Source organism: Agromyces binzhouensis, assembly GCF_042672355.1.
In the GTDB taxonomy this organism is placed as follows: Bacteria; Actinomycetota; Actinomycetes; order Actinomycetales; family Microbacteriaceae; genus Agromyces; species Agromyces binzhouensis.
The window spans coordinates 167,556-224,654 of the sequence record NZ_JBHXVJ010000002.1; the positions used below are offsets into that span (position 1 = coordinate 167,556).

51 protein-coding genes and 1 tRNA gene (2 of these 52 running past the window's edge) are annotated in these 57,099 nt (G+C 72.3%); 37 read left to right on the forward strand and 15 right to left on the reverse strand.

Annotated features, from left to right (window positions below; genetic code table 11):
* Together ACFVHK_RS04490 and ACFVHK_RS04495 are read left to right on the forward strand one after the other, a co-directional pair.
* Positions 1–444 carry the 3' portion of a uracil-DNA glycosylase gene (locus ACFVHK_RS04490; protein WP_376927791.1) on the forward strand. The gene continues 249 nt to the left of window position 1, outside the view, so 444 of the gene's 693 nt are visible here — the last part of the coding sequence; the start codon falls outside the window, past its left edge; its stop codon occupies positions 442–444.
* Between the two features lie 50 nt (positions 445–494).
* Complete coding sequence (locus ACFVHK_RS04495) at positions 495–1,073, forward strand: GNAT family N-acetyltransferase (RefSeq protein ID WP_376927792.1); 579 nt, start codon at positions 495–497, stop codon at positions 1,071–1,073.
* Between the two features lie 18 nt (positions 1,074–1,091).
* Here the strand turns inward: ACFVHK_RS04495 and ACFVHK_RS04500 are convergent, their stop codons facing one another.
* A complete protein-coding gene (locus ACFVHK_RS04500) occupies positions 1,092–1,736 on the reverse strand; it encodes a hypothetical protein (RefSeq protein WP_376927793.1) in 645 nt (214 codons plus the stop codon).
* Between the two features lie 54 nt (positions 1,737–1,790).
* On the opposite strand from ACFVHK_RS04500, the gene ACFVHK_RS04505 reads away from it, so the two are divergent.
* The 6 genes from ACFVHK_RS04505 to ACFVHK_RS04530 all read left to right on the forward strand — a co-directional run bounded on the left by ACFVHK_RS04505 (position 1,791) and on the right by ACFVHK_RS04530 (position 8,427).
* On the forward strand, positions 1,791–3,227 hold the full coding sequence (locus ACFVHK_RS04505) for an amidase (protein ID WP_376927794.1): 1,437 nt from the start codon (positions 1,791–1,793) through the stop codon (positions 3,225–3,227).
* Positions 3,228–3,312: 85 nt separating this feature from the next.
* A complete protein-coding gene (locus ACFVHK_RS04510) occupies positions 3,313–4,284 on the forward strand; it encodes a siderophore-interacting protein (protein ID WP_376927795.1) in 972 nt (323 codons plus the stop codon).
* A 32-nt stretch (positions 4,285–4,316) separates the two neighbouring features.
* Complete coding sequence (locus ACFVHK_RS04515; protein WP_376927796.1) at positions 4,317–5,360, forward strand: FecCD family ABC transporter permease; 1,044 nt, start codon at positions 4,317–4,319, stop codon at positions 5,358–5,360.
* On the forward strand, positions 5,360–6,490 hold the full coding sequence (locus ACFVHK_RS04520; protein WP_376927797.1) for a FecCD family ABC transporter permease: 1,131 nt from the start codon (positions 5,360–5,362) through the stop codon (positions 6,488–6,490). The genes ACFVHK_RS04515 and ACFVHK_RS04520 overlap by 1 nt, the downstream gene beginning before the upstream one ends.
* A complete protein-coding gene (locus ACFVHK_RS04525) occupies positions 6,487–7,323 on the forward strand; it encodes an ABC transporter ATP-binding protein (protein ID WP_376927798.1) in 837 nt (278 codons plus the stop codon). Before ACFVHK_RS04520 ends, ACFVHK_RS04525 begins: the two co-directional genes overlap by 4 nt.
* Before the next feature lie 72 nt (positions 7,324–7,395).
* Positions 7,396–8,427: an ABC transporter substrate-binding protein gene (locus tag ACFVHK_RS04530; protein ID WP_376927799.1), complete on the forward strand. Its 1,032-nt coding sequence runs from the start codon at positions 7,396–7,398 to the stop codon at positions 8,425–8,427.
* A 66-nt stretch (positions 8,428–8,493) separates the two neighbouring features.
* On the opposite strand, the gene ACFVHK_RS04535 is transcribed toward ACFVHK_RS04530, so the two are convergent.
* From ACFVHK_RS04535 to ACFVHK_RS04570, 8 genes are all read right to left on the reverse strand, one after another.
* On the reverse strand, positions 8,494–8,916 hold the full coding sequence (locus tag ACFVHK_RS04535) for a Fe-S oxidoreductase (RefSeq protein ID WP_376927800.1): 423 nt from the start codon (positions 8,914–8,916) through the stop codon (positions 8,494–8,496).
* 5 nt (positions 8,917–8,921) lie between these two features.
* On the reverse strand, positions 8,922–10,373 hold the full coding sequence (locus ACFVHK_RS04540; protein WP_376927801.1) for a dihydrolipoyl dehydrogenase family protein: 1,452 nt from the start codon (positions 10,371–10,373) through the stop codon (positions 8,922–8,924).
* A gap of 117 nt (positions 10,374–10,490) precedes the next feature.
* Entirely contained in the window at positions 10,491–11,333 is an 843-nt protein-coding gene (locus tag ACFVHK_RS04545) for an arginase family protein (protein ID WP_376927802.1), read from the reverse strand.
* Between the two features lie 106 nt (positions 11,334–11,439).
* Entirely contained in the window at positions 11,440–12,039 is a 600-nt protein-coding gene (locus ACFVHK_RS04550; protein ID WP_376927803.1) for a J domain-containing protein, read from the reverse strand.
* Positions 12,040–12,155: 116 nt separating this feature from the next.
* Entirely contained in the window at positions 12,156–12,893 is a 738-nt protein-coding gene (locus ACFVHK_RS04555; protein WP_129235201.1) for a PspA/IM30 family protein, read from the reverse strand.
* A gap of 55 nt (positions 12,894–12,948) precedes the next feature.
* Complete coding sequence (locus tag ACFVHK_RS04560) at positions 12,949–14,925, reverse strand: TPM domain-containing protein (RefSeq protein WP_376927804.1); 1,977 nt, start codon at positions 14,923–14,925, stop codon at positions 12,949–12,951.
* 235 nt (positions 14,926–15,160) lie between these two features.
* Positions 15,161–15,233: transfer RNA gene (locus tag ACFVHK_RS04565), tRNA-Arg, on the reverse strand.
* 65 nt (positions 15,234–15,298) lie between these two features.
* On the reverse strand, positions 15,299–15,919 hold the full coding sequence (locus ACFVHK_RS04570; protein ID WP_376927805.1) for an iron ABC transporter ATP-binding protein: 621 nt from the start codon (positions 15,917–15,919) through the stop codon (positions 15,299–15,301).
* Between the two features lie 39 nt (positions 15,920–15,958).
* Here ACFVHK_RS04570 and argS point away from each other — a divergent pair, with 39 nt between their 5' ends.
* The 8 genes from argS to prfA all read left to right on the forward strand — a co-directional run bounded on the left by argS (position 15,959) and on the right by prfA (position 26,902).
* Positions 15,959–17,632: an arginine--tRNA ligase gene (argS, locus tag ACFVHK_RS04575; RefSeq protein WP_376927806.1), complete on the forward strand. Its 1,674-nt coding sequence runs from the start codon at positions 15,959–15,961 to the stop codon at positions 17,630–17,632.
* Positions 17,633–17,642: 10 nt separating this feature from the next.
* Complete coding sequence (locus tag ACFVHK_RS04580; RefSeq protein ID WP_376927807.1) at positions 17,643–18,449, forward strand: LmeA family phospholipid-binding protein; 807 nt, start codon at positions 17,643–17,645, stop codon at positions 18,447–18,449.
* Between the two features lie 220 nt (positions 18,450–18,669).
* Positions 18,670–20,058 (forward strand): diaminopimelate decarboxylase, encoded by a 1,389-nt coding sequence (gene lysA, locus ACFVHK_RS04585; RefSeq protein WP_376927996.1) that lies wholly within the window; start codon positions 18,670–18,672, stop codon positions 20,056–20,058.
* A complete protein-coding gene (locus ACFVHK_RS04590; RefSeq protein ID WP_129234373.1) occupies positions 20,055–21,365 on the forward strand; it encodes a homoserine dehydrogenase in 1,311 nt (436 codons plus the stop codon). Before lysA ends, ACFVHK_RS04590 begins: the two co-directional genes overlap by 4 nt.
* Entirely contained in the window at positions 21,362–22,459 is a 1,098-nt protein-coding gene (gene thrC, locus ACFVHK_RS04595; protein ID WP_129234372.1) for a threonine synthase, read from the forward strand. Before ACFVHK_RS04590 ends, thrC begins: the two co-directional genes overlap by 4 nt.
* Positions 22,456–23,421 (forward strand): homoserine kinase, encoded by a 966-nt coding sequence (thrB, locus tag ACFVHK_RS04600; RefSeq protein ID WP_376927808.1) that lies wholly within the window; start codon positions 22,456–22,458, stop codon positions 23,419–23,421. The genes thrC and thrB overlap by 4 nt, the downstream gene beginning before the upstream one ends.
* A 259-nt stretch (positions 23,422–23,680) precedes the next feature.
* Positions 23,681–25,822: a transcription termination factor Rho gene (gene rho, locus ACFVHK_RS04605; protein ID WP_376927809.1), complete on the forward strand. Its 2,142-nt coding sequence runs from the start codon at positions 23,681–23,683 to the stop codon at positions 25,820–25,822.
* 3 nt (positions 25,823–25,825) lie between these two features.
* Positions 25,826–26,902, forward strand: coding sequence for a peptide chain release factor 1 (gene prfA / locus ACFVHK_RS04610; RefSeq protein ID WP_376927810.1), 1,077 nt, complete (start codon positions 25,826–25,828; stop codon positions 26,900–26,902).
* A 78-nt stretch (positions 26,903–26,980) separates the two neighbouring features.
* Here the strand turns inward: prfA and epsC are convergent, their stop codons facing one another.
* Positions 26,981–27,574: a serine O-acetyltransferase EpsC gene (gene epsC / locus ACFVHK_RS04615; RefSeq protein WP_376927811.1), complete on the reverse strand. Its 594-nt coding sequence runs from the start codon at positions 27,572–27,574 to the stop codon at positions 26,981–26,983.
* Between the two features lie 30 nt (positions 27,575–27,604).
* Positions 27,605–28,540 (reverse strand): cysteine synthase A, encoded by a 936-nt coding sequence (cysK, locus tag ACFVHK_RS04620; RefSeq protein ID WP_376927812.1) that lies wholly within the window; start codon positions 28,538–28,540, stop codon positions 27,605–27,607.
* Between the two features lie 135 nt (positions 28,541–28,675).
* On the opposite strand from cysK, the gene prmC reads away from it, so the two are divergent.
* From prmC to ACFVHK_RS04690, 14 genes are all read left to right on the forward strand, one after another.
* Entirely contained in the window at positions 28,676–29,515 is an 840-nt protein-coding gene (gene prmC, locus ACFVHK_RS04625; RefSeq protein ID WP_376927997.1) for a peptide chain release factor N(5)-glutamine methyltransferase, read from the forward strand.
* A 59-nt stretch (positions 29,516–29,574) separates the two neighbouring features.
* Positions 29,575–30,435 carry an L-threonylcarbamoyladenylate synthase gene (locus ACFVHK_RS04630; protein ID WP_376927813.1) on the forward strand — a complete coding sequence of 287 codons (861 nt, stop codon included), beginning with the start codon at positions 29,575–29,577 and terminating at the stop codon, positions 30,433–30,435.
* Entirely contained in the window at positions 30,432–31,724 is a 1,293-nt protein-coding gene (locus ACFVHK_RS04635) for an MraY family glycosyltransferase (protein WP_376927814.1), read from the forward strand. The genes ACFVHK_RS04630 and ACFVHK_RS04635 overlap by 4 nt, the downstream gene beginning before the upstream one ends.
* Positions 31,721–32,200, forward strand: a complete 480-nt coding sequence (locus tag ACFVHK_RS04640) for a hypothetical protein (protein WP_376927815.1) — start codon at positions 31,721–31,723, stop codon at positions 32,198–32,200. The genes ACFVHK_RS04635 and ACFVHK_RS04640 overlap by 4 nt, the downstream gene beginning before the upstream one ends.
* Positions 32,201–32,555: 355 nt before the next feature.
* Complete coding sequence (atpB, locus tag ACFVHK_RS04645) at positions 32,556–33,353, forward strand: F0F1 ATP synthase subunit A (RefSeq protein ID WP_376927816.1); 798 nt, start codon at positions 32,556–32,558, stop codon at positions 33,351–33,353.
* Positions 33,354–33,398: 45 nt separating this feature from the next.
* Positions 33,399–33,632: an ATP synthase F0 subunit C gene (gene atpE / locus ACFVHK_RS04650; protein ID WP_022888426.1), complete on the forward strand. Its 234-nt coding sequence runs from the start codon at positions 33,399–33,401 to the stop codon at positions 33,630–33,632.
* 28 nt (positions 33,633–33,660) lie between these two features.
* Positions 33,661–34,224, forward strand: coding sequence for a F0F1 ATP synthase subunit B (locus tag ACFVHK_RS04655; RefSeq protein WP_376927817.1), 564 nt, complete (start codon positions 33,661–33,663; stop codon positions 34,222–34,224).
* A 3-nt stretch (positions 34,225–34,227) separates the two neighbouring features.
* On the forward strand, positions 34,228–35,019 hold the full coding sequence (locus ACFVHK_RS04660) for a F0F1 ATP synthase subunit delta (protein WP_376927818.1): 792 nt from the start codon (positions 34,228–34,230) through the stop codon (positions 35,017–35,019).
* Positions 35,020–35,116: 97 nt separating this feature from the next.
* Positions 35,117–36,754, forward strand: a complete 1,638-nt coding sequence (gene atpA / locus ACFVHK_RS04665) for a F0F1 ATP synthase subunit alpha (protein ID WP_129233360.1) — start codon at positions 35,117–35,119, stop codon at positions 36,752–36,754.
* A gap of 88 nt (positions 36,755–36,842) precedes the next feature.
* Positions 36,843–37,751, forward strand: a complete 909-nt coding sequence (locus ACFVHK_RS04670) for a F0F1 ATP synthase subunit gamma (RefSeq protein WP_376927819.1) — start codon at positions 36,843–36,845, stop codon at positions 37,749–37,751.
* Between the two features lie 27 nt (positions 37,752–37,778).
* Positions 37,779–39,236, forward strand: coding sequence for a F0F1 ATP synthase subunit beta (gene atpD / locus ACFVHK_RS04675; protein ID WP_129233362.1), 1,458 nt, complete (start codon positions 37,779–37,781; stop codon positions 39,234–39,236).
* Positions 39,237–39,238: 2 nt separating this feature from the next.
* Positions 39,239–39,499 (forward strand): F0F1 ATP synthase subunit epsilon, encoded by a 261-nt coding sequence (locus ACFVHK_RS04680; RefSeq protein WP_129233363.1) that lies wholly within the window; start codon positions 39,239–39,241, stop codon positions 39,497–39,499.
* A 10-nt stretch (positions 39,500–39,509) separates the two neighbouring features.
* Complete coding sequence (locus ACFVHK_RS04685; RefSeq protein WP_129233364.1) at positions 39,510–40,082, forward strand: AAA family ATPase; 573 nt, start codon at positions 39,510–39,512, stop codon at positions 40,080–40,082.
* Positions 40,082–40,840 (forward strand): YaaA family protein, encoded by a 759-nt coding sequence (locus ACFVHK_RS04690; protein ID WP_376927820.1) that lies wholly within the window; start codon positions 40,082–40,084, stop codon positions 40,838–40,840. The genes ACFVHK_RS04685 and ACFVHK_RS04690 overlap by 1 nt, the downstream gene beginning before the upstream one ends.
* Positions 40,841–40,854: 14 nt before the next feature.
* On the opposite strand, the gene ACFVHK_RS04695 is transcribed toward ACFVHK_RS04690, so the two are convergent.
* Together ACFVHK_RS04695 and ACFVHK_RS04700 are read right to left on the reverse strand one after the other, a co-directional pair.
* On the reverse strand, positions 40,855–41,496 hold the full coding sequence (locus ACFVHK_RS04695; protein WP_376927821.1) for a DNA-3-methyladenine glycosylase I: 642 nt from the start codon (positions 41,494–41,496) through the stop codon (positions 40,855–40,857).
* The gene (locus ACFVHK_RS04700) at positions 41,493–41,984 is read right to left on the reverse strand and encodes a methylated-DNA--[protein]-cysteine S-methyltransferase (protein ID WP_376927822.1); all 492 of its coding nucleotides are present in this window, start codon (positions 41,982–41,984) and stop codon (positions 41,493–41,495) included. The genes ACFVHK_RS04695 and ACFVHK_RS04700 overlap by 4 nt, the downstream gene beginning before the upstream one ends.
* A gap of 200 nt (positions 41,985–42,184) precedes the next feature.
* On the opposite strand from ACFVHK_RS04700, the gene ACFVHK_RS04705 reads away from it, so the two are divergent.
* Positions 42,185–43,399 (forward strand): DUF4192 family protein, encoded by a 1,215-nt coding sequence (locus ACFVHK_RS04705; RefSeq protein WP_376927823.1) that lies wholly within the window; start codon positions 42,185–42,187, stop codon positions 43,397–43,399.
* Between the two features lie 111 nt (positions 43,400–43,510).
* Here ACFVHK_RS04705 and ACFVHK_RS04710 read toward each other — a convergent pair whose 3' ends face one another.
* The gene (locus ACFVHK_RS04710) at positions 43,511–44,926 is read right to left on the reverse strand and encodes an aspartate aminotransferase family protein (protein WP_376927824.1); all 1,416 of its coding nucleotides are present in this window, start codon (positions 44,924–44,926) and stop codon (positions 43,511–43,513) included.
* Positions 44,927–44,954: 28 nt separating this feature from the next.
* On the reverse strand, positions 44,955–45,437 hold the full coding sequence (locus ACFVHK_RS04715; RefSeq protein ID WP_129233371.1) for an Lrp/AsnC family transcriptional regulator: 483 nt from the start codon (positions 45,435–45,437) through the stop codon (positions 44,955–44,957).
* 200 nt (positions 45,438–45,637) lie between these two features.
* Here ACFVHK_RS04715 and ACFVHK_RS04720 point away from each other — a divergent pair, with 200 nt between their 5' ends.
* From ACFVHK_RS04720 to ACFVHK_RS04745, 6 genes are all read left to right on the forward strand, one after another.
* Complete coding sequence (locus ACFVHK_RS04720) at positions 45,638–47,068, forward strand: aminobutyraldehyde dehydrogenase (protein ID WP_376927825.1); 1,431 nt, start codon at positions 45,638–45,640, stop codon at positions 47,066–47,068.
* 29 nt (positions 47,069–47,097) lie between these two features.
* Positions 47,098–48,216: an FHA domain-containing protein gene (locus tag ACFVHK_RS04725; protein ID WP_376927826.1), complete on the forward strand. Its 1,119-nt coding sequence runs from the start codon at positions 47,098–47,100 to the stop codon at positions 48,214–48,216.
* A gap of 25 nt (positions 48,217–48,241) precedes the next feature.
* Positions 48,242–49,048: a PP2C family protein-serine/threonine phosphatase gene (locus ACFVHK_RS04730; protein ID WP_376927827.1), complete on the forward strand. Its 807-nt coding sequence runs from the start codon at positions 48,242–48,244 to the stop codon at positions 49,046–49,048.
* Positions 49,049–49,140: 92 nt separating this feature from the next.
* Positions 49,141–50,556, forward strand: coding sequence for a serine/threonine-protein kinase (locus tag ACFVHK_RS04735; protein ID WP_376927828.1), 1,416 nt, complete (start codon positions 49,141–49,143; stop codon positions 50,554–50,556).
* Positions 50,553–56,414, forward strand: coding sequence for an Ig-like domain-containing protein (locus ACFVHK_RS04740; protein WP_376927829.1), 5,862 nt, complete (start codon positions 50,553–50,555; stop codon positions 56,412–56,414). Before ACFVHK_RS04735 ends, ACFVHK_RS04740 begins: the two co-directional genes overlap by 4 nt.
* 19 nt (positions 56,415–56,433) lie before the next feature.
* On the forward strand, positions 56,434–57,099 hold the 5' portion of the coding sequence (locus ACFVHK_RS04745) for an AAA family ATPase (RefSeq protein ID WP_376927830.1). It continues 306 nt past the right edge of the window; the window shows 666 of its 972 coding nt (coding positions 1–666); it begins with the start codon at positions 56,434–56,436; its stop codon lies beyond the right edge, outside the window.

The window sequence follows — 57,099 nt, forward strand, 5'->3', positions numbered from 1 at the left end:
TCCTTCGCCGTCGAGCGGCACGTCCGACCGCTCCCGCGGAGCCTCGCGAACATCTACCGTGAGCTCGCCGACGACCTCGGCGTCCCACCGGCCACCCACGGCGACCTCGGGGCGTGGAGCACGCACGGCGTGATGCTGCTGAACCGGGTCCTCACGGTCCGGCCGGGCGAGCCGGCGTCGCACCGCGGCATGGGGTGGGAACGCGTGACGGACCACGCGATCCGCACGCTCGTCGCTCGCGGCGGCCCCCTGGTGGCGATCCTCTGGGGTCGCGACGCGCAGTCGCTCGCGCCGCTGCTCGGCGACGTGCCGCGCATCGAGTCGGCCCACCCCAGCCCGCTCTCGGCGAGCCGCGGGTTCTTCGGCTCGCGTCCGTTCAGCCGGGCGAACGAACTGCTCGTCGCGCAGGGTGGAGAGCCGGTGGACTGGGCGATCCCCGCCTGAGGCCAGCCACGTGTCATCCGTTCGCAACCTCGCGCGCGTAGCATGACGGGATGCTCGAGGAGGAATACCAGGCGCGACGGTCCCTGCCGAGGCACCTGCGGAAGACCGAGGAGCCCGAGGCGCCGTTCTCGTTCGAGATCCGCCCGGCCCGGCCCGGCGACCTGCCGGCGGTGCGCGAGATCTACAACTACTACGTCGCGAACTCGACCGTCACCTTCGACGAGGACACGATGTCGCTCCGGGAGTGGAAGCAGAAGTACTCCTACCTGAACCGGCTCCGCATGCCCTTCCTCGTGGCCGAGTCGCCCTCCGGGCAGCTGCTGGGCTACGCGCTGGTCTCGCCCTGGAAGCAGAAGCGCGCCTACCGGTACACGGTCGAGAACTCGATCTACCTCGGCCCCGCGGCATCCGGCAAGGGGCTCGGGAAGGCGCTGCTGGGCGCCCTCATCGAGGCGTCGAAGGAGGCTGGCCTGAAGGAGATGATCGCCGTCATCGCCGATCAGGGCGCCGACGCGTCGATCCGGCTCCACGAGCGGTTCGGCTTCCACGAGATCGGGCGCATGGGGAGGGTCGGCTTCAAGTTCGACCGATGGCTCGGCACGGTGCTCTTGCAGAAGACCCTGAAGTAGGGCGGGCCGCGGCGGCGATCAGTCGAGGAGGAGCTCGACGCCGCCGTACAGCGACGGCAGCGCGAACGCGACGAACAGTCCCGCCGCACCGAACAGCGCCGGGTGCGAGAGCCCGACCACGAGCCTGCGCATCGCCGGCCGCCCGGCGAGCATGCCGTCGGGCACGCCGCCCGCGGCGGGTGCCGCGCGCCATCCGCGGACGCGCGCCAGGAACCACGCGCAGCGGAGCACGAACGCCGCCCAGAGCAGCCCGACCACGGTCGGCACGATCACGAGCATGATGTCGAGGCCGACGCCGACGATCTGGGACTCGCGTCCCTCGGCGGCGAGTTGGATGACCGCGGAGATCGCGGCGCCCACGACCACCGACAGGCTCCAGGCGACGACGCCGACGACGAGCGCGAGGTACCTGACCACGAAGTGCCCGAACACCGACGACATCTCGTCGAAGCGCCGACGCGGCGTGGCGTGCAGCACGGTCACGGTCGCGGCGAGGGACGGGGCGACGAGCAGCGCGAGCAGCGCGCCGAGCAGCCATGCCGGCCAGCCGGCCGCGATCCCGGCGGCCGCCGCGATGCCGAGGGCGCCGCTCCAGGCGGCACCCCAGGCGAGCGGATGCCGCGCCACGGCCCCGACGCCGCCCGTGCCCGTCGCCCCCGTCACGCGCGTCACTCTACCCGGGTGCGGCACCGCGACCGCGGTGCGTAGGCTCGGGTCGTGGCCGACCAGCACCAGGACCTGCACGAGTACACGGCGCTGGAGCTGCACCAGCTCCTGCAACGCGGCGACGTCACGCCGCTCGAGGCCACCGAGCACTACCTCGAGCGGATCGAGCGACTCGACCCGGAGGTCGGGGCGTTCGCGCTCGTGACGCCGGAGCGGGCTCGCGAGCGTGCGCGGCTCGTCGAACGCGACCTGGCGCACGCGGCGCCGTTGTGGGGCATGCCGCTCGCAGACAAGGACCTGCACCCACGGGCGGGCGTGCCGACGGCGTTCGGTTCGCGCGCGTTCGCCGGCGACGTGCCCGATGAGTCGGACGACCTCGTGCGGGACGTCGACGCGGCGGGGGCCGTGAGCCTCGGCAAGACCGCGACGCCCGAGTTCGGCCTGCCGTCCTACACCGAGCCGCTCGCCGGCCGTGCCGCCCGCAACCCGTGGGACCTCGCGCTCGGCGCGGGCGGTTCGAGCGGCGGTGCGGCGGCGGCCGTGGCCGCGGGCCTGCTGCCGTTCGCGCCGGGCAGCGACGGCGGCGGATCGGTCCGCATCCCCGCGGCATCGTGCGGGCTCGTCGGCGTGAAGCCGTCGCGGGGCCGGGTCCCGTCGGGGTCCGGCATCGACCGGCTCGCGGGACTCGGCGTGGTCGGCCCGCTCGCCCGGACGGTCGCGGATGCGGCGCTCCTGCTCGACGGGCTCATCGCGCCGCGGGGCTACCCGCCGCGGCATCCGTTCGCCCTGCGCGCGCCGGCGGAGGACGGGCCCTACCTGGGCGCGGCGATCCGCGGAGAGGGGCGGTACCAGGTCGGGGTGATGCTCGACACGCCGTGGGACGACTTCACCGACATCAGGGTCGAGGACGAGCCGCGCGCCGCGCTCGAGCACGCGATCGCGCACCTCGACCGGCTCGGGCACGGCGTCGACGAGCTCGCGCCGGCCCCCGAGCCCGGGTACCCCGGCGCGTTCCGCACGATCTGGCAGGCCGGCGCCGCGGGGATCCCGGTGCCGGACGGCGAGGAGGCGTCGCTCGAACCGCTCACGCGCTGGCTCGTCGCGCGGGGCCGGGAGCGCACCGCAGGCGAGCTCGCGGAAGCCCTCGGGTGGCTCGCGGGGTTCGAGCGGCGGACGATCGCGCGGTTCTCCGCGGTCGACGTGGTCCTGACGCCGGCGCTCGCGCAGACGCCGCGGCCGGTCGGCTGGTACGACGCCGACGACGCGGAGGAGAACTTCGCGCAGCAGGTGCGCTTCACGCCGTACACGTCGTTCGTCAACGTCGCGGGGCTGCCCGCGTTGACGGTCCCGGTGCACGACACGGAGGCCGGCCTGCCGATGGGCGTCCAGCTCATCGGGCGCCCCGGCGGCGAGGCGACCCTCTTCGCGCTCGCGGCGCAGCTCGAGCGGGCCGCGCGACGCGGTCGACGCCGTCCGCCGGTGTGGTGACGGCTGCCGCGGCCGCGTCGGTGACGGCGGAGGAGCGGCCGTCTCCCGGTGTGATCCGCACGCGGGCGTGTGCAAGACTTAGGTAATGCTTACCTCACTTGCCGGAGTCGCCGCGCCCGCGAGCCCGCGTCCCGCCTATCGCGGATTCCGTGCGAACGTCGCCCGCGTGCGACGACTCACGCCGCACTTCACGCGCGTGACCTTCGCGGGGGAGGAGCTCGCCGAGTTCGGCACCGCGGGGCTCGACCAGCGGGTGAAGGTCGTGCTGCCCCTCGGCGACTCGGGCTTCGCGCACTTCCCCGACGGCGAGGACTGGTACTCGGCGTGGCGCGAGCTGCCCGCCGGGCAGCGCAATCCGTTCCGCACCTACACGATCCGCGCCGTGCGCCCCGAGGACCGAGAGGTCGACGTCGACTTCGTCGCGCACGGCGACACCGGTCCCGGCTCGGCCTGGGCGACGCACGCGCGGCCCGGTGACGAGATCGTGCTCGTCGGCCCCGACGAGCTGAGCACGGGGAGGACCGTCGGCATCGACTGGCGGCCCGGCGCGGTCGACACCGTGCTGCTCGCCGGCGACGAGACCGCGGCGCCCGCGATCTGCGCGATCCTCGAGTCCCTGCCCGCCGACGCCGAGGGGGCGGCGATCATCGAGGTGCCGAGCGCCGACGACGAGCTGGAGGTCGCGGCACCCGTCGGCGTCGAGGTGCGCTGGCTGGCCCGCGCGGAGGCGCAGACGCACGGCGAACGGCTCGTGCCGGCGGTTCGGGACTGGGTCGCCCGCACGTGCTGGCTCCGCGACTGCTCCGATCCCGCGTCCGCGGCCGCCGAGTCGGCGCGCCGGACGCCGGCCGCTCTCGAGGCAGCGGCCGACGCCGACGGCGTCCTCTGGGACGTGCCCGAGGGCACGAGCCTCGACGGCGACTGCTACGCATGGCTCGCGGGCGAGGCATCCGTCATCACCGCGCTCCGCCGCTTCCTCGTGCGGGAGGCCGGTCTCGACCGCCGCCAGGTGGCGTTCATGGGGTACTGGCGGCGGGGCCGCGCCGAACTGGCGTGAACGCCGCATCCGTCTCGGCTGAGGCGTCGCCGATGGCGGCGCCCGCCGCGCGCACCCGCGGGGGCGGACCGCCCCCGTCGGGCGGGCACCCGCACCCGCGCCGCGCCGTCCTCGTGCTGGTCGGCGGCGCGATCGCACTCCTCGCCGTCGTCGCGGCGAGCCTCGCGCTCGGGGTCCGCACGATCGAGGTCGCCGAGGTCTGGCAGGCCGTCGTCCGGCCCGACCTCACCGACCCCGACCAGGCCGTCGTGGTGCAGCTTCGGATCCCCCGGACCGTGATCGGGCTGGCCGCAGGCGTCGCGCTCGGACTCGCGGGCACGCTCATCCAGGGCGTCACCCGCAACCCGATCGCCGATCCCGGCCTCCTCGGCATCAACGCCGGTGCGTCGCTCGCCGTCGTGCTCTGCATCTCGCTGCTCGGGGTGACCGCGCCGCTCGGGTTCATCTGGTTCGCGTTCGCGGGCGCCACGGCGGCCGCCGCCGTCGTGTTCGCGATCGGCGGGGCGCGGCCGGTCCGGCTCGCGCTCGTCGGTGCGGCGCTCACGGCACTGCTCACGCCGCTGATCGCACTCGTCCTGCTGCGGGACACGGAGGCGTTCAACCAGTACCGCTTCTGGGCGGTCGGCTCGCTCACCGGACGCGACCTGTCGACCGTCGCCGCGCTGTGGCCGTTCCTCGTGGTCGGCGTCGTGCTCGCCGCGGCGCTCGCACACCGGCTCAACCTGCTCGCGCTCGGCGACGACGTGGCATCGGCCCTGGGCCAGCAGGTCGGCGTCACCCGCGCCGTCGCGGGGCTCGCGCTCGTGCTCCTCTGCGGCACCGCGGTCGCGCTCGCCGGGCCGATCGCGCTCGTCGGGCTCGTCGTGCCGCATGCGGCGCGACGACTCATCGGGAGCGACTACCGCTGGATCACGGCGCTCGCCGTCCTCCTCGGGCCGATCATGCTGCTGTCGGCCGACGTCATCGGGCGCCTCGTCGTGCCGAACTCCGAGCTCGAGGCCGGGGTCGTCGCCGCGTTCCTCGGCGCCCCGGTCCTCATCGCGATCGCGAGGAGCCGACGGGTGGCGGGGCTCTGATGGCCGCCGCACGCGTCGCGCCCGGCCCCCCGGCGCCGGGCGACCGGGTCGCACGTTCCGCGGCGACCGGCGAGCGGGTCGACGCCGCCGGGATCGACGCCGCCGGGATCGACGCCGCCGCGATCGGCGCCGTCCGTCGCGCCGACCGACGCCGTCGCGTCGCCGTCGTGCTCGTCGGCGCGGGCCTCGCCGCGGCGATCGCGCTCGCGGCGCTCTCGTTCGGAGCGGCCGGGGTGACGCCGGATCGGGTCCTGTCGGTCCTCCTCGGGGGCGGGGAGCGTATCGACCGCTTCGTCGTGTTCGAGCTGAGGCTCCCGCGCATCCTCGCCGCGCTCGTCGTGGGCGTGGCGTTCGCGCTGGCCGGGGCGGTCTTCCAGTCGACGCTGCGCAACCCGCTGGCGAGCCCCGACATCCTCGGCATCTCCGCGGGCGCGAGCCTCGGCGCGGTCTGGGCGTTGCTCGGGCTCGGCGCGGGCGGCGCGATCGTGGCGGGCTTCGCGTTCGGCGGTGGTCTCGTGGTGGCGGTCGTGATCTGGCTGGCCGCGTGGCGGCAAGGACTGCACGGCGTGCGGTTCGTGCTCGTCGGCGTCGGCATGGCCTACCTCTGCGGGTCGACGGTCGCGTGGCTGCTTGCGCGCGCCGAGGTGCGCGAGGCCCAGACCGCGCTGCACTGGACGGTCGGCAGCGTGGCCGACGTCCGCGGTGACCAGCTCTGGCTGCTCGCGGTCGGGACCGCCGCATGCGCGGTCGTCCTCGCGTTCCTGACGCGGGCGCTCCGGCCGCTCGCGCTCGGCGACGACCATGCCCGCGCGCTCGGCGTCCGAGCGGATGCCGCGCGCGTGGCGCTCCTCGTCGTCGCGGTCGCGCTCGTGGCGCTCGCGACCTCGGTGGCCGGCCCCATCGCGTTCGTCGCGCTGATCGCCCCGGCTGTCGCGCGGCGGCTCGTGGGGCACGGGGGAGCGGCCCTCGGGGCCGCGGCGGTCGTGGGCGGCGTGCTCACGCTCGGCGCCGACGTCGCCGGGCAGTTCGCGATCCCGGGCTTCACCGCACCGCTCGGCATCGTGACCGGCGTGATCGGCGCCCCGTACCTGCTGTGGCTGCTCGCCCGCACCGAGAGGACCCGCGCATGAGCTCCCTTCCCGTTCCTCCGCCCGTGGCCGCCGAGGGCCTGGTCGCCGAGGGGATCAGCCTCGGCTACGACGGCCGGCGCGTCATCGAGGGGCTCGACCTCGCGATCCCGTCGGGCCGAATCACGGCGATCGTCGGCCCCAACGCGTGCGGCAAGTCGACCCTGCTGCGCGGACTCGCGCGGCTGCATCCGATCGAGGCCGGTCGCGTGCTGCTGGACGGCCGGGACGTCTCGTCGATCCCGCGCCGCGACGTCGCGCGTCGGATCGGGGTCCTGCCGCAGTCGTCGATCGCGCCCGACGGCGTGCGCGTGGCCGATCTCGTCGCACGTGGTCGGTACCCGCACCAGGGCTGGTTCGGGCGTCATTCGAGCGACGACGATGCGGTCGTCGCCGCAGCGCTGGCCGACACCGGCATCGCCGAGCTCGCCGAGCGCCCGATCGAGGAGCTCTCCGGGGGGCAGCGCCAGCGCGTGTGGATCGCCATGGTGCTCGCCCAGCAGACCGACCTCGTGCTGCTCGACGAGCCGACGACGTTCCTCGACGTCGCGCACCAGCTCGAGCTGCTCGACCTGCTGACGGCGCTCAACCGCGACCGGGGCGCCACGGTCGTGATGGTGCTGCACGAGTTGAACCTGGCCGCGCGCTATGCCGATCACCTCGTGGTGATGTCGGGCGGCAGGGTCGTCGCGGAGGGGGACCCGGGCTCGGTGCTGACCGCCTCGACCGTGCGCGACGCGTTCGGCCTCGAGGCGCGCGTGATCCCCGACCCGGTGGCGGGGAGTCCGCTCGTCGTGCCGATCGGGCGCTTCCACTCCGCCGCCCTGTCCGCGTGAGGTGCGGCGTGCGAGCGGAGAGGAGTTAGGTTAGCCTTGCCTTATCAACTCTCCCCGATCCTAGGAGCATCCGTGCGTCTTCGACGTTCCCTCATCGCCGTGGCCGGCGCAGCCGTCACCGCGCTCGCCCTCTCCGCCTGCTCGGCCGCCTCGGCCGACCCGGCGCCGGAGGCAGCGGGCTCCGGCGCCGCCGGGGGCTTCCCCGTCACGATCGAGCACGCCTTCGGCGAGACGGTAGTGGAGGACGAACCCGAGCGCGTCGCGACATGGGGGTGGGGTTCGACCGAGGCGGCGATCGCCGTCGGCGTCCACCCCGTGGCCATCGCCGAGCAGGCCTGGACCGTCGGCGAGGGCAACTACCTGCCCTGGGTCGAGGCCGCCTACGAGGAGGCCGGCGAAGAGCTGCCGGCCCTCATCCCCGACCCCGAGGGCGGCGCGACCGTCCCCTACGAGGAGTTCATCGCCGCCGATCCCGACCTGATCCTCGCGCCGTACTCCGGCCTCACCGAGGAGCAGTACGAGACGCTCTCCGAGATCGCGCCCGTCATCGCCTACCCCGAGGCGCCGTGGACCACGCCGTGGGACCGGACGATCGAGATCACGGCCGAGGCCCTCGGCCGGGCCGACGAGGGTGCCGCGGTGCTCGCGGACATCTCCGACGGCCTCGCCGAGCAGGCGGCCGCACACCCCGACTTCGCCGGAACGACCTTCGCCGGCGTCTGGGACGGCGATGGCTTCGTCTACGTCTACACCGCCGCGGACTCCCGCATCGAGGTCCTGACCGAACTGGGACTCGAGGTCGCCCCGAGCGTCTCCGAGCTCGACACCCGCGACGGCGGCTTCTACTACGAACTGAGCTACGAGCAGCTCGACCAGCTCGACGCCGACGTCATCGTCAGCTACCACGGCAGCAGGGAGGAGGCCGACGCCTTCCTCGCCAAGCCCGAGCTGCAGGCCATCCCCGCGGTCGCGGCGGGCGCCGTGGCCCAGGTCCACGACCCCGTGGCGGTCTCGTCGGTCTCACCGCCGACCGCGCTGAGCTTCGACTGGGAGGGCGGACTCCCCGCGCTCATCGACGCGATCTCGGACGTCGTCGAGCAGTGATCGCGCGCTGAGCGCGAGCGACGGGCCGGGCCTCCCACGGGGAGCCCGGCCCGTCGGGTCTCCGGCTCAGGCCGGTCGCCGCGCGTCCGCGCCCTCGCGACGGCGGTCGCCGGACCGCGTGCGTCGCCGAGGGAGGTAGCCGCCCGCCTCGAGCCCCGCCTCGATCTCGAACCGGTTCGTCAGCGGGTTCCGCCCCGACATCCAGTACAGGATCGGGAAGAGCAGGCCGTACGTGCGCCACTGCTCCCGGTGGACCGCCTCGTGACCGAGCACGGCGTCGGAGTCGTTCCGGTCGGTCAGGTAGCAGCCTCCCACGCAGGAACCGCCGCGACCGAACGTCCAGCGCGGCATCCCGCGGAACACGACGAGTCCCCGGCGCACTTCGACGCGCCCACGGCTCCACAGGAAGCCCCACGTGAACCCCACCGCCGTGGCCCACCAGTAGCCCGCGCTGCTGATCGGGGAGTCCGTGAGCCGCACCCGCACCATCCGGCTCACTCGACGACCTCGGGCCGACCGTCGGCCTCGAGCAGCCGCAACCACACCTCGCTCAGCGTCGGGAAGGCCGGGACCGCGTGCCACAGGCGCGACACCGGGACTTCGCCGACGATGGCGATCGTCGCCTGCTGGACGAGCTCGGAGACGCCCTGCCCGACGAACGTGGCGCCGACCACGACGTCCCGCTCGGCGTCGATCACGAGGCGCGCCCGTCCGCGATAGTCGTCGGCGAGGATACCCGCGCCGCTCACGCTCGAGAACGGCACCTCGGGCGTGCGCACCGACAGGCCCCGATCCGCAGCCTGGGCGCTCGTGAGTCCCACGCTGCCGACCTCGGGGTCCGAGAACACGACGCTCGGCACGGCCGTGTGGTCGGCCGTCGCCGCGTGCACGCCGTAGCGGCCCGCGTCCACGGGGCGGCCGAGCGCGCGAGCCCCGATGACGTCACCCGCGGCGCGCGCCTGGTACTTGCCCTGGTGGGTGAACTCGGCTCGACCCACCACGTCGCCCGCCGCGTACAGCCACGGCGACCCGTCGACCGCGGGGACCGCGGTGGCCGCCAGCGTGTCGTCCACCTCGATCGGCGAACCCGGCCGGAGGCCGGCGGCCTCGAGCCCGATCCCTGCGGTGCGGGGGCGCCGCCCGGTCGCGACGAGCACCTCGTCGGCGGTCAGCGTCGAGCCGTCGTCGAGCTCGAGCACGACCTCGTTCGACGCGTTCCGCTCGACGCGGCGCGCGCTGGCCCCGAAGCGGACCTCGACGCCGAGGTCCGCGAGGCCCTCGCCGACCGCCTCCGCGGCGAACGGCTCGAGCGAGCCCAGCAGCCCGTGCCGGACCAGCATCGTCACCTTCGAGCCGAGGCCCGCGTAGGCGGTCGCCATCTCGACGGCGACGACGCCGCCGCCGATGATCGCGAGACGCCCGGGCACCCGATGCGCGCTCGTCGCGTCGCGGCTCACCCAGGGTCCGGCTTCGGCGAGTCCGGGGATGTCCGGGACCACCGGATCCGAGCCCGTGCAGATCGCCACCGCGTGCCGCGCGAGGAGCTCCTCCTCGGGGCCGCCGTCCGTGGGCGTCACGAGGACCCGTCGCTCGCCGACGAGGCGCGCGTGACCGCGCACGAGCACTGCGCCGATGCCGGTCAGCCAGTGCACGCCGCCGGCATCGCGCCAATCGGACGTCCAGTAGTCGCGACGCCGGAACGTGGCGTCGGCGTCCAGTGTCCCCGTCACGGCCTCGGCCGCACCCGGCACGCGCTGCGCGGCACGCAGCGCGAGCCCGCTGCGCAACAGCGTCTTCGATGGCACGCACGCCCAGAAGGTGCACTCGCCCCCGACCAGTTGGTGCTCGACGACGGCGACCTCGAGTCCCGCGGCACGAGCCCGGTCGGCCACGTTCTCGCCGACCGCCCCCGCGCCGAGCACGATGAGGTCGAACTCCCTGGCCATTCGGGCCCCCTTCCCGCCGGATCGCGTCCGGCCCCCACGACAGCCTAGGGAGCGGATGCCGCGAGGGGAACGGCGCGTTCCGACCGGCCCCGCGCCGCGGGGCCCGTTGCCCTCAGCTCAACGCGCTCCGGAGGCGAGGGCGCCGATGAGACGGAGGATCGTGGGCAGGTCGTCGAGCGCCGCCTCGGGCGAGGCCGGAGCGAAGCCGGCGATCGAGGCGCCGGCGAGCGGGACGTCGGCGACGACGGCGCGCACGAGCGACACCAGGTCGTCAGGGTCGGCGCCGAACGGCAGCGGGTAGGACAGGCCCGCGATCGCGGACGGATCGAGCACGTCGAGGTCGACGTGGATGTACACCCGCGAGGCTCCCGTCGCGAGGATCGTCTCGACGATCGCCATCGGCTCCCGGAAGCGGTCGACGTCGACCATCGCGATCCCGTGCTCGTCGATGAACGCCTGCTCGCCCTCGTCGAGCACGCGCACGCCGCCGAGGACCAGCCTCGAGGGGGCGACGCGCTCGCCGTCGCGCAGCGCCAGCCCGTCGGCGCCGTCGCCCGCGATGGCCCTCAGCACCATGCCGTTGAACGCGCCGGACGGGCTCGTGTCGGGGGAGTTGAGGTCGGGGTGGGCGTCGAGCCAGAGCACGGCGAGCGAGTCGCCGTCGCCCGCCGTGGCGGTCGCCACGGAGGCCAGCGCGATCCCGCAGTCGCCGCCGATCGCGATCCGCGTCCCTGCGAGTCCCTGCATCGCCTGGCGCATGCGGTCGCCGACCCTCCGCAGTGCGCTGTAGCGGTGCACGCCGGTGCCGAGCGAGTCGCCCGCTTCGACGGGGACGTCCACGAGGACGGTGGCGGCGGAGGGGAGGTCCCCGCTGATGGCGTGCGCCCCGTCCGCGTGGCTCATCGCGCGCGCGGAGACGGAACCCTGCCATTCGGGGACGACGACGAAGGCGGCCGACATGGTTCCCAGTATGTTCCTCGCGGCAACCCGGCGCGAGCGTCGCCGGCGGCGCCGATCGGACCGCCTCGCGAACGCCGGCACGACGCGCCGTCGACGGTGCCCGTCGTCACCCCTGGTCCGGGAAGCGCACGAGCCCCGCCTGGACGGCGATGCCCACGGCGGCGACCGCCATGAAGCCGAGCCCGAGGAGCGACGCGACGGTCGTCGACGCGATCACCGCGATCCCGCTGAGCCCGAGCAGCACCAGCGTCGCCCACCACGCCCACCTCCGCCGGGTGAGCCCGGTCGCGATCGCCGCGATGACGAGCAGCGCGAGCCGCCCCCAGAGGTCGAGGGGCGTGAAGATCGGATCCGTCGACGTCGACAGGAGCGCGCCGAGCAGGAGGAGGGCGACCCACGTCGCGAACAGTCGCGCGCTGAACGGCCGCAGGGGCACGGCGCGGGGGGCGCCCGGCGATCGGGCCTCGGCCACGATCGGCCCGGTGGTACGGTCGACGCCACCAGCTGCCCTCGCCTCGGAGAGCAGGCGGTACGCCCGACCGACCTCGATGAAGCGGACGCTCGCCGCGCGGACCTCGGACTCCGGCGCCCCGACGAAGCGATCGGGGTGCAGCTCGCGCGCGAGGCGTCGGTACGCCCGATCGAGCGCCGGCTGGTCGGCGTCGCGGTCGACGCCGAGCACGCGCGCCGCGTCGTCGGGAGTCATGCTCCGCACCTCCTCGTGGCCGGAGGACTCGAACCGGATGGGCAGGCGTCGCGGCCGGCAGGGATGCGGATGCCGCGGAGGCCGCCCGTGCTGCACCCCCGCGACATCCGCCCGGGTCAGGAGCCGGAGATCTGCCCCTGCGCGCCACCGGACTTCAGCATGGCGAGCCGGGCCTCGACCTCGGTGAGCTCGCCGAGGTCGTCGAGCTCGTTGAACTGGGCGTCGAGGCTCGACGCCGCCAGCTCGGCCTGGCCGCGCGCCTTCGCCTCCTCGCGACGCACCTTGTCCTCGAAGCGCCCGATCTCGCTGGTCGGGTCGAGGATGTCGATCGACTTCACGGCTGCGTGCACCTGCTGCTGCGCGGCCGCGGTCTTCGCGCGCGCGATCAGCTGCGCGCGCTTGTTCTGGAGTTCGACGAGCTTCTGCTTCATGCCGTTCAGGCCGGCCTTCAGCTTCTCGACGACCTCGGTCTGGGCCGCGATCTGCGGCTCCGCGGCCCGAGCCTCGTTCTCGGAGGAGATCTGGCGGCTGAGCGCGACCTTGGCGAGGTTGTCGAACTTGTCCGCGTCGACCGTGTCGCCCGCGGTCCGCAGTTCGTCGGCCTTGCGGCTCGCGGCCAGCGCCTTGTCGCCCCACTCGCGGGCCGCCTCGACGTCCTCGCGGTGGTCGTCCTCGAGCAGCCGCAGGTTGCCGATCGTCTCGGCGATCGCGGCCTCGGCATCGGCGATCGAGTTCGTGAAGTCGCGCACCATCTGGTCGAGCATGACCTCGGGGTCCTCGGCTTGGTCGATGAGCGCGTTGATGTTGGCTCGCAGCAGCTGCGAGATGCGTCCGAAGATGGACTGCTTGGCCATCATGGTGTCCTTCCGTGTGGTGATCGAACGGGGTCGTGCTGGTCGGTGGACGGCGTCAGAAGCGGCCTCCGCTCCCGCGCCTCGAGCGTGTCGCGGATCCGCCGAAGCTGCCCGGAGCGCGTCGGCCGCCGCCGAATCCGCCTGACGAGCGGCGACCGCCGGATCCCCCGGGGAAGCCCCCGCCGAATCCTCCGCCGCGCCGCCCGCCCCCGAGCATCGAGTCGATCAGGATGCCGCCGAGCACGGCGCCGAACACGTCGCCGCCGCTCCCGCCCCGGCCCTGCGGCACGCCGAAGCCGCCGGAGGCCGCGGTTCCGCCGTGGGCGCCGCCGAACCCGCCGACGTCCTGCTGGGCGAGGGTCATCGCCTGGCCGGCGAGCTGGTCCGCGCGCTGCGCCGCGGCGAGCGCGCGAGCGGCATCGGTCGCGGTGAGCGACTGGGCCTCGACGACGAGCCGGCCGGCCTCGGCGAGCCGGGTGCGCGCCTCGGCGCCGATCGCACCACGCCGCGCGACCAGGTAGTCCTCGGCCGCCTGCACGCGCGACCGAGCCGCGAGGAGAGTGCGATCGAGCTCGGCTCGCGTTCGCCGGGCCTGGACCGCCGCGTCGCGGGCGCCCTGGATGGCGGCGTCGATCTCCCGATTGGTCGCATCGAGTCGCGCCGCGAGGTCGAGCGGCGACCGGCCGGCGCGGCCGAGGTCGGCGCGCAGCGCGTTCGCCTCGCCCTCGACCCGGTCGGCGAGCTCGGCGAGTGCGGCGTCGGACATACCCCGTGCGGTGCGCACGTCGGATTCGAGGTCGTCGATCCCGGCGGCGACGGCCCGATCTGCGTCGCCGAGGTCGGCCGCGAGTCGCTCGACCGCCGCGGCGAGGAGGCGGGCCTGGTCGGCGCTCTCCTCGGCCGCGCGGATGTCGACCGCAGCCGCGCCCGTCTCGCCGCGACCGATCGCGGTGGCGGCCTCGGCGGCGGAGTCGCGGGCGAACGCGATACGCGCCCGCGCCTGCTCGGGGTTGTCGGCGACGGAGGCGAGCGCCGACGGCGCGTATTGCGGCGTCAGGGCCTGAAGCCGAGCCGCGGCGGGGCCGATCGCCGACTCGGCGCCTCGGATCGCCTCCTCCACCCGCGCGAGCGCCTGCGGCGCGTTCTGCTCCAGCGCACGCAGGGCGTCGAAGCGCTCTGCCTGCGCGTCGAGCACCTCCTCCGCCTCCGCGGTGAGGCGGAGGATGCCGGCGTACCACTCGCGCTGCTGGCCCTCGGTGTCGGGTTCGTGGTCGTCGAGTCGCTGCTGCAGGCCGAAGGCCTCGCGCACCTTCGCGGTCGCCGCAGCGAGCGCGGCACGGAAGTCGGCCGTCGCCTCGTCGCCGAAGGACGCGACGGCGAAGCCGAGCTCCTCCTCGCTGGTCTTCAGCGCGTCGTCCGCGTCGATGAGCGCTCCGCCGGCCTGCCGGCGCAGCTCCTCGATCGGGACCGCGGCTGGTCCGGCCGGGGCCGCCGCGCGCCGAGCGCGCCGCCGGGCGAGCACGATCGCCACGACGACCACGACGGCCGCGGCGGCGACCAGGAGCACGATCCACAGCCATCCGAGGCCGCCGCCCGAGCCCCCGCCCCCGCCGATCGCCTCGGCGCCGGCGATCGCCGCGGCGGCCCAGTCGCCGTCGCGCAGGTGGGGCTCGATGACTTCGAGGGCGATGCGGTCGACGTCGCCCGCGGACAGCGAGGCGTCCTCGGCGGCGGACAGGTGGTAGGCGCGTCCGTCGATCGCGACGGCGAGCAGGTAGTCCTCGCTGCCCATGTTGTTGTCGTTGGCGGTCTCGGTCGCCCAGGATCCCGCGTCGGCCGGGTCCTCGAACTCGCTCACGTACGCCACGAACAGCTGGCGGCCGCTCCGGTCGGCCGCCTCGGCGATCGCGGCCTCGACCTCGCGCGCCTCGTCGGCGCTCACGGCATCGACGGTGTCGACGATCGGGCTCGCCCCGAACTCGACCGGCTGCTCGGCGTTCGCGACCGCGGGGGCCTGGAGCAGGGTCAGCACGAGGACGGCGCACGCGATCGAACCCCTGCGAACCGACCGCATGCGACAGTGCCCTTCCCCTCGGAGCCGACGTCTGGAGTCTATTGGTGCGCTCCGAGGAGCGTCCACGACTCCGGGCGGACGCTCAGCAGCCCACTGAGCGGGGCCGGTCCGGCGGCGAGGGGCGGAGTCGGCGCCCGGATACGGAACGAGCCCGGACCCTCAGCTGGCTGAGTGGACCGGGCTCTTCACGACGTGCCCCCGGAGGGATTCGAACCCCCGACCTACGGTACCGGAAACCGGCGCTCTATCCCCTGAGCTACGGAGGCGCACAGCAGGAAACACTACCACCTGCACGGGTCGCTCGACGCACTCCGAACGCCCGGCGAACGGCTCAGCCGAGGACGTTCGCGATGACGTCGGCGACGAGGCCCTGCGCGTCGCCGGGCTCGAAGAGGGCGGGGGATTCGACCACGATCCAGTACCCGTCGGCGAACACCTGGGCCTGTCCGACTCCGCCGGACTGCCGGAAGAAGCCCTCGACCTCGGGCGGGGTCCCGTACGTGGGCACGGGGTTGGAGCGCATCGCCGCGTCGCCGACCTGCAGTTCGTACGCGTGCTCGGGGAGCGTGGCCACGCCGACCTCGATCACGTCGCCGCTCGTCTGGTTGCTCCACCCGCAGGCCGTGCCCGACGCCGCGACGACGTCGGCGATCGTCGCGGCCGAGGGGGCGTAGTCGGGCGCGGTGCCGTAGCTCGGGTTGAACGCGTACACCTGGTCGGGCGTGAGGATCTCGTCGCACGCGACCTCGAACGGGATCGGCTCCTCGGTCGGCTGGGGTTCCGCCGGCGCCGTCGCCGCCGCGGAGCCCGTCGCCGCGGGCGGAGCCGAGGTCCCCGCCGGGGAGGCCGAGGGGTCCGTGCAGGCGGACAGGACGAGGGCGAGCGCGGTCGCGCCGGCCGCGGCGAACACGGCCGGGCGGAGTCGGGGGAGAAGGGCGTTCGGGCGCGGCATGCGGGAAACGATAGCAACGCCGCCCGGTAGGATCTTCGAGTGACTCCCGCCGACCTCTCGCGTGCCCTGTACGACCTCGTCGACGCCCTGGTCGCCCGGCGACGCGAGGCGGGTGCCGACGTCGAGCTGGACCTCGCCCCCGACGCCGTGACGCTCGAGCGTCCCAAGCTCCGCGAGCACGGAGACTGGGCGTCGAGCATCGCCCTGCGCATCGCGAAGCCGCTCGGCGCGAACCCGCGCGAGCTCGCGACCGAACTGGCGGCCGGCCTCGCCGGCGTCGACGGCGTCGCGAGCGCCGAGGTCGCCGGACCCGGCTTCATCAACATCCGGCTGGATGCCGCGGCCGCCGGCGCGCTGGCGAAGGCGATCGTCGACGCCGGCACCGCGTACGGCCACGGCGACTCGCTGTCGGGTCGCGTGATCGACCTCGAGTTCGTCTCGGCGAACCCCACCGGTCCGCTGCACATCGGGCACACCCGCTGGGCGGCGCTCGGCGACTCGATCGGCCGCGTGCTGCGCGCCGCCGGAGCCGAGGTCGCGAACGAGTACTACATCAACGACGCCGGCAACCAGATGGACAACTTCGGCGCCTCGGTCATCGCGGCCGCGAAGGGCGAGCCGACCCCTGAGAACGGCTACCCGGGCCGGTACATCGCCGACCTCGCCGCGCGGGTGCTCGAGCGCGAGCCCCACCTCCTCGACCTCGACGACGAGGTCGCGCTGCACACGGCCCGCGAGATCGCGTACGAGCTCCAGCTCGCCGAGATCCGCGCGTCGCTCGAGCGCTTCAACGTGCGCTTCGACGTGTGGACGAGCGAGCGCGCGCTGCACGCGAAGGACGACGACGGCATCTCGGCGATCGACGCCGCGGTCGAGCGCCTTCGCGCACAGGGCCACGTGTTCGACGAGGACGGCGCGGTGTGGGTGCGCACGACCGACTTCGGCGACGACAAGGACCGGGTCATCCGTCGCGCGAACGGGGTCTACACCTACTTCGCCGCGGATGCCGCGTACTACCTCGACAAGGGCGACCGCGGGTTCGAGCACAAGATCTACCTGCTCGGCGCCGACCACCACGGCTACGTGCATCGCCTGAAGGCGCTCGCGGGTGCGGCGGGCGACGACCCGGAGCGCGACATCGAGGTGCTCATCGGCCAGCTCGTGAGCATCAACGGCGCGAAGCTGTCCAAGCGCGCGGGCAACATCATCGAACTCGACGACCTGCAGGCCTGGCTCGGCACCGACGCGCTGCGCTACACGCTCGCCCGGTACCCGGCCGACTCGCCCCTCGCGATCGACCCCGAGCAGCTGCGCCGCCGCACGAACGACAATCCCGTCTTCTACGTGCAGTACGCGCACGCGCGCACGGCGGCCGTCGCCCGCAACGCCGCCTCATCCGGCGTCGACCGCTCGTCGTTCGCTCCCGAGCTGCTCCAGCACGAGGCCGAGTCGGCGCTGCTCGGGGCGCTTCAGGAGTTCCCGCGCATCGTCGCCCAGGCCGCGGAGCTCCGCGAGCCGCACCGCATCGCCCGCTACATCGAGGAGCTCGCGGGCCTCTACCACCGCTGGTACGATAACTGCCGCGTGCTCCCGCTCGGCGACGAGCCGGTCGGCGACCTGCATCGCACGCGGCTCTGGCTGAACGACGCGACCGGGCAGGTCATCCGCAACGGCCTCGACCTGCTCGGCGTGTCGGCGCCGGAGCGGATGTAGCCTCGCCCGCATGAGTTCACGCGACGCCGACACGGTTCCCGTCGACCCGGTCGGCGGGACGGACGCCCCGCCGCCCCGCCGTCGCCGGGGCGGCCGTGTCGTGGTCGTCGTCCTCGTCGTGCTCGCGGTCTTCGCCGCTCTCCTGGTCCTCGTCGAGACGGTCGGGCGGGGCATCGCCGAACGGAACGTCGCCGACTCGATCGAGCGGTCGCTGCCCGAGGGCGTCGAAGGCGAGGTCCGCGTCGAGATCATCGGGTTCTCCGCGCTCTGGCAGGCGATGACCGGGAGCATGGACGAGATGGTCGCCACCGCGCCCGAGCTCCTGGTGAACGGCGTCCCGGTCGACGTGACGGTCACGGCGTACGGCGTCCCGCTCGCCGAGGGCGCGACGCTCGAGCGCGGCGAGGCGGAGGCGTCGATCGACGGCGACGCCGTCGACGAGATCGCCGCGTCGCAGGGGATCACCGGCGGGCTCACCCTCGGCGAGGGGACCGTCGCGTACGAGGACGAGACCACGTTCCTCGGCATCCCCATCGGCTTCTCGATCACCGCCGAGCCGGAGGCGGCCGGCGACCGCGTGCTGCTCCGGCCCGTGGCGGCCGACATCAGCGCCGGGGGCGGCAGCTTCGACGCCTCCGGCCTGGTCGACGGTGTGCTCGGCGGCGACCCGGTCCCGATCTGCGTCGCCGACCGGCTCCCCGAGGGGGTCGAGCTCTCCGGCATCGAGGTCGAGCCCGATCGCGTGACCGTCCGGCTCGAGGCGAGCGGGCTCCCGCTCGTCGAGGAGACCCTCGCCACGACGGGCACCTGCGGCTGAGCGACGCCGCCGGTCCGGCTGCACCACGTCCGCGACATCCGGTGTCGTCGTCGATTCGGCCGCCGCGACCGGCGTCGGTAGACTCGCCCGTATGCCGCCCCACAAGGGCGGCCCGCACCGAGGCTTCAGGAACCGATCCGGGTTCGCTCGCCGTCCGAGCGATCCGTCGTTCCATCGTCCCGTGAGGTTCCCCGTGTCATCCAGCGCATCCGTCCCCGCGATGCGCGGCGCGCCCGCGGACGCCGGCGCGCTCGATCCTGCCGTCTGGCCCGAGGGCGCCCACCGCGACGACGCCGGCCGGATCGTGGTCGGCGGCGTCGACGTCGAGACCCTCGCCGACCGCTTCGGGACTCCGCTCTACGTCGTCGACGAGCAGGTCGCGCGCTCGCGCGCCCGCCGGACCCGCGCCGCCTTCGAGCGGGCGGCGGCATCCGTCGGCACCTCGGTCACCGTCTACTACGCCGGCAAGGCGTTCCTCTCGGGCGCGGTCGTCCGCTGGATGACCGACGAGGGGCTCGCGATCGACGTGGCGACCGGCGGCGAGCTCGCCGTCGCGCTCGCCGCGGGCGCCGACCCCGCGCGCATCGGGTTCCACGGCAACAACAAGTCGGTGCGCGAGATCGAACGCGCCGTGGCCGCCGGCGTGGGCACGATCATCATCGACAGCGAGGTCGAGGTGCTCCGGGTCGCGGATGCCGCGGCGCGCGCCGGCCGCGTGCAGCGTGTCCGACTGCGCGTCAACTCGGGCGTGCACGCGTCGACGCACGAGTTCCTGGCCACCGCGCACGAGGACCAGAAGTTCGGCATCGCGCTCCCCGACGCGGCGCGCGTGGTCGCCGGCATCCGATCGCACGACTCGCTCGACTTCGTCGGGCTGCACTGCCACATCGGATCCCAGATCTTCGACGCCGCCGGCTTCGCGGAGTCGGCCGAGCGGCTGCTCGCCGTGCACGCCGAACTGTCGGCGGTCGCACCGGTGCCCGAGCTGAACCTCGGCGGCGGATTCGGCATCGCCTACACCGAGGCCGACCAGCCCGCCCCGATCGAGGAGATCGCCGACGGCATCGCGCGCGCCGTCGCCGCCGCGAGCGAGCGGCTCGGCGTTCCGGTGCCGCGCCTCGCGTTCGAGCCGGGTCGCTCGATCATCGGTCCGGCCGGCATCACGCTCTACACGGTCGGCACCGTGAAGCCCGTGCCGACCGACGAGGGCTGGCGCCACTACGTGTCCGTCGACGGCGGCATGAGCGACAACATCCGCACCGCGATGTACGGCGCGTCGTACACGGTGCGCCTCGCGTCGCGTGCCTCCGACGAACCGGCGGCGCTCGTGCGCGTCGTCGGCAAGCACTGCGAGTCCGGCGACATCGTCGTCGACCACGACTGGCTTCCCCGCGACGTCGCTCCCGGCGACCTCGTGGCGGTCGCCGCGACCGGCGCGTACTGCTGGTCGCTGGCGTCCAACTACAACCACGTGCCACGACCGCCGGTCGTGGCCGTCTCCGGCGGCGCCGCGCGCGTGATCGTGCGCGGCGAGAGCGAGGAGGACCTCCTCGCTCGCGACGCCGGGCTGTCCGACCACGACGATGACGCACACGGAGTCACCGCATGATCGAATACCGTTCCATCCGCGTGGCGCTGCTCGGCGCCGGCTCGGTCGGCTCCCAGGTCGCCCGGCTGCTGCTCGAGCAGGGCGACGAGCTCGCCAATCGCATCGGCGCGAGGATCGAGCTCGTCGGCATCGCCGTCCGCGACGTCGACGCCCCGCGCGACGTCGCGCTGCCGCGCGAGCTGCTCACGACCGACGCGGAGTCGTTGATCCTCGGAGCCGACATCGTGATCGAGCTCATGGGAGGGCTCGAGCCGGCGCGCACGCTCATCCTGAAGGCCGTCTCGTCGGGTGCCGACGTCGTCTCGGGCAACAAGGCGCTGCTGGCCACCCACGGTCCCGAGCTCTTCGCCGCAGCGGAGCAGGTCGGCGCCCAGCTCTCGTACGAGGCCGCCGTCGGCGGCGCCATCCCGATCATCCGGCCGCTGCGCGACAGCCTCGCGGGCGACCGGATCGACCGCATCCTCGGCATCGTCAACGGCACGACGAACTTCATCCTCGACCGGATGGACACGACCGGCGCCTCCCTCGAGGACGCGCTCGCGACCGCCACCGAGCTCGGCTACGCCGAGGCCGACCCGACCGCCGACATCGGCGGCTACGACGCCGCGCAGAAGGCCGCGATCCTCGCCAGCCTGGCGTTCCACACGAGCGTTCCCGTCGACAAGGTGCACCGCGAGGGCATCACGGGCGTCACGGCCGCCCAGGTCGAGTCGGCCAAGCGTGCGGGCTACGTCGTGAAGCTCCTCGCGATCTGCGAGCGCCTCGCCGACCCCGAGACGGGGGAGGAGGGCGTGTCCGCGCGCGTCTACCCGGCCATGGTGCACCGGAGCCATCCGCTCGCCGCCGTGCACGGCGCCAACAACGCGGTATTCGTCGAGGCCGCGGCTGCCGGCCCGCTCATGTTCTACGGCGCCGGCGCGGGTGGCGTGCAGACGGCGTCCGCCGTCCTGGGCGACCTCGTCGCGATCGCACGCCGCCACGTGCTCGGCGGGCCGGGCACGGCCGAGTCGACGCACGCCGAGCTCCCCGTGCTCGAGATCGGCCGCATCACGACCCGCTACGCCATCACGATCGAGGCCGCCGACCAGCCGGGCGTGCTCGCGACGATCGCCCACGTGTTCGCCGACCACGGCGTCTCGGTCGGCGAGCTCGAGCAGACCATCAACGACGAGAACGGCCGGGCTACGCTGGTGATCGGCACCCACGAGGCGCGTGAGTCCGCGCTCGCCGAGACGGTCGCCGCGCTCGCCGACAGCCCGGTCGTGACCTCCGTCGCATCCGTCATCCGAGTCGAAGGAGCAGAGTGAACCACCAGGCAACGAAGGCGCCGTCGCGCCAGTGGCGCGGCGTCATCCGGGAGTACGCCGATCGCCTCGACGTGACCGACGCCACCCCGATCGTCACCCTCGGCGAAGGCGGCACGCCGCTCCTGCCCGCGCCGGCGCTCTCGCGCCGGACCGGCGCGGACGTGTGGGTCAAGTTCGAGGGCATGAACCCGACCGGCTCGTTCAAGGACCGCGGCATGACCATGGCCGTCACGAAGGCCGTCGAGGGCGGCGCCGAGGTCGTCATCTGCGCCTCGACCGGCAACACGTCGGCCTCGGCCGCCGCGTACGCCACGCACGCCGGCATCAAGGCCGCCGTGCTCGTCCCAGAGGGCAAGATCGCGATGGGCAAGCTCAGCCAGGCGATCGCGCACGACGCGCAGCTCATCCAGATCCAGGGCAACTTCGACGACTGCCTCGACATCGCGCGCGACCTCGCCGAGAACTACCCGGTGCACCTGGTCAACTCGGTGAACAACGACCGGATCGAGGGCCAGAAGACCGCCGCCTTCGAGGTCGTCGAGGTGCTCGGCGACGCGCCCGACCTCCACTTCATCCCGGTCGGCAACGCGGGCAACTACACCGCGTACACGCGCGGGTACCGCGAGGACATCGCGGCGGGCAACGCGACGCGGCTGCCGCGCATGTTCGGATTCCAGGCCGCCGGCTCCGCGCCGCTCGTGCGCGGCGAGCCGGTCCGCAACCCCGAGACCATCGCGAGCGCGATCCGCATCGGAAACCCGGCGTCGTGGCACCTCGCGCTCGAGGCGCGTGACCTGACGGACGGGTACTTCGGCGCGATCGAGGACGACAAGATCCTCGAGGCCCAGCGGATCCTCTCGGCCGAGGTCGGCATCTTCGTCGAGCCGGCCTCCGCGATCAGCGTCGCGGGCCTGCTCGAGCGGGCCGAGGCCGGGCAGGTGCCGGCGGGCGCGAGGGTGGTCCTCACGGTCACCGGGCACGGCCTGAAGGACCCGCAGTGGGCGCTCCGTCGTCCCGACGGCTCCGAGGTCGCGCCGACCGTCGTCCCCGCCGACGTGGCGCACGTCGCCGAGGTGCTGGGGCTCGGCGCATGAGCGCCTCCGCCGCGGCGGAGGCGACGCCCTCGACGGACGACGTCCTGCTCGGGCGGAAGGTGCACGTCAAGGTCCCGGCGACCTCGGCGAACCTGGGTCCCGGCTTCGACACGCTCGGGCTCGCGCTCGCGCAGTACGACGAGGTCGAGGTCGAGGTCGTCGGCTCCGGGCTCGAGATCGAGGTGCACGGGGTCGGCGAGGGCGAGGTCCCGCTCGACGCATCGCACCTCGTGGTGCGTGCGATGGCGCACACGTTCGCCCGGTTCGGCCGCGAACTCCCCCCGATCCGCCTCGTCGCCCACAACTCGATCCCGCACGGTCGGGGCCTCGGTTCGTCCGGCGCGGCGATCGTGGCGGGCGTCATGGCGGCGAAGGGCCTGCTCGCGCCAGAGGTCGAGATCTCCCCGGACGGACTGCTCGAGGTCGCGACGGAGCTCGAGGGGCACCCCGACAACGTCGCGCCGGCGCTCTTCGGCGGGCTCACGATCGCCTGGGTCACGCCGGAGGGCCCGCGCCACAAGAAGCTCATGGTGCACCGCGGGGTGTCCCCGCTCGTGCTCGTGCCCGAGCACGAGATGTCCACCGCGCTCGCACGGAGCCTCCAACCGCAGTCGGTTCCCCACGAGGACGCCGTCTTCAACGTCTCGCGTTCGGCACTGCTCGTCGCGGCGCTGATCCAGAGCCCCGAACTGCTGCTCGCGGCCACCGAGGACAAGCTCCACCAGAGCTACCGGGCCGAGGCGATGCCCGAGACCGATCGGCTCATCCGGCGGCTGCGCGAGGCGGGCCATCCGGCCGTGGTGTCGGGGGCCGGCCCGTCGATCCTCGTGCTCGCGAGCGATCCGAGCGAGCGGGCGGATGCCACGAGACTCGTCGAGGAGACGGCCGACACCGCCTGGCAGGCCCTCCCGCTGGCGGTCGACTTCCTCGGCGCGACGGTGACGCCGGTCGACCGCGACTGAGGGACGCGCGCGGATTCCACCTCGGGATCCGCGCCGCACCGCGCGGCGCGTGGTCCGAGCGCGGACCGCCGGGTGCTAGACTGAGGTCCGCACCCGGTCGGCGCTGCACCACTCGCGCCGTCGCCGTTCGGTGCGATTCCCGGCATCTCATGCTTTCGCCATCGCGCAGATCTGCGCCTCGCGCGCACGTCTGCGACGTGCCGCGATCAGCTCTCCTCGGCCAACCCCCAATACCTGGCCAGGGGAAAGGACAATCCCAGTGACCAACGGAACCGACCACGCGGAGCGCGTGGACCGCACCCGCCTGTCGACCATGAAGGTCGCCGAGCTCCAGGAGCTCGCGTCCTCGCTCGGCATCGCGGGCGCCTCGAAGCGCCGAAAAGGAGAACTCGTGGAGTTGATCTCCGCCCACACCGACGGCACCGCGGCCGTCGAGGCCGACGTCGTCGTCGAGCCGGCCCCCGCAGCGCCCGCCGAGGCCGAGGCTCCCGCCGAGGCATCCGCGACGTCCGTCGACGAGGTGGCTGCCGACGCCCCTGTCGCCGAGGCCCCGGCCGCGGAGGCACCGGCGGCGGAGACCCCGGCCGCCGAGCCCGCCCGTCGTGGCCGCCAGCCGCGTCGCGCCACGAGCGCCACGGCCGCAGCGTCCCACGCGAACGCGGGGACGACGGGCGTCGAGCTCGTGCCCGCCGACGCTCGTGCCGATGAGGCGCCCGCCGCCGGCGGCTCGTCCGATGACGAGGCCCGCGAGGCTGCACGTGCCGCCGTGCGCGAGCAGCTCGCCGCCGCGACCGCCGCAGGCCGGAAGGGCGACGCCGCCGACGCCGGCGACGCCGGCGACGGCGAAGGCGAGGGCGACGGCAAGGCCGAGCAGCCCACGGAGCAGCGTCAGGGCCGCAGCCGCAACCGCGGTCGTCGCGGCGGCGCCGACCGTGCCGACGGGCAGAAGGCCGACCAGCAGCAGGGCGGACGCCGTGCCGACGAGCAGGCCGACGGCGACAAGGCCCGCCAGTCCGAGTCCGAGAAGGGCCGCCAGGGCGGCGATTCCGACAAGGGCAAGCAGGACCAGCAGGGCGGTCGTGGAGCTCAGGGCCGCGGCGACCAGCAGGGCCGCGGCGGCGACCAGCAGGCCGACGGCGAGGGCGGCGGCCGCCGCAACCGCTACCGCGACCGCAAGCGCCGCGGGCAGGGCCAGGGCGACGAGGTCGAGCCCGAGATCCTCGACGACGACGTGCTCATCCCGATCGCCGGCATCCTCGACGTGCTCGACAACTACGCGTTCGTGCGCACGACCGGGTACCTGCCCGGACCGAGCGACGTGTACGTCTCGCTCGGCCAGGTGAAGAAGTACAACCTGCGCAAGGGCGACGCGGTCGTCGGATCGATCAAGCAGCCGCGCGAGGGCGAGGGCAGCAGCCGCCAGAAGTACAACGCCCTGGTCAAGATCGACTCGGTCAACGGCCAGACGGCCGACGAGGCCGCGGCGCGCGTGGACTTCCAGAAGCTCACGCCGCTCTACCCGCAGGACCGCCTCCGCCTCGAGACCGAGCCGACGAAGCTCACGCAGCGCATCATCGACCTCGTGGCACCGATCGGCAAGGGCCAGCGCGGCCTCATCGTCGCGCCGCCGAAGGCGGGCAAGACGATCGTGCTCCAGCAGATCGCGAACGCCATCGCCACCAACAACCCCGAGGTCCACCTCATGGTCGTGCTCGTCGACGAGCGCCCCGAAGAGGTCACCGACATGCAGCGCACGGTCAAGGGCGAGGTCATCGCCTCGACGTTCGACCGCCCCGCCGAGGACCACACCACGGTCGCGGAGCTCGCGATCGAGCGTGCGAAGCGCCTCGTCGAGCTCGGTCACGACGTCGTCGTGCTGCTCGACTCGATCACCCGCCTCGGCCGCGCCTACAACCTGGCCGCGCCCGCATCGGGACGCGTGCTCTCGGGCGGCGTGGACGCGTCGGCGCTGTACCCGCCGAAGCGGTTCTTCGGCGCGGCGCGGAACATCGAGAACGGCGGCTCGCTGACCATCCTCGCGACCGCGCTCGTCGAGACCGGCTCCAAGATGGACGAGGTGATCTTCGAGGAGTTCAAGGGCACCGGCAACTCCGAGCTGCGCCTGTCGCGTCACCTCGCGGACAAGCGCATCTTCCCCGCGGTCGACGTGAACGCGTCGTCGACGCGTCGCGAGGAGATGCTGCTCTCGCCCGACGAGGTGAAGATCACCTGGAAGCTCCGTCGCGCGCTCGCAGGACTCGAGCCGCAGCAGGCCCTCGAGGCCGTGCTCGGTCGCCTTCGCGAGACGCAGTCGAACACCGAGTTCCTCCTGCTCATGCAGAAGTCGGCACCGGTCGGCGGCAACGGGAACGGGCACGGCCACGAGTCCGACCACCGCTGATCGATGTTCGAGTCCGTCCAGGCACTGATCACCGAGCACGCCTCGCTGCAGGACGAGCTGGCCGATCCGGCGCTGCACGCCGACGCCGCGCGTGCGAAGCGGGTGAACCGGCGCTACGCCGAGCTCAGCCGCATCGTCGCCGCGCACGACGCATGGCGGCAGGCGCAGGAGGACCTCGAGGCGGCGCGTGAGCTCGCCAAGGAGGACCAGGCGTTCGCGGAGGAGGTCCCCGGCCTCGAGGAGCACCTCGCGGAGTCGCAGGAGAAGCTGCGCCGGCTCCTGATCCCGCGCGACCCCGACGACGGGCGCGACGTGATCATGGAGATCAAGGGCGGCGAGGGCGGCGCCGAGAGCGCCCTCTTCGCGGCCGACCTGCTGCGCATGTACATCCAGTACGCGCAGTCGAAGGGCTGGAAGACCGAGCTCCTCGAGCGCGACGAGTCCGACCTCGGCGGCTACAAGAACGTCCAGGTCGCGATCAAATCGAACGCCTCCGACCCGTCGCAGGGCGTCTGGGCGCACCTGAAGTACGAGGGCGGCGTGCATCGCGTGCAGCGCGTTCCGGTCACCGAGACGCAGGGGCGCATCCACACGTCGACGACCGGCGTGCTCGTGTTCCCCGAGGTCGACGAGCCGGAAGAGGTCGAGATCAACCAGAACGACCTCAAGATCGACGTCTACCGCTCATCGGGCCCGGGCGGGCAGTCGGTGAACACGACCGATTCCGCCGTGCGCATCACGCACGTCCCGACCGGCATCGTCGTCGCCATGCAGAACGAGAAGTCGCAGCTGCAGAACCGCGAGGCCGCGATGCGCGTGCTCCGCGCCCGCCTGCTCGCGCGCCAGCAGGAGGAGATCGCGGCCGCGGCGTCCGACGCGCGGAAGTCGCAGATCCGGTCCATGGACCGCTCCGAGCGGATCCGCACGTACAACTTCCCCGAGAACCGCATCGCCGACCACCGCACCGGGTACAAGGCGTACAACCTCGACCAGGTCATGAACGGCGCGCTCGAGCCCATCATCGAGTCGGCGATCCAGGCCGACGAGGAGGCGCGGCTCGCCGATCTCGGCGACCAGTGAGCGATCCCGCGATCCGTCCGTTCGCCGAGCGCGACTGACGGAACGCGTCATGCGCACGGACGGCGTCGTCTCGCGCGCCTAGATGTGGAAGTCGACGTGCCAGTCGTGCATGCCGCGCGCGGCATCCGCCGTCGCCGGGGAGAGCGGCTTCGCGACCGCGGGGATCCCGACGAGCAGCGAATGCGGGGGAGCACCCCTCGTGACGACGGCATTGGCGCCGATCGCGCTGCCGGAGCCGATCTCGATGTCGCCGAGCACCTTCGCGCCCGCACCCACCGTGACGCCGTCACCGAGCGTCGGGTGGCGCTTCGCGCCGCGGGGGGCGCCCCGCGGCGCCTTCCCGCCGAGGGTCACGCCGTGGTACAGCATCACGTCGTCGCCGATGATCGCCGTCTCGCCGATGACGACGCCCATGCCGTGGTCGATGAAGAACCGCCGGCCGATCGTGGCACCCGGGTGGATCTCGACGCCCGTGAGGAAGCGCACGAACTGCGAGACGACGCGCGCCGGCAGACGGAGCACCGGGACCTGCCACATGCGATGAGCGAGGCGGTGCGCCCAGATCGCGTGCAGGCCCGAGTAGGCGAGCACGATCTCGATGCGGTTGCGTGCGGCGGGGTCGTGGGACCGGGCCGTTGTGACGTCTTCCCTGAGGCGGCCGAGGATTCCCACCCGTCCAGTCAACCAGATCGCCCGCAGCGCCTAGTCCAGCAGGTCCTCGTAGAGGACGGTCGAGAGGTAGCGCTCGCCGTAGCTCGCCACGATCACGACGATCGTCTTGCCGGCGTTCTCGGGCCGCTGGGCGAGCTGGGCCGCCGCGTACACGGTCGCACCGGAGGAGATGCCGCCGAGGATGCCCTCCTCGATGCCGAGGCGGCGCGCGGTCGCGACGGCCTGGTCGATGTTCACGTCGATGATCTCGTCGTAGACGTCGCGGTCGAGGATCGCGGGCACGAAGTTCGCCCCGATGCCCTGGATCTTGTGCGGGCCGGGCTGGCCACCGTTCAGGATCGGCGACTCGAGCGGCTCGACGCCGACGATCTGCACCTCGGGCTTGCGCTGCTTGAGGATCTGCCCCACGCCGGAGAGCGTGCCTCCGGTGCCGATGCCCGAAACGAAGATGTCCACGCCGCCGTCGGTGTCGTCCCAGACCTCCTCGGCGGTGGTGCGGCGGTGGATGTCCACGTTCGCCTGGTTCTCGAACTGGCGGGCCAGCACCGCACCGGGGGTCTCCGCCGCGATCTGCTCGGCACGGGCGACCGCGCCCTTCATGCCCTCGGACCCCGGCGTGAGCACGAGCTCGGCGCCGTACGCGCGGAGCAGCACGCGCCGCTCCTTCGACATGGTCTCGGGCATGGCGATCACGACGCGGTAGCCGCGCGCCGCGCCGATCATCGCGAGCGCGATGCCGGTGTTGCCGCTCGTGCCCTCGACGATCGTGCCACCGGGCCGGAGCTCGCCGGAGGCCTCCGCGGCGTCGACGATTCCGATGCCGAGGCGGTCCTTCACGCTCGCCGACGGGTTGTAGAACTCGAGCTTGGCGAGCACGGTCGCGCCGGCGCCATCCGTCACGCGGTTCAGCTTGACGAGCGGGGTGCGCCCGAAGACGTCGGTGATGTTCTCGTAGACCTGGGCCATGATCTCGTTCCCTCTCGTGACGGCGGCGTCCTGCCGCGCACCAGCATACGGACGGCGGGAACGCGCCGGGAGTGGGTTACATTCCATTGCGTGAATGCGACGCCCGACGAGCCAGCGACCAGACCGCTCCGCGAGGTGCGCGACGTGACGGTCCGCACGCTCCAGGCGGCGGGCATCGCGGATGCCGAGGTCGACGCCGACCTGCTCATCGGGCACGTGCTCGGCCTCTCGCGCGGAGGGGTGCACGCGCGCCTGGTGGTCGGCGACGTCCTCTCGACGACGGATGCCGCGGCCCTCGACGCGCTCGCCGCGCGCCGCGCGCGCCGAGAGCCGCTGCAGCACCTGACCGGCCGCGCGGCGTTCCGCTCCCTGGAGCTCGCCGTCGGACCCGGCGTCTTCGTCCCGCGACCGGAGACCGAGCTGCTCGCGCAGCTCGCGATCGACGCGCTGCGCGCCGCCGCCGAACCCGAGCCGATCGGCGTCGACCTCGGCTCCGGAAGCGGCGCGATCGCGCTGTCGATGGCCACCGAGGTGCCGCACGCCCGCGTCCACGCGGTCGAGAACTCCCCGGAGGCGTTCCCGTGGACGCGGCGGAACGTCGACGAGGTCGCCGCGCCCAACCTCGAGCTGGTGTTCGGCGACCTCGCCGAGGCGCTTCCCGGGCTCGAGGGTCGCGTCGCGGTCGTCGCGTCGAACCCGCCCTACATCCCCGACGACGCGATCCCGCGCGATCCCGAGGTGCGCCTGCACGATCCGGAGCACGCGCTCTACGGTGGCCCGGACGGCCTCGACGTCGTGCGCGTGCTCTCGCGGCGAGCGCTCGTGCTGCTGCACCCGGGCGGCGCGCTCATGATCGAGCACGGCGAGACGCAGTCCGCCGAGATCGCCGAGATCCTGAAGGCCGACGGATGGCACGCCGTCGCGCATCACCGGGACCTGACCGGCCGCGACCGGGTGACCACCGCGCGCCGCTGACGCCGAGGCATCCGCCCGCCCAGCCTCCGACCCTCGGTCCCGTCTAGAATCGAGCGGTCATGACACTCATCCACGACTGCTCGGTCGAGTCCGAGCTCCTCGCCGGCATGCGCCTGGCCCGTCGCGCCATCGGCAGCGGCGAGCTCGTCGTCATCCCCACCGACACCGTCTACGGCGTCGCCGCCGATGCGTTCAGCGCGGCGGCCGTCCAGCGCCTGCTCGATGCGAAGGGGCGCGAGCGCACCTCGCCGCCGCCGGTGCTCGTGCCGGGCATCCCCACGCTCGACGCCCTCGCGGCCGACGTGCCCGACGCCGTCCGCGCCCTGGTGGCCGAGTTCTGGCCCGGCGGGCTCACCGTCATCCTCCGCGCGCAGCCCTCGCTGCACTGGGACCTCGGCGAGACCCGCGGGACCGTGGCCCTGCGGATGCCCGACCACCGCATCGCGCTCGAGCTGCTCTCCGAGACCGGCCCGCTCGCGGTGTCGTCGGCGAACCTGTCGGGCATGCCGTCCGCCACGACCGCGGGCGAGGCCGCCGACATGCTCGGCGATCGCGTGTCCGTCTACCTCGACGGCGGCGCCGCCGGCGTCGCCTACGACCCGATCGGCGAGCGCCCCGGCGACACCTCCTCGACGATCGTGGACGCGACCGGCCTCGGCGCCGACGGCACGGGCATGCTCCGCATCGTGCGGGCCGGCGTGATCTCGCGCGAGCGGATCGCGGCGGTCGTGGGCGAGGATGCGCTCGCTCCCGAGGGCGCCCCGACTCCGGCGGCCTCCGACGACGCGTCCGCGGACGACGAGGCGGATGCGACGGCCGCGGGCGACGCGCCCGATGCGACGGCCGCGGGCGACGCGCCCGAGGCATCCGTCGACGCGCCGGCGGCCCCGACCGGCCGGGCGGATCCCGCCGCGTCATGACCCTCTTCGTCCTGCTCGCGCTCGTCACGGCGGTCGTCACGTTCGCCGGCTCGCTGGTGGTCTGGAAGCTGAGCCTGAAGTACCGGCTCTACCCGAAGATCCGCGAGCGCGACGTGCACACCCGGCCGACGCCGCGGCTCGGCGGCATCGCGATGTTCCTCGGCATCCTCGTCGGGTTCGCCGCGGCGGCCTGGATCTCGTCACTCGGCATCGCCCGCTTCGCGAACCTGCAGATCGTGTTCCAGGATCCGTTCCAGGTGCTCGCGATCCTGCTCGCGGCGGGCCTCATCGTGGCGATCGGCGTCGCCGACGACATCTGGGACCTCGACTGGCTGACCAAGCTCGCCGGCCAGTTCATCGCCGCCGGCGTGATCGCCTGGCAGGGCGTGTCGATCGTCTCGCTGCCGATCGGCGCACCCGACGGCGGCATCACCGTGGGCTCGTCGTGGATGAGCGCGACGGTGACGGTCTTCACGATCGTGCTCGTCATGAACGCGATCAACTTCATCGACGGGCTCGACGGGCTCGTGGCGGGGGTCGCGCTCCTCTCGAGCGGCGTGTTCTTCCTGTACTCCTACCTGCTCGTGCAGCAGACCTCGCCGACCAACTACTTCAACCTCGCATCGCTGCTCGCGGTGGTGGTCGTGGGCGCGTGCGCCGGCTTCCTGCCGCTGAACTGGCATCGCGCGAAGCTCTTCATGGGTGACGCCGGCGCGCTCCTCGTGGGCTTGCTCATGGCGACCTCGGCGATCGCGGTCACCGGGCAGGTCGACCCGTCGCAACTCGGCACCGATGAGCTGCTCCCGGCGTTCATCCCCATCATCATCCCGTTCGCGGTGCTGCTGATCCCGCTGCTCGACTTCGGGCTCGCGGTCGTCCGGCGCCTGCGCGCGGGCAAGTCGCCGTTCGCCGCCGACCGGAAGCACCTGCACCACCGCCTGCTCGACATGGGACACTCCCACCTGCACGCGGTGCTCATCTTCTACGGCTGGACCGCGGTCGCCTCGTTCGGGTGCCTCCTCGCCTTCGTGCTGCCCGTCTACTTCGGCGTGGACTCGGGCTGGGCGTTCCTGTTCATCGGCGTCGGTTTCGTGGTCCTCGCCGCGCTCACCCTGGCGCCCCTCGGTCGGCGCAAGCGCCAGACCGTGGCGGCTGAGGCGGATGCCGCGGGCACCAGCTCGACGTCCGACCTCGACGAGCTCGCCGCGACGGACCCCCGCAGCGATGCCGACCCCCGACCCGTCCCCGATCGCCCAGCCCAGGGCGACCACCCCACAGGAGCCCGATGACCACCGCACCACGCGACCCCGCAGACCGCACGCCGACCTCCAACCCGGTCCTGCGCCGCGCCCTCGTCTGGGGCGGGGCGATCGCCGCCGCCATCGCCGTCGTCGGGGGCATCCTCGGTTTCGCCTTCGCAGGCACCGAGGGGCTCGTGAGTGCGCTGCTCGGCACGCTCCTCGCGGTGGCGTTCATGGGGATCACGGGGGCGAGCATCCTCCTCGCCAACCGCTTCGCCGGCTCCGACCTGTTCGTCGGCGCCTTCTTCGGCATCGTGCTCGGCGGATGGCTCCTGAAGTTCATCGTGTTCATCGTGCTCGTGGTGCTGCTGCGCGGTGTCGACTGGCTCGACCCGGTCGTGCTCTTCCTGTCGATCGTGGCGGGCGTGATCGGCTCGCTCGTGGTCGACGTCCTCGTCGTGGCGCGCTCCCGGCTCCCGTACGCGAGCGACGCGCAACTGCCGCCACCGCCCTCCGACGACTGACCGGAACGCCGCCCCACGGGGCGGCGTTCCGCGTTCTGGAGGTCCGCTCCGCGCCGCGTTCCCGGGGGCGGGCCGAGGTCCGGAGCGGGGCGGCGGGGGAGCGCCGCGGGGTTGCGCTCGTCGTGGCACGCGTCGTGGCATCCGTCGTGGCATGCGCCGATCGGCATGCTCCCCGGTCGGCGGTGACTTCTACGACGTGTGGCGATTCGGCGGAGCGCCGAAGTCTTGCTACAGTAGGGGCGATCCCCCACGGTTCCGCCCTGCTCCGGCATGGGCACGAACCGTTTCCATGTTCGTCGACGCGAGAGCCCAGCTCCACGCCCCGAAACAGGAGATAGCGCTGCTAGCGAACGCTGTGAACCTGCTGGTTCCGATTTCAACCGATGATGGTGAATTCCACGGGCCGTCGATCGAGGAGTTCTTCCCCGGCGCCCTCCTCTTCGAGGGCACGCCCTTCGAGATCAACCGCATCATGCTCGTCCGCTTCATCGCGGTCGCGGCGCTGCTGCTGATCTTCTGGCTCGGCACGCGGAGCATGCGCATCGTCCCGGGCCGATTCCAGAGCATCGTCGAGATGGGCCTGGACTTCATCCGCGTCGGCGTGGCCGACGACCTGCTCGGCAAGAAGGACGGCAAGCGGTTCCTGCCGATCCTGACGTCCATGTTCTTCATGGTGCTGTTCATGAACATCACCGGCATCATCCCGGGCCTGAACATCGCGGGCACGTCCGTCATCGGCGTCCCGCTCGTGCTCGCGATCGTGTCGTACGTCACGTTCATCTACGCCGGCATCAAGCAGAGCCCCAAGAACTTCTTCAAGAACTCGCTCTTCCCCTCGGGCGTGCCGTGGCCGGTGTACATCATCGTCACGCCGATCGAGCTCATCTCGACGTTCGTCATCCGCCCCGTCACGCTGACGCTGCGACTCATGATGAACATGATCGTCGGCCACCTCCTGCTCGTGCTCTTCTTCGCGGCGACGCAGTTCTTCATCTTCAACCTCGGCGGCTGGTACACCCTGCTCGGCGTCGGAACGCTGGCCTTCGGCTTCGTGTTCACGCTGTTCGAGATCCTCGTCGCCGTCCTGCAGGCCTACGTCTTCACGCTCCTCACCGCGGTCTACATCCAGCTCGCGGTGGCGGAGGAGCACTGAGCCAGGGCGCCCGCCCGATCACACCCCAAGAAAGGAAACCCCAACGTGGACGCAACCACCGTTCTCGCTGAGATCAACGGCAACATCGCGACGGTCGGCTACGGCCTCGCCGCCATCGGCCCCGCCATCGGCGTCGGCATCGTCGTCGGCAAGACCATCGAGGGCGTGGCTCGTCAGCCCGAGCTCGCCGGCCGCCTGCAGGTGCTGATGTGGATCGGTATCGCCTTCACCGAGGCGCTCGCCTTCATCGGTATCGCGACCTACTTCATCTTCGTCTGATCGTCCCGTCCCAACTGAGGAGGCCAACGTGCTTCATGCAGTGCTGAGAGCTGCAACCGAGGGCGAGACTCAAAACCCGGTGCTTCCGGCGACCTACGACATCGTCTGGTCGGCGGTCTGCTTCGCCATCATCCTCGTCTTCTTCTGGCTGTACGCGCTTCCGCGCATGCAGAAGCTGCTCGACGAGCGCGCCGAGGCGATCGAGGGCAACATCGCGAAGGCCGACGAGGCCCAGCGCAAGGCCGAGGCCGCCCTCGAGGAGTACACCGCCCAGCTCGCCGACGCGCGCGCCGAAGCGGGCAAGATCCGAGAGTCCGCCCGCGAGGACGGCAAGAAGATCGTCGCCGAGGCCAAGGAACAGGCGTCGACCGAGGTCGCCCGCATCAACGCGAGCGCGCAGGCGCAGATCGAGGCCGAGCGCCAGTCGGCCCTGGTGTCGCTGCGCTCCGAGGTGGGCACCATCGCCATCGACCTCGCATCGGGCGTCGTCGGCGAGTCGCTCTCCGACGATGCCAAGGCCAAGGCCGTCGTCGACCGCTTCCTCGCCGACCTCGAGGCGTCCGAGCAGGCCGCCGCAGGGGGGAAGAAGTAGTCCATGGGCAGCGCAACGAGAGAGGCCCTGGCCGGCACGCGAGCCGAGCTCGCGGCGCTCGGCCGGGCCGAGCTCCCGGTGGCTGGCGACCTCCTCGCCGCGACCCGGGTGATCGCGGCCACGCCGCAGCTGCGGACCGCCCTCACCGACAACGAGGCCGACCTGGCCCAGAAGACCGAGCTCGTGCAGCGGGTCTTCGGTGGCAGGGTGGCTCCGGCCACGGCGTCGTTGCTCGTGAGCGCGGCGTCGCAGCGGTGGTCCTCCGCAGCCGACTTCCTCGACGGACTCGAGGAACTCGGCTTCCGGGTGGCTGCGGACGCCGCGGGTGAGGTGGAGGTCGACGGCGAGCTGTACGCGTTCCAGCGCACGGTCGCGTCCGACGCCGAGCTCGAACTGGCCCTCGGGTCCAAGCTCGGTTCCCCCGAGGCGAAGGTCGCGCTCGTCGAGCGGCTGCTCGGCTCGAAGGCGGCACCTGCGACGACGCTGATCGTCCGCCACCTCGTGCAGTCCCCCCGTGGCCGTCGAATCGGAGAGATGCTGCGCCACGCGGCATCCGTCCTCGCCGACCAGCGCGGATTCGACGTCGCCACGGTGACCTCGGCCGCACCCTTGAACGACGACCAGATCGCCCGCCTCGAGCGCACGCTCGGGGCCCAGGCCGGCCGCCGCATCCGCTTCGACGCCATCGTGGACCCCGCCGTCCTCGGCGGCGTCCGGGTGCAGATCGGCGATGACGTCATCGACGGCAGCGTCGCCAGCCGCCTCAGCGACGTGAGGCAGAAGCTCGCCGGCTGACGCCGGCCGACAACGACCGGCGTGCTGCGCCGCGACACATCAGTAGCTGTACAAGCGGTACAGAACAGGGCCTGGCCCTTCAGAAAAGGAAATGGCAATGGCAGAACTCTCCATCAGCCCCGACGAGATCCGTTCGGCTCTCTCGGAGTTCGCCCGCGACTACGAGCCGGGCGCGGCGCAGAAGACCGAGGTCGGGTACGTGACCGACGCGGCCGACGGCATCGCCCACGTCGAGGGCCTGCCCTCGGTCATGGCGAACGAGCTCATCCGCTTCGCGGACGGCACGCTCGGCCTCGCGCTGAACCTCGACGAGGACGAGATCGGTGTCGTCGTGCTCGGCGAGTTCACCGGCATCGAGGAGGGCATGGAGGTGACCCGCACGGGCGAGGTGCTCTCGGTGCCCGTGGGCGAGGGCTACCTCGGCCGTGTCGTCGACCCCCTCGGCGCACCCATCGATGGTCTCGGCGAGATCGCGACCGACGGCCGCCGCGCGCTCGAGCTCCAGGCGCCGGGCGTCATGCAGCGCAAGTCGGTGCACGAGCCGCTGCAGACCGGCATCAAGGCGATCGATGCGATGATCCCGGTCGGCCGCGGCCAGCGCCAGCTCATCATCGGCGACCGCCAGACCGGCAAGACCGCGATCGCGATCGACACGATCATCAACCAGAAGGCCAACTGGGAGTCGGGCGACCCGACCAAGCAGGTCCGGTGCATCTACGTCGCGATCGGCCAGAAGGGCTCGACCATCGCGTCGGTCAAGGGCGCGCTCGAGGACGCCGGCGCGATGGAGTACACGACCATCGTCGCGGCCCCCGCGTCGGACCCGGCCGGCTTCAAGTACCTCGCCCCGTACACCGGCTCGGCGATCGGCCAGCACTGGATGTACGCCGGCAAGCACGTCCTGATCATCTTCGACGACCTGTCGAAGCAGGCCGAGGCCTACCGCGCCGTGTCGCTGCTCCTCCGCCGCCCGCCGGGCCGCGAGGCGTATCCGGGTGACGTCTTCTACCTGCACTCCCGTCTGCTCGAGCGCTGCGCCAAGCTCTCGGACGAGCTGGGCGCCGGCTCGATGACCGGTCTCCCGATCATCGAGACCAAGGCCAACGACGTCTCGGCCTACATCCCGACCAACGTGATCTCGATCACCGACGGCCAGATCTTCCTCCAGTCCGACCTGTTCAACTCGAACCAGCGTCCGGCGGTCGACGTCGGCATCTCGGTGTCCCGAGTCGGCGGCGACGCGCAGGTCAAGTCGATCAAGAAGGTCTCGGGCACGCTGAAGCTCGAGCTGGCGCAGTACCGCTCACTCGAGGCGTTCGCGATGTTCGCATCCGACCTCGATGCGGCCAGCCGCCGCCAGCTCGAGCGCGGCGCGCGCCTGACCGAGCTGCTCAAGCAGCCGCAGTACTCGCCGTACCCGGTGGAGGAGCAGGTCGTCTCGATCTGGGCCGGCACCAACGGCAAGCTCGACGAGGTCCCCGTCGAGGACATCCTGCGCTTCGAGCGCGAGTTCCTCGACTACCTCGGCCGCAACACGTCGGTGCTCTCGGACCTCCGCGAGTCCAACGTCCTCTCCGACGAGACGGTCGCCACCCTCGAGTCCGAGGTCGACAACTTCAAGCTCGAGTTCCAGACCGGCGAGGGCAAGCCGCTCGCCTCGGTCGGCAGCGAGAAGTTCGAGGCGATCGACGAGGAAGAGGTCGGCCAGGAGAAGATCGTCAAGGGTCGTCGCTAGTCGTTTCCGCCGTCCCTGAGGCTCTCGGGGACGGGCCATCGGCCGCACCGAGAGCCTCAGGAACAGGAAGCCAGGACACAGGAGAAACATGGGAGCGCAGCTTCGGGTCTACCGCCAGAAGATCAAGTCGGCGCAGACGACCAAGAAGATCACGCGAGCGATGGAGCTCATCTCCGCTTCGCGGATCCAGAAGGCGCAGGCGCGCGTCGCCGCGTCGACGCCGTATTCCGACGCGATCACGCGCGCGGTGTCCGCGGTGGCGAGCTACTCGAACGTCTCGCACGTGCTCACGACCGAGCCCGAGCGGGTCGACCGCGCCGCGATCGTGATCTTCACTTCGGATCGCGGTCTCGCGGGTGCGTTCAACTCGCAGGTCCTGCGTGAGTCGGAGGAGCTCGCCGAGCTCCTCCGCAGCCAGGGCAAGGAGGTCGTGTACTTCCTGATCGGCCGCAAGTCGGTCGGGTACTTCTCGTTCCGCCGCCGCGATTACGAGCGCAGCTGGATCGGCGGCACCGACAACCCCGAGTTCGACACGGCCAAGGAGGTCGCGGACGCCGTCCTCGAGGCCTTCCTCCGCGACAGCGCCGACGGGGGCGTCGACGAGATCCACATCGTCTACAACCGGTTCGTCAGCCGCATCACGCAGGTTCCGGTCGTCACGCGACTGCTGCCGCTCGAGGTCGTCGAGGCGGAGGAGGAGGCCGCGCCGTCGGGCAAGGCGGAGGTCTTCCCGCTCTACGAGTTCGAGCCCGACGCCGAGACCGTCCTCGACGGACTGCTCCCGGTGTACATCGAGAGCCGCATCTTCAATGCCATGCTGCAGTCGGCCGCCGCGAAGCACGCGGCCACGCAGAAGGCGATGAAGTCGGCCACCGACAACGCCGACAAGCTGATCACGGACTACACGCGACTGGCCAACGAGGCCCGCCAGTCCGAGATCACGCAGCAGATCGCAGAAATCGTGGGTGGAGCGGACGCGCTCTCCTCCTCGAAGTAGCCAAGATTCAGCCAGAAGGAAGAGAACATGACTGACACCGCAACCGCGCCAGTCCAGGACAAGACGGGCGCCGTGGGCCGCATCGCCCGCGTGACCGGCCCCGTCGTCGACATCGAGTTCCCGCACGACTCGATCCCCGAGATCTACAACGCCCTCACGACGACCATCACGATCGGCGAGGACACGACGAAGCTGACGCTCGAGGTCGCCCAGCACCTCGGCGACGACGTCGTCCGTGCCATCGCCCTGAAGCCGACCGATGGCCTCGTCCGCGGCCAGGAGGTGCACGACACCGGTGCGCCGATCTCCGTGCCCGTCGGCGACGTGACCAAGGGCAAGGTCTTCAACGTGATCGGCGAGGTGCTGAACGGCGAGCCCGGCGAGACGATCGAGATCACCGAGCGCTGGCCGATCCACCGCAAGCCGCCGAGCTTCGACCAGCTCGAGTCCAAGACCCAGCTCTTCGAGACCGGCATCAAGGTCATCGACCTGCTCACCCCGTACGTGCAGGGTGGCAAGATCGGCCTGTTCGGTGGTGCGGGCGTCGGCAAGACGGTCCTCATCCAGGAGATGATCCAGCGAGTCGCGCAGGACCACGGCGGTGTTTCGGTGTTCGCCGGCGTCGGCGAGCGGACGCGTGAAGGCAACGACCTCATCCACGAAATGGAGGAGGCGGGCGTCTTCGACAAGACCGCCCTCGTCTTCGGGCAGATGGACGAGCCCCCGGGGACGCGTCTGCGCGTCGCCCTCTCGGCGCTGACCATGGCGGAGTACTTCCGCGACGTGCAGAAGCAGGACGTGCTCCTCTTCATCGACAACATCTTCCGCTTCACGCAGGCGGGTTCCGAGGTGTCGACCCTGCTCGGTCGCATGCCGTCGGCGGTGGGCTACCAGCCGAACCTGGCCGACGAGATGGGCGTCCTGCAGGAGCGCATCACCTCGACGCGCGGTCACTCGATCACCTCGCTCCAGGCGATCTACGTCCCTGCCGACGACTACACCGACCCCGCGCCGGCGACGACGTTCGCGCACCTCGATGCGACGACCGAGCTCTCGCGCGAGATCGCGTCGAAGGGTCTCTACCCCGCGGTCGACCCGCTGACCTCGACCTCGCGCATCCTCGACCCCCGGTACCTGGGCGAGGACCACTACCGCGTGGCGACGACCGTCAAGCAGATCCTCCAGAAGAACAAGGAGCTGCAGGAGATCATCGCGATCCTCGGTGTCGACGAGCTCTCCGAGGAGGACAAGATCACGGTGTCGCGCGCGCGCCGCATCCAGCAGTTCCTCTCGCAGAACACCTACATGGCGAAGAAGTTCACGGGTGTCGAGGGTTCGACGGTCCCGCTCAAGGACACCATCGAGTCGTTCGACGCGATCGCCCGTGGTGACTTCGACCACGTCGCCGAGCAGGCGTTCTTCAACGTCGGCCCGATCTCCGACGTCGAGGAGAAGTGGGCGCAGATCCAGAAGGAGAACGGCTGACCATGGCCGCCCTCAACGTGAGCGTCGTCGCGGCCGACCAGGAAGTCTGGGCGGGCGAGGCGAGCATGGTGGTGGCGCGCACCGTCGAAGGCGAGATCGGCATCCTGCCGGGTCACGAGCCGATGCTCGCGATCCTCGCCGGCGGCGAGGTGCGCGTCACCCTGCCCGGCGGCGAGAAGATCACCGCGACCGCGGAGGACGGGTTCCTCTCGGTACAGTCCGACGCGGTGCAGGTCGTCGCGTCGCGCGCCGCCCTCGCCTGAGGGAGCGCGGATGCAGGGGGAGCAGTCGTTCGACCGTCAGTTCGGTGACCTGAGCGTCACGCAGCTGATCGTCATGGCCGGGCTGCCGGGAGCGGGCAAGTCGACGATCGGTGAGATCGTCGGCGCCCGCCTCGGCGCCACGGTCGTGTCCGTCGATCCGATCGAGTCCGCGATCCTGCGTGCCGGCATCGATGCCGACCAGCCGACGGGACTGGCCGCATACCTGGTCGCAGAGCAGATCGCGGAGAAGGAACTCGATTCCGGCCGCACCGTGATCGTCGATGCCGTGAACGCGGCGGAGTCGGCACGCCTGCAGTGGCGCGACCTGGCTGAGCGCGCCGAGGTGCCCCTCCGCGTCATCGAGGTCGTGTGCTCCGACGCATCCGTGCACAAGCAGCGACTCGAGAAGCGCGAGCGCAACCTTCCGCACCTCGATGAGACCACCTGGCGTGCCGTCGAGCAGAGCCTCGACGGGTACGCGCCGTGGACGGGCCCGTCCTCTGCGCTCCCTCGGGTGACCATCGACAGCGTGGAGGCGCTGGGCGTGAACGTCGAGGCCGCGCTGGCCTTCATCGCCGAGTAGTGCTCCTCCTATTGCCGCCCTCCGAGACGAAGCGCGACGGAGGCGATCCGCTCGCGTTGTCGCTGGACGCGCTCTCGTTTCCGTCGCTTCGCGATGCACGGCAGCGGGTGCTCACGACGACGTCCGAGTTGGCTGCGGATGCCGACGCGATGATGCGCGCCCTGAAGCTCGGCCCGCGGCAGGCTGCCGAGGTCGATCGCAACCGTCAGCTGTGGACCTCGCCCACCATGCCCGCGCTCGACCGGTACACGGGCGTCCTGTACGACGCCCTCGACGTCGCGAGCCTCGATCGCGCGGCGCGCGCGTACGCGGCCGAGCACGTCGCCGTGCACTCGGCGCTGTTCGGCATCGTCGGCGCGGCCGATCCCATCCCGGCCTACCGACTCTCGCACGACTCGCGCCTGCCTGATCTGCGTCTGAAGTCGCAGTGGCGTGAACCGATCCGCGGCGTGCTCGCCGGGCAGCCCGGACTCATCGTCGACCTCCGTTCGGAGGGCTACGTCGAGCTCGGTCCCGCTCCCGTCCGTCCCGATTCGGTGTTCCTCCGCGTCGTGTCCGTCGACTCGGGCGGGCGCCGACGGGCACTGAACCACTTCAACAAGCGGGCGAAGGGCCTCTTCACCCGTGCACTGCTGGAAGCGCGCCCCGCACTGGAGACGCGCGATGACCTGATGGCGTGGAGTGCCGACGCCGGGTTCCGACTCGAGCTCGGCGTCGAGCGGACTGCGGCACCCGTCGAGCTCGAACTCGTCGCCTGATCACGTTCGCCCGATCAGACGCCGTCGGCGGCGAACGCTGACGGCGTGGCGTTCGGCGCACCGGGTCGTGCCTGCGCGGAGCGATGGCATCCGGCGAGGTGGTCGTCGACCATCCCCATCGCCTGCATGAGCGCGTACATCGTGGTCGGTCCGACGAAGCGGAAGCCGAGCGAGCGCAGGCGCCGGCTGAGCGCCGTCGACTCCGTGGTCGTCGCCGGAACCTCGGTGAAGCTCACGAGCGGCGCGGGGCGCGGCGGCGGCGCGAACCCCCACAGCAGCTCGTCGAGCGTGCCGTCGAGGGCGAGTGTCGCTCGCGCGTTCGAGACCGTGGCCTCGATCTTGCCCCGATGGCGGATGATGCGGGCGTCGCCCAGGAGTCGCTCGACGTCGCCCGCGTCCATCGCGGCGACGCGTTCCGGGTCGAAGCCGTGGAAGACCTCGCGGAAGGCCGGACGGCGCCGCAGGATCGTGATCCACGAGAGCCCCGCCTGGAAGCCCTCGAGGCAGAGCTTCTCGAACAGGACGTCGGAGTCGTGCTGGGGAGTGCCCCACTCCTCGTCGTGGTACCTCCGGTACTCGGGATCCGAGGCGCCCCACGCGCATCGCGCGAGTCCGTCGTCGCCGACGACGACGTCGGGCCGGGCGGGCCCGGTCACGCCGCGAAGCCGATCTGCTCGTGCCCGAGCAGCCAGAGCTTCGTCGGGATCCCCTCGCCGCCCGAGTAGCCGGTGATCCGACCGTCGGACGCGAGCACGCGGTGGCAGCCGACGATGATCGGCATCGGGTTGGCGCCGACGGCCCCGCCGATCGCGCGAGCGGAGCCCGGACGACCGACGGCCGCCGCGAGGGCACCGTAGGAGGTCGCCTCGCCCCAGCCCAGGCGTTGGAGCTCGGCCCAGACGGCGCGCTGGAACGGCGTGCCATCGAGCCGGACGGGGAGGCCGAAGCTCGTGCGCCGGCCGTCGAAGTACTCCTCGAGCTCGACACGTGCGGACTCGAGCAGGGGCGACGTGCGCTCCGGGAGGTCGTCATGCGGAAGCGCACCGTCGCGCTCGATCGCGAGCGAGGTGAGCGCTCGGTCGTCGGCCTGGAGCTCGATCCGCCCGATCGGGCTGGCGAGACGGATGAGATACGGGGAGTTCATGGTTCGAGGATAGGCGGGGCATCCGTCATCGACTGGCGGGAATCGGACACCGCAGGATCCGGCACGGAATGCGTCGATGTGGAGGGCAGGTCCGCACGGGCGGACCGGAGCCGTCCTCCACATCCCCGCGCACATCGTGTGGGTCACCGGGTCCGGAGATCGGCCGGCGGCATCGCCGGCACTCGCACGACCATGCCCGCATGACGACCATCATCCGCGCTTGCGCTGCGCACGACTTCCTCGCCCTCGTCCCCGTCCTCGCCGGCTATCGGCCGGCACGGTCGCTCGTGTGCGTCGCCTTCGACGGCAGCCGCACGTCGGCGGTGCTCCGGTACGACCTGCCGGATCCCGCCCGGGCCGACGACGTCGTGGCGTCGCTGCTCGGGACGCTCTGCCGGATCCCGAGCGTCGACGGGATCGTCCCCATCGCGTACGGCGAGCGGCCGTTCGACGGGGAGGGCCTTCCGCAGCGCGACATCCTGGAACGCGTCGTCGAACGTGCCGAGCGCGCCGGATTCGTCGTCCGCGACGCGCTGACGGTCGCCCCGAACGGCTGGGGCTCGCTGTTCGACGCCCACCTTCCCACCAGGGGGCGGGCGCTCCGCCTCATCGAGGAGAGCGGAGCGGTCTCGGCGGCGTGGAGGGAGGTGACGGAGCTCGCCGCGGGCATCGTCGACTCCGCCGTCGACCTCGTCCGGATCCCGGAGCCGACACCCGCACTCGCCGCGCGCATCCGCGAGCTCCTCGACGGGATGGACGACCTCGTCGGGGACGCGCGGGAGGGCACGCTCCGACGTATCGAGCGCGCGCTGGGCGACGCCGTGGATCCGATCGTCCTCGTCGAACGGATCGCCGCTGCGCCTGGGCGCGGCACTGCCGAGGAGCTCGCCTGGCTCCTCGAGCTCGCCGCGCAGCCGGCCATCCGCGACGCGATCATGCTCCAGGCGGCATTCGGGCCGGTCGTCGGGGAACTCGCGCTGGACTCTGCGGACGAGGCGTGCCGGCACCCACGGGTGGCGCCCGTCCACGAATCGGTCGGCGGCGCCGCGCCGGACGCGCCGGGCCCGGACGGAAAGGAGTGCGGAGACGGCGTCCTGTCGAGGCTCATGCTCGGTCGTTCGACGATCCGACCCGATGCGGATCGGGTGCGCGCGATACTCGAGGTCCTGGCCACCGCCATCGCCAACGCCCCGACCGGCCGCCGCACCGGTGCGCTCTGCATCGCGGCCTGGCTCTCATGGGCGCTCGGTCGTGGATCCGCGGCGGGCGCGTTCATCGACATCGCACTCTCGGAGACTCCCGACCATACGATGGCCGGGCTCCTGCATCGCTTCCTCGCCCTCGGCGAGCTTCCGGAGTGGGCGTTCTCGACCCCCGCGCCCGGGCCGGGACCGGCCTCGGACGACGCCGTGTAGCGCGGGAACGCGGGGCTCTACCGACAGGACGATGAAGCGCCCGGACCCCAGGGGTCCGGGCGCTTCATCGGAGCGGCTCGCTCACGACATCCGTCGCCGCGGCGCGGAGCGTCAGAGGCGGTTCGCCGCCTCGGTGAGCACGCCGCGCAGGATCTGCTCGATCTCGCGGAACTCGGCCGGGCCGATCGTCAGCGGAGGTGCGAGCTGGATGACGGGGTCGCCGCGGTCGTCGGCACGGCAGTACAGGCCCGCGTCGAAGAGCGCCTTGGAGAGGAACCCGCGGAGCAGCCGCTCCGACTCGTCGTCGTCGAAGGTCTCGCGCGTGGCCTTGTCCTTGACGAGCTCGATGCCGAAGAAGTACCCGTCGCCGCGGACATCGCCGACGATCGGGATGTCGAGGAGCTTCTCGAGCTCCGCGCGGAACAACGGCGAGTTCTCGCGCACGCGCTCGTTGAGCCGCTCCTCCTCGAAGATGTCCAGGTTCTCGAGGGCGACGGCCGCCGAGACCGGGTGACCGCCGAAGGTGTAACCGTGGTAGAAGCTCGTCGTCCCCGTCTTGAAGGGCTCGTAGATCTTCTCCGAGACGATCGTCGCGCCGATGGGGGAGTAGCCCGAGGTCATCGCCTTCGCGCACGTGATCATGTCGGGGACGTAGCCGTACGCATCGCACGCGAACATGTGGCCGATGCGTCCGAACGCCGCGATGACCTCGTCGGAGACCATGAGCACGTCGTACTTGTCGCAGATCTCGCGCACCCGCTGGAAGTAGCCGGGAGGCGGCGGGAAGCATCCGCCCGAGTTCTGGATCGGCTCGAGGAAGACCGCTGCGACCGTCTCGGGACCCTCGAAGAGGATCATCTCCTCGATGCGGTCCGCGGCCCAGAGGCCGAACGCCTCGAGGTCGTCCGCCGGTCCGCCCATCTCCGCCGCGCGGTAGAAGTTGGTGTTCGGCACGCGGAACCCGCCGGGCGTGATCGGCTCGAACATCTGCTTCATGGCGGGGATGCCCGTGATCGCGAGGGCGCCCTGCGGCGTGCCGTGGTAGGCGACCGAACGCGAGATGACCTTGTGCTTGGTCGGGATGCCGCGGAGCTTCCAGTAGTACTTCGCGAGCTTGAACGCCGTCTCGACGGCCTCGCCGCCGCCAGTGGAGAAGAACACCCGGTTGAGGTCGCCCGGCGCGTAGTCGGCGAGGCGGTCCGCGAGTTCGATCGCCGCGGGGTGGGCGTAGGACCAGATCGGGAAGAACGCGAGCTCCTCCGCCTGCTTGGCCGCGACCTCGGCCAGGCGGCGACGCCCGTGTCCGGCGTTCACGACGAAGAGGCCTGACAGTCCGTCGAAGTACTTCCTGCCCTGGGCGTCGAACACGTGGTGGCCCTCGCCGCGCGTGATGATGGGCACGCCGTGCTCCTCCATCGTGGACTGGCGCGCGAAGTGCATCCAGAGATGGTCCTTCGCCTTCTGCTGCAGCGCGGCGTCGTCGAAGCCGGCGGTGCCGAGTCGCGCAGGCGCGTCGAGGGTGGTCATCGGGATCTCCTTCCGGGCGACGCCGCAGTCAGCGGGTGCCCCAGTTGTAGAACTGCTTCTGCAGCTTCAGGTAGACGAACGTCTCCGTGGTCTGGACCCCGTCGAGGTTGCGGATGCGCGAGTTGAGCAGCGTGATGAGCTGGTCGTCGTCCTCGCAGACCACCTCGGCCAGCAGGTCGAAGCTGCCCGCGGTGAGCACCACGTAGTCGATCTCGGGGATGGCCGCGAGCTCCTCTGCGAGCACGCGGGTGTCGCCGGTCGCGCGGATGCCGATCATCGCCTGGCGCGTGAAGCCGAGCTGCATGGGGTCGGTCACGGCCACGATCTGCATCACGCCGGCCTCGGTGAGGCGCTGGACACGCTGGCGGACGGCCGCCTCGCTGAGACCCACCGCCTTGCCGATGTCCGCGTAGGAACGCCGACCGTCGGCCTGGAGCTGTTCGATGATCGCCTTGGAGACGTCGTCGAGCTGCACCGGCCGGTGGTTCGTCGGGCGGTTCCCGTTCGTCATGCGTTCGATCATGACAGTGCTCGTATCGAATCACAAGCGATTCCGTCGATTCTGCCGGTGATCGCGACGGATTCCATCGTCTGAACGCTTCCCTTCGGACCGGTCCTGTGCGAGCATGGTCGGCACCCGCTCCCGACATCGCCGGCGCGCCCTCGAACCGGCGGAGCGGTCGCACCCGACATCCCGACGGAGGAAATCCCGTGACCGAGCTCCTGCGCAACTTCATCGGCGGCGCCTACGTCGACGCGCGCACCGATGAGACCCTCGACCTCGTCGACCCCGCGACAGAGGAGGTCTACGCGAGCGCGCCGATCTCGACCGCTGCCGACATCGACGTCGCCTATGCCGCCGCATCGTCGGCGTTCGAGCAGTGGGGCGAGACGACGCCGGCCGAGCGCCAGCTGGCGCTGTTCCGCATCGCCGATGCGATGGAGGAACGCGCGGAGGAGTTCGCCGACCTCGAGTCCCAGGACACCGGCAAGCCTCGAGCGACGCTGGTCGCCGACGAGATCCTGCAGTCGGTCGACCAGCTCCGGTTCTTCGGCGGCGCGGCCCGGAACCTCGAGGGCCGAGCGGCCGCCGAGTACCTCGCCGACCACACCTCGTTCGTCCGTCGTGAGCCGATCGGCGTGATCGGCCAGGTGGCGCCGTGGAACTACCCGCTGAACATGGCCGTGTGGAAGATCGCACCCGCGATCGCGGCCGGGAACACCGTCGTCCTGAAGCCCTCGGACACCACGCCGCTCGCGACGCTGAAGCTCGCCGAGGTCGCCGCCGAGTTCCTTCCGGCCGGAGTGCTCAACGTCGTGACCGGCGACCGCGCCACCGGCGCGGCCCTGCTCCAGCACGCCACCCCCGAGATGGTCGCCATCACCGGCTCGGTCCGCGCCGGCATGGAGGTCGCACGTGCCGCGGCATCCGACCTCAAGCGCGTCCACCTCGAACTCGGCGGCAAGGCGCCCGCGATCGTGTTCGACGACGTCGACCTCCAGTCGGCCGCAGAGGGCATCGTGTCGGCCGCGTACTTCAACGCCGGACAGGACTGCACGGCGGCGACCCGAGTGCTGGTGCACGACTCCGTGCACGACGAGCTCGTCGCGGCCCTCGTCGAGCGCATCCGCACGAGCGCACGCACCGGCGGGCCCCGAGAGGACGGCGTGTTCTACGGGCCCCTCAACAACCCCACCCAGCTCGCCAACGTCTCCGGGTTCATCGACCGCCTGCCGGACCACGCCGACCTCGCCGTCGGCGGCCGGCGCCAGGGGGATCGCGGCTACTTCTGGGAGGCCACCGTCGTCACCGGCCTGCGCCAGGACGACGAGGCGGTGCAGCGCGAGATCTTCGGGCCGGTGCTCACCGTGCAGGCGTTCCGGGAGGAGCGCGATGCGCTCGCCATGGCGAACGGCGTCGACTACGCGCTCGCGGCGTCCGTGTGGACGCGCGACCACGGCCGGGCCATGCGGTTCGCCAAGCACCTCGACTTCGGCTGCGTGTGGATCAACACCCACATCCCGTTCGTCTCCGACATGCCGCACGGTGGATTCAAGCACTCCGGGTACGGCAAGGACCTCTCGCAGTACGGATTCGAGGACTACACGCGCCTGAAGCACGTGATGAGCTTCATCGGCTGAACCGGCCGCTCGATGCCAGACTGGACCCCATGGTCGATGGTGCGGTGCGCCGCCGGGACGAGCCCGGTTCCCCGGAGTGGGACGTCGTCGTGGGCTCCCGCTTCATCGCGGCGATCGCGGCGCCTGCGCCGGACCGGGTCCTGACGCGGCTCGCCGAGTGCGCGGGCCGCGACCCGCTCGAGCTCGAGGAGCTCGTGGCCGGCATCCCGATGGGCGCGGGCGGCGTCGAGCACTTCGCGCTGGTCTGGTGGCCGGAGTCGGGCGACCCGATCACCGCGATCGTCCGCGGCGACGCCGTCATCGACCTCGCGTCGCCGGGCGGTGCCCGCCGACTCGATTCGCGCGGGATCACGCCGTGGCACCTCGCCGAGTTCACCGCCGTCACCCGCCTGCGCGTCGCGGGTGCCGCATCGCCGCTCGACGAGGTGCGGCAGGCCGGCCTCCGCGGCACGCCGATGCCCGCCGAGCGCGCGTCCTTCCGTGCGTCGGCCGTGGAATGGTCCTGGCGCGACGCCCCGGTCCGACCCGGTTCACGCGCCGGCGACCCCGAGGTCGACACGAGGCTCGCTCGGCCGTCTCGTGCGACCCGGGAACGGCGCGGGCCGACGTCCGGGGTCCCCACGGCGCCCATGCAGGTCGTCGACGACGACACCGTCCGGTTCGTCCGCGGGAACGCCGCCGACGCCGACACGGTCCTCACGAGCTCGGCTCGGGCGCAGCTCGCCGAGCGGCGCGCAGCAGACGGGCCGACGGATGCCGCGGCATCCCTCGCACCGGTCCCCGCCGGGCCCGGGCAGTCGACTCCGCGCTACCGGGTCGTGGGAGGCGAGGTCGGCGAGGTGTCGGTTCCGGTCCTCATCGGCCGGAGCCCGAGCGCCCCGCGGATGGCGACCGGGGAGGTCGCACTCGTCCGCGTCCACTCCCCGGCCGGAGTGGTCTCGGCGACGCACCTCGAGCTCCGCATGGAGGGCGACCGACTCGTCGCGGCGGACCTCCGCTCGACGAACGGGACCGTGGTCCGGACGGCCGCAGGGCAGCGCAGGCTGCGCTCCGGCGAATCGCTCGTGGTCACGCCGGGCACGAGCCTGCAGCTCGGAGGGGATACGATCGTCGAGATCCTCCCGGCGCTCGGGAGCGTCGACGCATGAACTCGATCGGACACTGGGGGACCGGGTGACGCAGATCGGCAACGGCAACAGCCGTCACTCGGTCGTGCTGCCCGACGGCACCGAGGTGACGCTGGCCTGGGCGGCCGCGACCGACACCGGCCTGCGGCGCGCCGTCAACGAGGACAGCTTCGTCGCGCAGGTGCCGCTGTTCGCCGTCGCCGACGGGATGGGCGGGCACGCGGCGGGCGACTTCGCCAGCGCCGCGGTCGTCACGCGGCTCGCCGAGCACGGCGGCAAGTCCTCGATCGGGACCACCGAGATCGACGGTGCGCTGAAGCTCGCGGTGCGCGACATGGGGCGCGGGGCCGGAGTCACGGACGAGGGGAGTGGGACGACCGTGACCGGCGTCGCACTCGGCGTCATCGGGGACGAGCCGGCGTGGATCGTCTTCAACATCGGCGACTCGCGCGTGTACCGCCTCGTCGGCGGCGTGCTCGAGCAGCTCACGGTCGACCACTCGATCGTGCAGGAGCTGGTCGACGCCGGCCAGATCACGCGCGAGGAGGCGGAGACACACCCGCACTCGAACGTGATCACGCGAGCGGTCGGGTTCCACGAGGCGCCGATCCCCGACTACCGGGCGATCCCCGTCGAGGAGGGCATGCGCATCCTGGCGTGCTCGGACGGCCTGACCAAGGAGCTCACCCCCTACGGCATCCGACACTTCCTCATCTCGGGCCGTTCGCCCGAGCAGGCCGTGCGTCAGCTGGTCGAGGCGGCGGTGGGCAACGGCGGACGCGACAACGTCACGGTCGTCGTGGTCGACGTGCTCCGTGTGGTCCGGCCGTCCACAACCGCCGACGAGGACTGATCCCGCACGATCCACCCGACCTAGAATTGGGGCGACACCCGAGGCGTCCAGGCGCCGAGGTGACGTATCGCACAGAGGCTGGCGGGAGGATCGTGTCGAGGAGACTGCCGTCGACTCCGCCCAACCTGCCCGGGTTCTCGTTCATCCGGGTCCTCGGATCGGGCGGCTTCGCCGACGTGTTCCTCTACGAGCAGAACATGCCGCGGCGGCTGGTCGCCGTGAAGGTCCTCCTCGCCGAGGTCGTCAACGACGAGGTGCGGCAGATGTTCCAGGCCGAGGCGAACCTGATGGCGCAGCTGTCGAGCCATCCGTCGATCCTCACCGTCTACCAGGCGAGCGTCGCCGCCGACGGCCGGCCGTACCTCGTCATGGAGTACTGCTCGGCGACGCTCGGGCAGCGCTACCGTGCCGTGCAGCTCCCGCTCGCCGAGGTGCTCTCCATCGGCGTCCGGATCGCGAGCGCCGTCGAGACCGCGCACCGTCAGGGCGTGCTCCACCGCGACATCAAGCCCTCCAACATCCTGACGACCGCGTACGGCCACCCCGTGCTCTCCGACTTCGGCATCGCCGCCACACTCGGGCAGGCGGAGGCGAGCGATGCCGTCGGGCTCTCCGTGCCGTGGTCGGCCCCGGAGGTGCTCCTCGACGAGGTCGCCGGGACCGTCGCCAGCGAGGTCTGGTCGCTCGGCGCGACGGTGTACTCGCTCCTCGCCGGGCGCAGCCCGTTCGAGGTCCCCGGCGGCGACAACGGCACGGTCGCCCTCGTCGGCCGCATCGAACGGGCCCGGGTCCCACCGACCGGTCGACCCGACGTCCCGCGGACCCTCGAAGCCGTGCTCGCCCGTTCGATGTCGAAGCGACCGACCGACCGGCAGGGGAGCGCCCTCGAGTTCATCCGCGACCTGCAGGCGGTCGAGGAGGAGCTCGCGCTCCCGCAGACCCCGCTCGAGGTCGCGATGGACGACTGGGCGCTCGCGACCGCGGTCGACCTCGACGAGCGCACGCGCATCGGCGCCGGCACGAGCGTGACCACCGCGTCGGGACGATCGCGTCGCCGCCGTGCCGGGGCATCCGCACGCCCCGTGCCTCGCAGCCTCGACCCGCATTCGCAGGGCTCGCTGTCCGGCCGGGGTCGCAGCACGCCGCCGTCGACCGGGCGGCTCATCCTCGGCGTCGCCATCGCCGCCGCGGTGTTCGTCGGGCTGGTCGTCGCCGGGCTCCTGACGGTCGCCGGCAGCGCCCGCGACATCCCCGTCGTCGCGGACGTCCGAGCCAGCACGGACGGCGCCACCGTCGACTTCGCCTGGGACGACCCGGGCCTGCGGCAGGGCGACGCCTACATCGTCACCGTGCAGGGCGAGTCGTCCGCGCCCCAGCGGGCGGCCGAGTACGCCGTCACCCTGGACGATCCGGGGACCGTGTGCGCCACGGTCACGGTCTGGCGCGACGGCAGGACCGGTGAGCCCAGCGCCGAGCGCTGCGCCGAGGTCGACGAGGTGCCGCGATGAAACTCCGGAGCCTCTGGGCGCGGCGGCGTTCCGCGATCGTGACCGGTGCGTCCGTCGCAGCGGTCGCGGCGCTCGTGGCCGGGATCGCCGTGGCCTCCGGTGGCTACACGGCGCAGCGGATCGACCTCGGCGATGCGTCCGTGTGGGTGTCCAACGACGGACTGCAGACGGTCGGTCGCGCCAACACCGCGGTGCACGAGCTGAACGCCGTGGTCGACACCGGGGGAGCGCGATCCGAGGTCGTCCAGAGCGGCGCCACGGTGCTCGTCATGGATCGCGATCGCGCCAGCGTCGGCATCGTGGACCCGACGACGTCGACGGTCACCGCCACCGTGGCCGTCCCGGGCGACGCCGAACTCGCGCTGGCCGGGGACCTCGTCGTCGTCACCGCCGACGGCGACCTCTGGGTCTGGCCGGTGGAGGAGTTCGCCGCCTTCGACGCGGAGGCCGACCCCTCGCTGTCGTTCGGGGCCGGGTCGGTCGTCTCGGTCGACGCGTCGGGGCGCATCCTGGCGTTCACGCCGACCACCGGCGTCGTCTCGCGCGTCTCGGCCGCGGACCCCGATCGGACGCAGGCGACGTGGGAACTCGATCCGCTCGACGAGGACGCCGCGACGCAGATCACCTCGGTCGCGGGCAGGTGGGCGATCCTCGACGAGGATGCGGCCGTCATGACGTTCGAGGGCGGGGCGAGCACCTCCCTCGAGGGACTCGCCGACGCCGGCGACGATCCGGTCCTGCAGCGGCCGGCCACGACGGGCGCCGCCGTGCTGCTGGCCACGCGCGAGCGACTGCTCGAGCTCCCCTTCGACGGTTCGGACCCCGCAGAACTGTCCGGCGACCACGGCGGGGAGCCCGCCGCACCCGTCATCCATGAGGACTGCCGCCATGCCGCGTGGGGCGACGGCACCGCCTGGCGGGACTGCGTCGGCGGATCCGACTCCGAGGTCGGCCTCGACGCCGACGGCGTGCTGTCGCCGGACTTCCTGGTCAACGGCGAGACGGTCGTGCTGAACGACCGGCGGTCGGGCTCGACCTGGGCGGCATCCGGCGACTACGGCCTGATCGACAACTGGGACGACCTCCTCGCGATCGAGCGCGACGATGAGACGGTCGAGCAGAACGATCCGGATGCGACGCCGACGATCGAGAAGGCCCAGGTGGCGCCGGTCGCGCTCGACGACGAGTTCGGCGCCCGACCCGGACGCGCCACGCTGCTGCCGGTGCTGCTGAACGACTACGACGCCAACGGCGACGTCCTCGTCGTGTCGGCGGTGGACGGCGAACTGCCCGACGGCGCCCGGCTCGACCTGGTCGCCGACCGGCAGCAGGTGCAGGTGACCCTCGGCGAATCGGCACAGGGCGCGTTCGAGTTCGGCTACACGATCGACGACGGACGCGGCGGGAGCGCGCGAGCGCTCGTCGGCATCACCGTCCGGCCGACGGAGGAGAACGAGGCGCCCCGCCAGGTCCGCGAGAGCCGCGCGATGGTCGAGCAGGGCGGGCGCGTCACGACGGCCGTGCTCGGCGAGTGGGTCGACCCCGACGGCGACCCGATCTTCCTCCGACGCGCGAGCGTGGACGCCCCTGACCGGGTCTCGTCGACGGCCGACGGCGTCGTCGTGTTCGACGAGGCGGGCGACGGCGCGTCGCGAACCGTCTCCCTCGCCGTCTCGGACGGCCGCGACGAGGGCGTGGGCGCCATGGTGGTGGCCGTGCGAGCGCCCGGCGAGGCGCCGCTCATCGCCGAGTCGTTCGTGGCCCTCGCCACCGCCGGGGAGGAGATCGAGCTCGAACCGCTCCGCCACGTCCGCGGCGGCACCGGCATGCCGCACCTGACGGCCGTGCCGTCGAAGCCCGGGGCGGTGATCACGCCCGACTTCGACGCCGGGACGTTCCGGTTCCGGACCGACGACGTCCGCACGCACTACCTCGAGTACACCGTCACCGACGAGGGACGAACGGCGACCGGTCTCGTCCGAGTCGAGGTCTCGGCGCCGCCTGAGCGCGACACGACGCCGGTGACGGTGCCGCACACGGCCTTCCTCCGTCTCGAGCAGCCGATGGAGGTCGACGTCCTCGCGTCCGACATCGACCCCACGGGCGGCCTGCTCATCATCACCGGACTCGCTGACCCGGTCGACCCCGCGCTCCGGGTCGAGGTCGTCGAGCACCGCGTCCTCCGGGTCACGCTCCTGCAGCCGCTCGCGACCGGCTCCACGACCTTCGACTACCGGGTGAGCAACGGCCTCGCCGACGCCGTGGGGTCGGTCACGGTCGTGGAGGTGCCGAGGCCCGATCGGTTCCAACCGCCCGTCGCCGTGGCGGACACCGCGTCGGCGCGAACCGGAGACGTCATCGACATCCCCGTGCTCGACAACGACGAGCATCCCGACGGCGACCGGCTGACCCTCTCGCCGACGCTCGTCGCGGAGCCCGAGGCCGGTCTGCTCTTCACCTCCGGATCGCGCCTGCGGTACCACGCGCCCGACCGGCCGGGCGAGTTCGAGGCGGTGTACCGCGTGGAGGGACCCGACGGCCAGTTCGGGACGGCGTCGGTGCGCATCACCGTCCGGGACGCGGATGCGGAGAGCAACTCGCCCCCCGTTCCGCGCACCGCCACGGCGCGCGTCCTCGCCGGCGGGACCGTGCGCATCCCGATCGCGCTCGGGGGGATCGATCCCGACGGCGACTCGGTGCAGCTCATCGGCCAGGAGTCCAACCCCGAGCGCGGCACCGTGGTCGATCGGGGTTCGGATTGGCTCGAGTACCACGCCGGCGAGTACTCGGCGGGCACCGACACGTTCGCGTACTCGGTCGTCGACGCCCTCGGCGCACGGGCGACGGGCACCGTTCGGGTGGGGGTCGCGCCCGGACTGGAGGGGGCGCGGCATCCGGTGGCCATCGAGGACGAGGTCACGGTGCGGCCGGGACGGACCATCGCCGTCCGCGTCCTGGAGAACGACACCGACCCGGACGGGTCGGCGCTGCGGCTCGTCGGCGTCGAGGCGAACACCCCGGGGACGGTCGTCGAGCAGGACGACGACATGGTCGTCGTCGACGTCCCGAGCGGTCCGGGAGTCCACGGTGCGATCTACACCATCGAGAACGAGCGCCAGGCGACGGCGTCCAGCTACGTGCGCATCACGGCCGACCCCGACGCGCCGCTCAGCCGGCCCGAGGCGGCCGACGTCGTCCTGAGCCTCACCGACGTGCTCGACGAGGAGGAGGTCGAGGTCGACGTCCTCGACGAGGTCTTCATCGCCGATGCGGATGCCGCCGACGCGGAGGTCGCGCTGGTTCCGGGGTACGCCGACGGAGCCCGCGCCTCCGGCGGCACCGTGCACGTCGAGGTCCAGGATCGGCGCCGCATCGTGCCCTTCTCCGTCGCCCACCCCGACGACCCCGACCTGCGCGCGTACGCATTCATCTGGGTGCCCGGGCGAGACGACGCGCTGCCGCAGCTCCGCAGGGACGCTCCTCCGGTCGAGGTGACGACCGGCGAGGAGGTCGTCCTCGACCTGGAGGACTACGTCGTCGCCGCATCCGGCCGCCCGGTCCGACTCACCGACGCGGCGACCGTGCGCGCATCGCACTCCGACGGGAGCGATCTCGCGGTCGACGCGGACACGGTGCGCTTCCGCAGCGAGGCCGGCTACTTCGGGCCGGCGTCCATCTCCTTCACGGTGACGGACGGCGATTCCGCCGACGATCCCGAGGGGCGCACCGGCACGATCGTCATCCCGATCGACGTCACGCCGAAGGAGGGTCAGCCGCCCGCGTTCGACGGGGGCGTGATCGACTTCGAGCCCGGCCAGGAGAAGGCGATCGACCTCGAACGCCTGACGAGCCTCCCCGGCTCCGAGGACGCCGAACTCGAGTACCGCATCATCGGCGACCTCCCCGACGGATTCGGCGCCGCCCTCGAGGAGACCGAACTGCGCGTCCGCGCGTCGGAGTCGACGCCGCAGGGCACGCGCACGTCGATCACCGTCGGCGTCTCGGCCGACGGCGTGGAGGGGACCCCCGGCCGCATCGAACTGCGCGTCGTGCCGTCCACCCGGCCGATCGCGCGACCCGCGCCGGACGTCGCGGTGGCACCGCGCGGGCTCACGACCTCGGTCGACGTGCTCGACAACGATGCCGCGGGCAACCCGTTCCCGGGCACGCCGCTCCGCGTCCTCCGCGTTCGCGGGCTGGGAGCCGAGAACCTGCCGGCCGGGCTGGCGGTCGTTCCCGACGCGGACCGGTCGCGCCTCTCGGTCACGGTCTCACCCGGTGCCGAACCGGTGAACACCACGCTGGAGTACCAGGTCGCCGACGCCACGAACGACTCGAGTCGCTACGCGTGGGGGACGGTGACGATCTCCGTCCAGGACCGGCCGGATCCCGTCACGGAGGCACGCCTGACCGCGTTCCGCGACGGCGAGCTGGACCTCGCATTCGGCGCGGGAGCATCGAACAACTCGCCGATCGAGGCCTACCGGATCAGCCTGCTCGACCCCGACGGCGGCGCGGAGCTCGCCGCGTCGGAGTGCGCGGCGACCACCTGCACCGTGCCCACGCTCGGCAACGGCCCCGCAGCGGCGGTGGTGGTGCGCATCCAGGCGCGCAACGCGATCGGGCTCGGCGACCCGGTGCAACTCCCGACGCCGGTCTGGTCGGACGTCATCCCGCCGGCCGCGACGGGACTGCGAGCTGTGCCGCTCGACGGCCGGCTCCGCGTCGAGTGGGTGCCCGTGTCGACCGGGTCGGGGAGCCCGGTCACGACGTACGTGGTCTGGATCGCCGGTTCGCCGGTCGAGGTGGACGCCGATCGCGCCTGCACGGCGTCGGTCTGCTCCGTCGAGTCGCAGGGCCTGGCGAACGGGAGTTCGGTGGGCATCACCGTCAGCGCGCGCAACGGGGCGCTGCCCGCGCTCGCCGCGTGGACGGAGGCGAGCACGACCGGCACGCCCTTCGGCGCACCGATCGCCGGGGGCATCTCGGTCGACGCCGATCCCGCTGCCGGGACCGTCGTGGTGTCGTGGTCGCCCTTCGACGGCAACGGCGACGGCATGGGCGGATACTTCGTGCAGCGCCTCGTCGAGGGCGAGACCTCGGTCCCCGGGGGAGCCCAGGCCTGTTCGGTGACGAGCCCTGCGCCCGGTTCGGTCGTCGCACCGACCGTCGGCGGCTCGGTGGCCGAGATGGTCAGCGTCGGTCCCGGCGCTTCGAGCGTCCAGTTCACCGGGACCAACGTCGAGGCGGCGCGATACGGCTTCGTCGTCTGGGGCTGGAACCGAGCCGGTTGCGTGCCCACCGACGTGGCGGCGACCGTGGTCCGTCCGGCGCCCGGCGCGATCTCCGGTGTCCGGAGCGGCATGGACTGGTCCAACCCCGAGACGTGGGACCGGTACATCGACGACGTCGACGGCGGCACGAAGCGACTCCAGATCGTCGCGGTCGACGCGGCCGGCGCCCAGGTCGGCTCGCCCAAGGACTTCTCGGGTTCCGGATGGCTGCGGCAGCTGCTCAATCGTCCGTTCGGACAGACGGCGCGCTTCCAGGTCCGCAGTTGCACCGTGTGGGGCACCTGCGGCCCGTGGTCCGGCACGTTCCCGGGCGAGGAGTCGCCGACGCTGACGTTCGCGCTCCCGGGCCGGACGTACGACGGGGCGACCGCGACCTGGTCCTGGACGGCCGCGCCCGCGAACAACGGCCTCCCGGCCGCGTTCCGCTGCGGCGCCGACGGCGACCGGGTCGGCCGCACCGCCCAGAGCGCGACCTCCTGCCAGGTCAACGGCGCCAAGCCCGGCGACCTCGTCTGGTTGGATGTTGAGGTCGCGGGCGTCACCGCGAGGTTCGAGTCCCGATGAGTCCCACGAGGAGCACCGCATGACCATGACCCCCGAGGACGCCACCCGTTTCGCGTCGAACCTCGATGAGCTCGTGGGAGCGGTCGAGGAGATCCTGCTCGGCAAGAACCGCGTCATCCGCCTCGCGTTCACCGCGCTCCTCAGCGAGGGCCACCTCCTCCTCGAGGACGTCCCCGGCACGGGCAAGACGTCGCTGGCGCGCGCCATGGCGCAGTCGGTGGCGGGTTCGAGCAACCGGGTGCAGTTCACGCCCGACCTGCTCCCCGGCGACATCACCGGTGTCTCCGTCTACGACCAGCGGTCGGGCGCGTTCGAGTTCCACCCCGGCCCCGTGTTCGCGAACATCGTGCTCGCCGACGAGATCAACCGCGCAAGCCCGAAGACGCAGTCGGCGCTGCTCGAGGTCATGGAGGAGGGCCAGGTCACGGTCGACGGCCAGACCCATCGCGCCGGCCAGCCGTTCATGGTCATCGCCACGCAGAACCCCGTCGAGCAGGCGGGAACCTACCGGCTTCCCGAGGCGCAGCTCGACCGGTTCCTCATGCGGACCTCGATCGGGTATCCCGATCATGCATCGACCATCCGCATCCTCGAGGGGACCGACCAGCGCGCACACGACCACAGGATCGAGCCGCGCCTGGACGCCGACCAGATCGTCGAGATGGCGGCGCTGGCGCGCACCGTG

What these genes read in the sequence shown, in the direction of transcription:
- ACFVHK_RS04710 (WP_376927824.1), bottom strand. Translation starts at nt 44,926, where the DNA reads ATGACCACCCTCGACGCGCCTGCGCGACTCGGCACCGCCGGCTTCGAC.
- lysA (WP_376927996.1), top strand. Translation starts at nt 18,670, where the DNA reads ATGCGCGGCGCGCCCGCGGACGCCGGCGCGCTCGATCCTGCCGTCTGG.
- ACFVHK_RS04700 (WP_376927822.1), bottom strand. Translation starts at nt 41,984, where the DNA reads ATGAACTCCCCGTATCTCATCCGTCTCGCCAGCCCGATCGGGCGGATC.
- atpA (WP_129233360.1), top strand. Translation starts at nt 35,117, where the DNA reads ATGGCAGAACTCTCCATCAGCCCCGACGAGATCCGTTCGGCTCTCTCG.
- ACFVHK_RS04705 (WP_376927823.1), top strand. Translation starts at nt 42,185, where the DNA reads ATGACGACCATCATCCGCGCTTGCGCTGCGCACGACTTCCTCGCCCTC.
- ACFVHK_RS04540 (WP_376927801.1), bottom strand. Translation starts at nt 10,373, where the DNA reads ATGGCCAGGGAGTTCGACCTCATCGTGCTCGGCGCGGGGGCGGTCGGC.
- ACFVHK_RS04725 (WP_376927826.1), top strand. Translation starts at nt 47,098, where the DNA reads ATGGTCGATGGTGCGGTGCGCCGCCGGGACGAGCCCGGTTCCCCGGAG.
- ACFVHK_RS04680 (WP_129233363.1), top strand. Translation starts at nt 39,239, where the DNA reads ATGGCCGCCCTCAACGTGAGCGTCGTCGCGGCCGACCAGGAAGTCTGG.
- ACFVHK_RS04580 (WP_376927807.1), top strand. Translation starts at nt 17,643, where the DNA reads ATGAGTTCACGCGACGCCGACACGGTTCCCGTCGACCCGGTCGGCGGG.
- ACFVHK_RS04570 (WP_376927805.1), bottom strand. Translation starts at nt 15,919, where the DNA reads ATGCCGCGCCCGAACGCCCTTCTCCCCCGACTCCGCCCGGCCGTGTTC.
- ACFVHK_RS04640 (WP_376927815.1), top strand. Translation starts at nt 31,721, where the DNA reads ATGACCACCGCACCACGCGACCCCGCAGACCGCACGCCGACCTCCAAC.
- ACFVHK_RS04495 (WP_376927792.1), top strand. Translation starts at nt 495, where the DNA reads ATGCTCGAGGAGGAATACCAGGCGCGACGGTCCCTGCCGAGGCACCTG.
- ACFVHK_RS04670 (WP_376927819.1), top strand. Translation starts at nt 36,843, where the DNA reads ATGGGAGCGCAGCTTCGGGTCTACCGCCAGAAGATCAAGTCGGCGCAG.
- ACFVHK_RS04510 (WP_376927795.1), top strand. Translation starts at nt 3,313, where the DNA reads ATGCTTACCTCACTTGCCGGAGTCGCCGCGCCCGCGAGCCCGCGTCCC.
- ACFVHK_RS04685 (WP_129233364.1), top strand. Translation starts at nt 39,510, where the DNA reads ATGCAGGGGGAGCAGTCGTTCGACCGTCAGTTCGGTGACCTGAGCGTC.
- atpD (WP_129233362.1), top strand. Translation starts at nt 37,779, where the DNA reads ATGACTGACACCGCAACCGCGCCAGTCCAGGACAAGACGGGCGCCGTG.
- ACFVHK_RS04550 (WP_376927803.1), bottom strand. Translation starts at nt 12,039, where the DNA reads ATGACTCCCGACGACGCGGCGCGCGTGCTCGGCGTCGACCGCGACGCC.
- ACFVHK_RS04535 (WP_376927800.1), bottom strand. Translation starts at nt 8,916, where the DNA reads ATGGTGCGGGTGCGGCTCACGGACTCCCCGATCAGCAGCGCGGGCTAC.
- prfA (WP_376927810.1), top strand. Translation starts at nt 25,826, where the DNA reads ATGTTCGAGTCCGTCCAGGCACTGATCACCGAGCACGCCTCGCTGCAG.
- ACFVHK_RS04515 (WP_376927796.1), top strand. Translation starts at nt 4,317, where the DNA reads ATGGCGGCGCCCGCCGCGCGCACCCGCGGGGGCGGACCGCCCCCGTCG.
- ACFVHK_RS04740 (WP_376927829.1), top strand. Translation starts at nt 50,553, where the DNA reads ATGAAACTCCGGAGCCTCTGGGCGCGGCGGCGTTCCGCGATCGTGACC.
- ACFVHK_RS04715 (WP_129233371.1), bottom strand. Translation starts at nt 45,437, where the DNA reads ATGACGAACGGGAACCGCCCGACGAACCACCGGCCGGTGCAGCTCGAC.
- ACFVHK_RS04630 (WP_376927813.1), top strand. Translation starts at nt 29,575, where the DNA reads ATGACACTCATCCACGACTGCTCGGTCGAGTCCGAGCTCCTCGCCGGC.
- ACFVHK_RS04545 (WP_376927802.1), bottom strand. Translation starts at nt 11,333, where the DNA reads ATGTCGGCCGCCTTCGTCGTCGTCCCCGAATGGCAGGGTTCCGTCTCC.
- ACFVHK_RS04635 (WP_376927814.1), top strand. Translation starts at nt 30,432, where the DNA reads ATGACCCTCTTCGTCCTGCTCGCGCTCGTCACGGCGGTCGTCACGTTC.
- ACFVHK_RS04660 (WP_376927818.1), top strand. Translation starts at nt 34,228, where the DNA reads ATGGGCAGCGCAACGAGAGAGGCCCTGGCCGGCACGCGAGCCGAGCTC.
- ACFVHK_RS04520 (WP_376927797.1), top strand. Translation starts at nt 5,360, where the DNA reads ATGGCCGCCGCACGCGTCGCGCCCGGCCCCCCGGCGCCGGGCGACCGG.
- ACFVHK_RS04590 (WP_129234373.1), top strand. Translation starts at nt 20,055, where the DNA reads ATGATCGAATACCGTTCCATCCGCGTGGCGCTGCTCGGCGCCGGCTCG.
- ACFVHK_RS04525 (WP_376927798.1), top strand. Translation starts at nt 6,487, where the DNA reads ATGAGCTCCCTTCCCGTTCCTCCGCCCGTGGCCGCCGAGGGCCTGGTC.
- thrB (WP_376927808.1), top strand. Translation starts at nt 22,456, where the DNA reads ATGAGCGCCTCCGCCGCGGCGGAGGCGACGCCCTCGACGGACGACGTC.
- cysK (WP_376927812.1), bottom strand. Translation starts at nt 28,540, where the DNA reads ATGGCCCAGGTCTACGAGAACATCACCGACGTCTTCGGGCGCACCCCG.
- ACFVHK_RS04555 (WP_129235201.1), bottom strand. Translation starts at nt 12,893, where the DNA reads ATGGCCAAGCAGTCCATCTTCGGACGCATCTCGCAGCTGCTGCGAGCC.